This is a genomic window from Streptomyces sp. NPDC057963 (assembly GCF_042887155.1).
Taxonomy (GTDB): Bacteria; Actinomycetota; Actinomycetes; order Streptomycetales; family Streptomycetaceae; genus Streptomyces.
Window position 1 is genome coordinate 1 of the sequence record NZ_JBHVPX010000027.1, and the last position, 55,982, is coordinate 55,982.

Here is a 55,982-nt window from a genome sequence, read left to right on the forward strand (position 1 = left end):
GTCCTGCGTCCCGCCGCCCTGCGGCCGCACCCTTGGCGGCGGGATCAACGGCTTCACGATCTCCCACAGCCCGTCCGGAACAATCCAACTCCACGCATCCCGCCCCATGAACAGCCCAACGAGCGATCACCACACAGGACGCCGTCTAAATCCGACCCTTTCGTTTCATGCCTGCTCCCGGTCTGAGTCTGGAGGGCCGCAGTGATGGTGGAGTCCAGGTGGCGCTCGCCGGAGTACGCACAACCTTTAGCGCCGTCCCGAACATGGGTGTGGGCATTGCGACGCGCGGCCGCACCGCCGATGCGGTTCCGCCGAGGGCGGGGCTACCCAGCGAGAAAGCAGCGTAGCCCGGCCTCCTGGAGTCGCTTGCGCTACTCGCGGAACTCCTTCTCCTTCTGCGCCTCCGTCTTCGGCACCGGCTCCTGCCAGCAGTTCGCCGGACTACTCCGGGTGTGCCTGGACATCCCGGCCCGGCGGAATATCAGCTGACACCAGGCGCCGGGCCGGGCTCATTCTTCGGCCCGTTGGGTGATGGACGCGTCGGTACGGTCGCCCAGGAATTCGTACCACCGGCGCTCCAGGCAGACGTAACGCACATCGGCTTCGACGAGGCTGAGAAAACCGGCCACGGTTTCGGACAGACGTTGCTGCAGCCCCGGGTCGATCAGCGTTCCGTCCTCCGCGAAGGCCTGGTAGCTGTTGGCAAGGCTGAACATGTCCGGGTAGACACGGGTACCGAGGTGCTCCAGGGGAACCCTCAGCGCCCACAGTCCCCGGTTGCCGCCGACCAGGGACGGCGAGGCAGAGACAAGCATCGCGTGTTTGGTCTTGAACGGCTGCGGCCGCACACGCGAGACCCAGTCGATCGCGTTCTTCAGCAGGCCCGGCACGGAGGCGTTGTACTCGGGGGAGGAAATGACGAAGGCGTCGGCCTGCTCGATCCGGTCACGCAGCAGAAGAGCGCCGTCCGGCAGCCCTTCGGCGGCCTCCGCGTCACCGTCGTACAAAGGCATGCCGAAATCGTGCATCGAAGCGTGGTCGACGGTGGCGCCGGTGTCGCAAATCAGCCGGGCCACGAGCGACGCGAGGCGGGCGTTGGATGAATCGGCCCGCAGTGCGGCGCCGAAGACGAGCACCCGTAGCGGGCCGGGCTGGGCCTCCGTGGGCATGTGGTATGTCCTTTCGTCGTAGGGGCCCGTGCTTGGCCGGGCACTACGCGGACCATTGGTTCCATGGTGAGGCCTTCACCCTCCAGGGGGCCGGAAGAGCTCGCCCGAAAGAAGAAGGAACTTCAGCCGGTTGATCATTCGCTCGACGGTGTTGCGATCACGGTAAAGACCGGCGTCGAAAGTGACGGGACGGCCGCCCCGGCTGCCCTTCTTCTTGCGGTTGGCCACCTGGTCCTTCTTCTCCGTGATAACCGCCTTGATGCGGTGCTTACGCAGGTGGGCGCGGTTGGCGCGGGACGAGTACGCCTTGCCTGCGGCGACCGCGCCCGGTCGGGTGCGGGGCCGACCGACCGGCAGATGGCCCCGGACCGTCGCGGAGGTCCTTTCGCCCCCGGACGACCTCATCCTCTTCTGCGGCATGTCGGCCGGGTTCGAAGACGTCACAGCGAGCGACGCCCGCATAGGTCGGGCGCCGTTCGACGAAACGGTCATGTTCGTCGACGGTCTCTGGCATCGCCCCTCCTCGGTCCATCAGCGAGCCGTTTCATGCCGCACCCGCATAACGTTTCATATGCCACATTGCGCACGTAATCCTGACGAAAGGCATGTCATGAAGATCGCAGTCATCGGCGGTACCGGACTGATCGGGTCGCAGGTCGTCAAGAACCTGAACGCCGCCGGACACGAGGCGGTACCGCACTCGAAGTCCACCGGAGTCGACATCATCAGCGGCCAGGGACTGGACGAGGCGGTGGCGGGAACCGACGTCGTCGTCAACCTGACGAACTCCCCGACCTTCGACGAAGCTTCCCTTGCCTTCTTCCGGACCTCGATGGACAACCTCCTGGCCGCGGCCCACAAGGGCGGCGTCGGCCACTTCGTCATCCTCTCGATCGTCGGCGTGGATCAGGTGCCGGAGCTGGACTACTACCGCGCCAAGGCGCTCCAGGAGAAGAACCTCGCGGCCGGGCCGATCCCCTACTCGATCGTCCGAGCCACTCAGTTCATGGAGTTCATGGACGCAGTCCTGTCGTGGACCGCTGGCGCAGACACCATCCGGCTGCCCGCCACGCCCATCCAGCCCATCGCCTCCAAGGACGTGGCGGACGCGGTGGCGGAGGTTGCCGCCGGTGCCCCGCTGAACGGCATCCGCAGCATCGCCGGCCCCGAGATCTTCGGCCTGAACGAGCTGGGCCGGATCACCCTGTCCCACAGGGGCGACAACCGTACCGTCGTCATCGACCCCGCGGCCGGCATGTTCGCGGTCGTCAAGGGCGACGTTCTCACCGACAAGAACGCCCGCCTCGCCCCCACCCGCTACGCCGACTGGCTCTCCTGACATCCCCGCCTCCCGAGTGTCCTGTCCCAGCCCCCGGCAGTCTTTTCTTTGCGCGCGCCGGGTGTCACGGCTTGAGTCGGATGGGGATCCTGCTGCGGCCCCCTGATCCCAGGTCAGGCGGAGGCCCGGGGACTCGCATGCTGCCATTCGGTCCCGCTGGGATAGACGGGCCACGGCTCTCGGGGTGGGACGGGCCAGTGGATGGCTCGACGGTCTACCGCGGCATGGTGCTGGATGCGCCGGTGCCGGTGGGTGTCGGTGAGCCGGGCGAGGAACGCGTCGATGGCGGTTTGGCCCCCGCAGCTGCTCGCGTGCAGGCCGCCCGACGCCGATAGGGCGTGGCGGAGGCCGTGTGGCCAGGGCTCAGCGTCCCTGCCAGTGGGGTGGGCGCTTCTCCGCGAAGGATCGGGCGCCTTCCTTCGCGTCCTGGGAAGCGAGTACGGGCGTGACGAACCGGTCTTGTTCGCACAGGGCGTCCTGATCACGGAAGGCGGTGCGCTCGTTGACGACGCGTTTGACGGCCGTGATGGCGAGTGGGGCGTTGTGGGCGACGCGGTGGGCGAGCTCCATGGCCTGGGCGAGTGCCTGGCCCGGCTCGGCAAGGTGGTTGACGAGGCCGAGCTGCTCAGCACGCGTGGCGGGCAGGGGGTCGCCGGTGAGCAGGAGCTCCAGGGCGATGTTGCGGGGGATGCGTTCGGGCAGGCGGACCATGCCCCCTTCGGGGGGCACGATGCCGTAATGGACCTCGGTCTGGCCGAAAGTGGCGTTCCGGGCGGCGATGATCATGTCGCAGGCGAGGGCCATTTCGGTGCCGCCGCCCAGCGCATAGCCCTCGACGGCGGCGATGAGCGGGGTCTTGATGTCGGTGCGGGTGATGCCCCCGAAGCCGCGTCCTTCGATGACGGGTGTGTCGCCTCTCGCGAAGGCCTTGAGGTCCATGCCGGCGCTGAAGACGCCGTTCGCTCCGGTGAGGATGCCGACCAGGAGTTCGTCGCGTGACTCGAGTTCGTCGATGGCGGCGGCCAGCGCCCGCGCGGTGGCGCCGTCGATGGCGTTGCGGGCCTGGGGCCGGTCGATGGTGATCACGAAGACACCGTCGTGCTGCTCGGTGCGCACTGCGGGGGTGCCCGAAGCCTCGGTCATGATGCTGGTTCCCCTCTCCTTCCCTCTGGGCTGTGTCTTGGCGGACGTGCTCTCAGTCGACCACCTCCGCCTCGCGCAGGCCTGTGATCGCGGCCTCGTCGAAGCCGAGGTCGCGGAGCACTGTGTCGGTGTGTTCGCCCAGGCCGGGGGCGGGGCGCGGTGGGACCTTCCGCTCCTGGTCCAGTTGTACGGGGCTGTCGATGGTCAGGTGCGGCTCTGCGCTGCCGTCCTCGATGGGGACGAGGATGCGGTTGGCCGTCAGTTGGGGATCGCGGGCGAACTCGTCGATCGTCTGGGCGATTCCGTAGGTGAGGTCGGCTGCGTCGAGCACTTCGCGCCACTCGGCGAGGGTCCGGGTCGCGAAGGTCTTGTCGAGCAGGTCGGCGATCTCGGCCGCGTGGGCGTGTCGACTCGGTGTGTCGGCGAAGTCCGGGTTCTGCGCTGCCTCGGGGTGGCCGATGGCCCGTAGGAACAGGGGGACCTGCTTGTCCTCGTTGGCGAAGGCCAGCAGCAGCCAGCGGTCGTCCGCCGTGCGGTAGGCGCTGGTGAGTGCGTTCGGCGGGTCGGTCCGGTCCACGGGTCGCGGAATCCTGCCGCCGACAAGTGCGGCTTGCAGCCACATGCCGGCCGCCCAGGCGCCCTCGGCGATCAACGACGCCGTGACGCGGGCGCCCTCGCCGGTCTTCTCCCGCCGGTACAGCGCGGTCATGATGCCGGCGTAGAGGGAGACGGCCGTGGGGTGGTCGCCGGATCCGAACACCGACATCGCGGGTGCCCCGTCGCGCTGGCGTGTGTAGTCCATCAGGCCGCTGCGCGCCCAGTACGCGGTCACGTCGTAGCCGGGTAGGTGGGCGTCGGGGCCTTCCTCGCCGAAGCCGGTGACGTCGGCGTAGATCAGCCGGGGATTGAGTGGGGTCAGGTCGTCGTAGTCCAGGCCCAGCTTGGCCCGGGTGCGGGGAGGGAAGTTGGTCACCAGCACATCGGCCCACTTCACCAGGCGTTCCAGTACGGGTCTGGCGCCGGGCGACTTGAGGTCGAGGGCGATGCTGCGCTTGTTGCGGTTGTCCAGCTGCCAGGGGTAGTTGAATCCGTCGACGCGGGGGTTGGGAGGGATGCGGCTGAGCATACGGTATGAGTCGCCGGTGTGGGGTGGTTCCACTTTGACGACGTCGGCGCCGAAGTCGCCGAGCATTGTGGCCGCGGCGGGACCGGCGATGAAGCTGGCCAGGTCCACGACGTGGAGTCCCTTCAGCAGGGGTGTGTCCGCCATGGCAGGTCCTTTCTCGGCAGGGCCCGCGCATACCGAAGGCAGCCCTCGGCCAGGCGGGGGCGTCGGCGCGCCGGCCGGCATGTCAGTGGCTCGGTGCCACCGGGACGAAGGCGTTGTAGCCGGTGATGTCGCGGCCGACGATCAGTGCCTGCACCGAGTCGGTGCCCTCGTAGGTGTCGATGGCCTCGATGTCGCACAGGTGCCGTGCCACGTGGTAGTCGAGGATGATCCCGTTGCCGCCGAGCATGTCGCGGGCGTCGGAGAGGATGTCCCGCGCGCGTTCGGTGTAGTGCATCTTGGCCAGCGCCACCTGCGGCATCGAGTACTTGCCCTCGTCCATCAACTGGGCGAGCCGGAACTGCATGCACACCATGCTGGTGATGTCCGCCAGCATCCGCGCCAGCCGGTACTGGATGAGCTGGAAGGCGGCCAGCGGCATCCCGAACTGCCTGCGCTCCTTGGCGTAGGCCAGTGCGGTCTCGTAACCCGCGATGGCCGCGCCGATCGACTCCCACGCCACGCAGTAGCGCGAGGCCAGCAGGACCTTCTCGGTGTCGCGGAAGGTCTCGCCACCGGTGAGCTTGTTCTCAGTGGGCACACGGACGTCTTTGAGGGAGATCTGGGCGTTCTGTACGCAGCGCAGTGCCGTCTTGCCGGTGATGACGTGCGGATCGAACCCTGGAGTGCCTTTCTCGACCATGTAGCCGCCCACGTGCCCGTCGTCCCCGCGGGCCCAGATGATCACGTAGTCGGCAAAAGTGGCGTTGCCGATCCATCGCTTGTACCCGTTGAGCACATAGGAGTCGCCGTCCCTACGGGCGGTCGTCTGAAGCTTGACCACGTCCGTGCCGTGCGCGGGCTCGGTCAGGCCGAAGGCACCGATCCTCTTCATCCGCGCCATGGCGGGCAGGAACCGCTGCTTCTGTTCCTCCGAGCCCAGCAAGGCCACGGAGGTCATGGCCAGGGCCGAATGCACACCCATGAACGTGGAGATGCTCAGGTCGCCGCGAGCCAGCTCCATGATCACGACCCCGGCCATCACGTTACTCATCCCCGGGCATCCGTAACCGGGAATCTGGAAGCCCGCGATCCCCAGCTCCGCCAGCTTGGGCACCAGCGCGTGCGGAAACTCGGCGCGCTCCCAGTAGGGGTTGATGACCGGGATGACCTCCCGGTCCATGAACTCCCGGACCTTGTGCCGGAGCTGCTGCTGCTCTTCCGTGAGGAGCTCCCCCAACAGGTAGTAGTCGGTTTCCTCGGGGCCGCCCAGCACCGGTGGCTGCACCACCTGTCCGTTTCCGGCCGGACCCACGGCGCCCAGAGCGCCCTCACCCATGCCTTGTGCAGTGCCCTGCGTCGCGCTCATTTGCAGCGTCCCTTCCGTGCTGTACGGAGATCGGATTGCGTTTGATCACTTCTCTGCAAGCGAGGCAAAAAACCACTGAAGAAATAATATTTATAAATGTGAGCTATGGATTAATATTTGTGACCTATCTGTCCCTCTACGCGAGGGACGGCTCTTCCGTCGAAGCCCTCTGTCTTCTCCACCCGGGCCCGTCATGCCGGTCAGGGGGTGGGAGAGCGTGGCGACATCGCGCTGCTCCCCGCCTACCGCGGTGCTGCCGGGCAGCGGGACCGCGCGGATGTGGCCGCAGAGGTCGGAAACGTAGGCGACGCCTGCCTCACCGTCCACGGCCAGGCCGATCGCCTCCTCGAAACCGCCGGCAAGGATCTCGGGGGCGCTCCCCGACGCGTCGGCTACGGGAAGGGAGGCCCGGTTGAGCGTGTTGCCACCGGGCGGAGCGCCACGATCGGTCCAGTACAGCCAGTCGCCCTCGATGTGCAGATCGATCGGCTCGGGCAGCCCGCTCCACAGGACCTCGATGTCCGAACGGTTCCCGGCGCTCTCGCCGGGCGGGGTCTCCAGGCCGGCACGGAGGATTCGGCCCTTGTCGCCCTTGGCCGGCCCCTTCTGCGTCCAGTAGAGGTGCCCCTTGGCGGGATCCACCGCCACGCCGATGCACTCGCCCATGATGCCCTGCTCGGGTGGGTTCACGACGAGGTCGGTCAGTCCGCTGCCGTCCACGCGTACCCTGCTGATCCGGTGGCCCTCGCGGTCGCCCCAGTACAACGTTCCGGCGCCGTCGGAGGTCAGCTGCTTGCCGGTTGTGATCGCCCCGACGGGAACCACTTCACGTGGCGCGCCTCCATCGAGGTCCATCGCTTGTACGCCGCCATTGCGCCGTGCAAAGTCCTGTCCGGCTTCGCCCGGCTCGGCTGGGTCGACGACAGGTTCGCCCATAGTGGTCCAGCAGACCCCTCCGGACTCGACGACCACGCCGTCCGGAAAGGCGCCCGCATCCTCGACGAGGACCTCCACCCGGCCGTCGGGAAGGCTCACCCGCAGCACTTTTCCCGGCACGACCTGCAGCACGAGCAGTTCCTTCCACACGGCCGTCGCCTTTCTCTCGGTTACTTGGCGAGGTCCGTTCCAACGGTTCGCCGAGGAGAGGGGGAGCGGGGAAAGCAGAGGAGTACCGCCGGTCACTGCCCTTCGTCGGCCGTGGCCGGAGGCTCTGGCCAGCCCAGCAGCCTGAGGACGGCGCGCGTGCGGGTGTCGCGGAGCTCCGCCAGCCGCTCGTAGGCCGCCTCGCCGGTGCCATAGGTCTGCTCGACCTCGTCGAGCACCCTCCCCATACCGGCGGGGTCCGGCTTGCCGATCTCGAAGGTCATCTGAGAGACGACATGTGTCACGAGGTGCCGCATCCCCTCCGGGCCGCCACCGAGAATGCCGCTCTGGAACGGGCCGATCGTGGCGTACCGGAGACCGAGCGACGCCCGGACCAGGTCGTCAAGGTTCGCCACGTCGATCACGCCCTGCTGGACGAGGTAGGTGGCCTGGTCGTCGAGGACCTTCTGGAGGCGGTTGCCGACGAACCCCGGGATCTCTTTCTTGAGCCGGATCGGCACCTTGCCCAGCTCTTGGTAGACCTCCATCGCCCGGTCGACAGCCCGCACGGACGTCTCCGGACCAGGCACCACCTCCACCAAGGGCATGAGCTCCGGCGGGTTGAACGGGTGCCCGATCACCATGCGGTCGGCCGCTGGGTTGCCCTTGGCGATGAGGGACGGCAGCAGGGAGGACGAGGAGGACGCCAGCACCACGTCGTCGCGGGTGTGCGCGGCGAGGGTCGCGAACATTTCCTCCTTGACCGTGATCCGTTCCGGCCCGGATTCCTGCACGAAGTCCGCGTCTTCGGCGGCCTCCGCCAGATCGGCGGACGCGGTCACCAGCAGTCCGGCAAGATGCCGGTCCAGTACGTCCTGAAGATCGGGACGCGGGTCGCTCACTCGAACCTCCCAGCCCGCCGCGCCGAACAGCCGCGCCCACGAGATCCCGATCACTCCAGCACCGACAATCGCTGCTACGGCCACGGAGAACCACTCCAAGAAGCACGTGTAGGGAGCCTGACGCACAGGGGGCAATCTCACCTCATTATTTCATGACAAGTCGGGTCTCTCGCTTCGGAGACTCGACCGGGCCGCCAAGCCAGTCCCTCGGAGGCGCGCTCGTGTGCTCGGGATCTGGCAGGGTGCCGATGACGATCGTCTACGACTGGACCAAGACCGTCGTCCGTCGGCATGTTGTTCCGGGCGAGGCGGTTCCGCTGCATCCGGAAGCGGTCGGTTTCGCCGGCCACTACGACTTCGACATCGACGTCCTGGCCGCCTACCGCCCTACCGGCAAAGGACGTGTCGAGCGGCAGGTTCTCATTGTCCGCGACACGTCCCGGCAGGCAGGTCCTTCTCCTCGGTCGAGGAGAAGGACGCCGCCTTCACCACCTGGGTGCCGCAGTGACGGGTCCAGGCCCGCAGGACTCATCAGCCGATCATCGGAGAGCGGATCGATCGTCAACACGATGTCGAGCTCGATCTGAGTGGGCGAGCGGAAGAAAGTGGCCTATCAGGCGGCCAAGAGCGGCCTCGTGTGGCTCACGCACCACGCGGCGAGCCTCGTGGGAAGGCAGGCAGTGCGCTGCAACTTGCTCTCACCCGGCGTAACCCTCACGGCCTCGGCCCTGGCAACGACGACCGAGAAGCGGAGGCACGAAGCCCTGGCATCCGTACGCTCCCCGCGTCTCGGCAAGTCCGAGGGCATGGCAGCGATGGTGGCGTTCCTCTTCTCGGACGACGACGCCTTCATCAACGGCCGGTCGTTTCTGGTCGACGGCGGCGCGTCCCCACTGCTGACAAACATCGCCCTGCCGGCTCTCGACGAGCCGTTCTCGGTGCCACCTGCTACGGCAAGCGCCGTTACACATTCGCGGACCCTTGCCACGGCCTGGAGGCCAAAGGTGTGGGCAGGAGTTTCCAGCCGCAGCAGACCAGGGCCAGTACGTAACACGAGTCTAGGTAGCCATCGCCGATGCGAGGCCGCGCTCTGCGATGGGAGCTTCGTTTCGGCGAGGGCCGATCGGCCTCTCGGGGAACCAGCGATACCGGAGACTCATACATGGCAGCCAGCGGCGTCACCTACACCGGCCTCGACGCACTGCTCGCACCCGAAAGGTCGGTCCTCCTGCTGATCGACCACCAGGGCGCGCAGTTCGCCGGGATGCACAGCATGGACCCCAACCTCGTGGTCAACAACGTCACCGCCCTGGCGAAGGGTGCAAAGCTGTTCGACGTGCCAACGATCCTCAGCACGGTCGTCGAGGACCGCGGCGGCCGGATCATCCGACAGATCCAGGACGTGTTCCCCGACCAGAAGCCGATCGACCGCACCACAATCAACACCTGGGAGGATCAGCGGGTCGTCGACGCTGTCGCCGCCACCGGCCGCAAAGACCTCGTCATAGCTGGCCTGTGGACGGACATCTGCCTTGCCTTCCCGGCGATCCACGCCATGGCCGACGGCTACCGGGTCTACGCCGTGACGGACGCATCCGGCGCAACGACGGTCGAGGCGCATGAACGCGGAGTCCAGCGCATGATCCAGGCGGGTGTCATCCCGGTGACCGCCGGAACCGTCATCGCAGAATGGCAGCGCGACTGGGCACGCGAGGCGACCGTTCCCGGCATAAGCCAGATCATGGTTGCCCACGGCGGCAGCTTCGGCACCAGCCTGGCCTGGGAGCTTCAGCTTCTCGGCAAGGATTGACAGCTCGCATGTGGGCGGGGTGGGCGGTGCCTCGACGTCGCCCACCCCGGTCATGTGGTCAGCGGCAGGTCGCGCAGTTGGCGGCGCGAGGTGATGCCGAGCTTGCGGAAGATGTTCCGCAGATGGGCGTCGATGGTGCGCGGGCTCAGGAACAGCTGCATGCCCACCTCCTTCGATGTCGCGCCCGTGGCGACCAGCCGGGCGATCTGGAATTCCTGCGCGGTGAGGCGGGTCGGCGCGTCGCCGACCCGCCTCCGCACGCGGGCGCCGGTCGCAGCGAGTTCTCGGGCAGCCCGTCCCGCGAACGCCGCTGCCCCGAGCACGGACAACTGCTCGTACGCCGCTTGCAATTCCACCCGCGCCTCGGACCGCCGGCCCTCGCGGCGCAGCCATTCGCCATACACGAGTCGGGCGCGCGCGACGTGGGGGGCTCCGTCGCTGCGGGCAAGACGCTCGATTGCCTCCCGGTACAGCTTCTCGGCGGTCGGCCCCTCTGTGAGCAGGGCCCGCGAGCGCAGCTCGGTCCCGAGCGCCCACTCGGAGCCGCTCGCGGCAGTGCGCTCGGACAGGAGCTTCATGACGGGCTCCGCGAGATCGGGGCGTCCGGCGTGCGTTGCGGCCTCGATGAACTCCACGGGTATCCAGCAGTGGAAGCTGATCTCGTCGAGACCACCTGCCACTTGGCACGCCGAGAGGGCGGCGTCGTATCGGCCCAGGCCGTTGAGGAGTACGGTCCGGGCGTACTCGGTAGCGCTGAGGAGACGACCCTCGCCGCGTGCGTCGGCGTCGCGGGTGGCAATGTCGGCAATCCTGGTGGTGCGTTTCTCGTCGCCGCGCCACGCGGCCACGGTGACGTCGACGTGGAGCATGGCCGGGGTGCCGAGTTCCGCCGCGATCGCGTGCGCCTCGTCGACCAGCGCGGTGGCGTCGGCGAACTCGCCCGCGTGGACATGTGCGAGGGCCCGGTAGCTCAAGGCCACGGGTAGCTCGGCGAGCATTCCCGCGCCGCGCACCAGCTCGAGCTGGCGGTCGGCCAGCTCCCGCCATGCCGCGTCGTCCCACAGGTCCATCGCGGGACCGCAGGCCGCCCATAACTGGCCTACGTCGTACGCGTCGCGTCCCGCACCGCGCCGGTAGACATCCACGGCCTGGCGTAATTCTGGCACCGCCTCCGTGTATCCGTCTCTGACCTGGGTGGTCAATCCGTCGAGCAGCCGGTCGAGCGGGCGCGGTTTCGGCGGGGTTGGGCTCATGGCACGGGCGGTCCCGGCGATGTCGAGCATGCGGTCAGCGGTGGTGAACCGGCCGACGAACACCGCTGCGGCGAGGGACTCGAGGAATGCCTCGCGGGCCGAGAAAGTGTCGAGCGGTGCCATGAGCCGGGCCGCCCAAAGCAGCTTCTCGACTGCGGCGTCGTCTCGGTTCTTGTCGAACGCCATCCGTGCGCGCAGCGTGGCCACCGTGGCGCGCTGGAGGTTGTCGAGCGGTGTGGCTTCCGCCATGGACAGCAGGGACAATGCGGAGTCCGCGGCGCCGCTGTCGCGCTTGGCGCGCGCAGCGACGATGGCTCGTACGGCGCGGTGGGCGGGATCCGGCGTCAGATTCGCGGCCTTCTCCAGGAAGGCCGCTGCGGCGGCGACGCCGCCGCGGGCCCGGGCCCGATCAGCCGATCGTTCCAGCGCCGCCGCGACGTCCTCGTCCGGCTTGCGTGCGGCCTGTGCGTAATGCCACGCCTTGCGGTCGGGCTCGGTGTCCGCGGTGGCCTCGGCCAATGCGCGATGGACCGCGCGGCGCTCGTCGAGGGCAGCGGACCGGTAGACGGTTGAACGCACCAGCGGGTGACGGAACCGCACCCGGTCACCGATGGCCAGTAGGCCGGACTCCTGCGCGTGCGTCACCGCGTCGTCGGGGACGCCGAGTTGCTCCGCCGCCTCGCCCAGGAGTATCGGGCAGCCGGTCGGCTCTGCTGCTGCGATTAATAGCAGGGTCCGTGTCTCGATGGGGAGTTCGGCCAGTCTCGCCTGGTAGCTCGCCTCGACCTTCCCTGAGGTGGGCGACGCCGCGGGTAGCACGAACCCGCCCGCGAGGTCGGCGGTGTGGGGCAGTTCGAGGAGGGCGAGCGGATTACCGCGTGCCTCGGCAATGATGCGGTCGTGTACGGCGCGGTCGACAGGCACGTGGATCCGAGACGCGAGGAGGCGACGGGCATCGTCGTCGGCCAGGCCGCGAAGCATCAGTTCAGGGAGGCCCGCCAGTTCGTGGCGGTCGCTCGCATCGCGTTCGGCGAACAGCAGCGCCACGGGTTCGTCCTGAAGCCGGCGCGCGACGAAGGCCAAGGCTTGCGCGGATGCCTGGTCGAGCCAATGCGCGTCGTCGATGACGCACAGCACAGGCTGCTCGGCCGCAGCCTCCGAGAGGAGGTTGAGGACCGCCAGGCCTACGTGGAAGCGGTTCGGCGCGCCGTCCCCGGTCTGCCCGAACGCAGCATCAAGCGCCCGGCGTTGCGGCGCGGGCAACCGTTCCTGCCAGCGCAGAGTCGATTTGCAGAGCTGATGGAGTGCGGCGAACGCCAGTTCCGACTCGAACTCGGCGCCGACGGCGCGCAGCACCTTCAGGCCCGGTGCCGCCAGTGCGTGGTCGATGAGCGCGGTCTTTCCGATGCCCGGCTCTCCCCGCACCACCAAGGCGCCGCCGCGCCGGGACCGGATGCCGTCGAGCAGCTGGTCCAACACGTCTGATTCGCTCCGTCGGCCGAGAAGTCCGGGACGTTCGGTTCCCAGGCAGGGTCTCCGCATCAGCGGGCCCGTTCGGTGCACACGTCCATGTCGACCGGCGGTGCGACCGACGAGGCGTACGCCCTCTCGCCCCAAGCGCTGGCACTCGCCAGTGTGCCGCGGTGTCGGTTGTATAGGTGGGTTCTGCCGACGCGAACACGGACTCCGCCTGCGAGTTCGGTCATGGGACTCCTTCTCGTTTCCCGAATGCGACGCAAGCCGACGCGTCTTGAGAGTCCCATCAGCCTTGTTGACATGTCAACAACTAGTGGTGATCTTGCCAGCGTGTCGTCGCAGGCACACTCGCAGGCCTTCGGAGGCATCCGAGAAAGCCCTGTCTCCAGTCGTACACCCGCTTGGAGGAGGCAGCTGTCGAAGACACCCGCACCCCAAACCCGTATACGTGGCCGTCGGCGGTGGCACGGCGCGCTGCATGTGCTGCGACGCACCCGCGCCCACACGACCCGGCATCCCGTACCCCTGGGCCGGCACACCCACGCCCGGGCCACCCGGTCAGGGCCACCCAGCGCATGTACCAGAGAACCGATGACGACACTCGCACCCCGCAAACCCCAGAAGACGACCCCTGACCGGCCGCCGCCCTTCGACCCCGAACTCGCCCTGGCGCTCGCACCACTGGCGGAGTCCTGCTGTCGGCGATCCTGCCGTCCATGCTCTCCTCCATGCGTCATTACATCGCCGGCCAGCGGCCGTCGGACGAAGACCTGGCGCACGGCGGGGCGATCGAACTGCAGGAGCGTCGGATCCCGGGGCAGCCTGGCGCACCCGAGGTGGCCTACTGCCGCTGCCTTCGGGCACCACGCGAAGCCGCTTGAGGCCATCCGGCTACGATTCCCGAACCAGTGGACACACACCCAGAAGATTGGCCTCATGAACGAACCACGCTGGCTTGACTTGCGTGAGGCAGCTGTCTGGAAAAAGTACCGGGACCTGCAGCGCCAGCTGCAAAGCGCCCTGGACCGGCAGCTCGCACACGACTCCGTGTTGTCCGGAGCCGACTACGCGGTACTCGCCCCCCTGTCCGAGTCGCCGGACGACGTCCTAAGGGCCCGGGATCTCCAGGTCGAGCTGGGCTGGGAACGGAGTCGGCTGTCGCATCAGATCAGCCGCATGGAGAAGCGCGGCATGGTCGCCCGCGAGCCGTGCGAGGACGACGCACGCGGCTCGATGGTGCGCATGACCGCCCAGGGCCGGGCCGCGATCGAGGGTGCCGCGCCGCAGCACGTCGAGACCGTCCGTCGCTACTTCTTCGACCCGCTCTCCCCCGACGAAGTCGAAACGCTGGGCGTACTCTTCGACCGGCTCCTCGACTCACTCTCACGCGACACGGACTGACCGTTCCCCCATCCACCCCTTCGCATGGCTGATCACGGGGCAGTGCCCCGACGCGCCGAGCAGCGCCGCACTGGGTCGCCGTCGGCAGACCCTACGTAACCCCGCCGCATAGGCGACTGTCACCGACGCGATTCGGCCGACGCGCTGCGAGTGTCGGCTGTGGCAGACCTACGTGAGGAGTCGGGATGAAGATCACCGTTGTGGGACGAGGACGCGTCGGAGGCGGCCTGGCCGGTCTGTGGGAGAAGGCCGGCCACGAGGTGACGGGTCTTGGCCGCGACGGCGGCGACGCGGCCGGTGCCGACGTCCTGGTGATCGCGGTACCGGGCCCGGAGATCTCCGATGCGCTGGCCCGGGTGTCCGGGCTGGCCGGACAGGTGACCATCGACGCCTGCAATCTCTACGGACCGCGGGACGACTCCTACCCCTCGCTGTCCCACCAGGTGAAGTCGATCGTCGGCGGACCGACCGCGAAGTCGTTCTCGACGAACTTCGCCGCGATGTACGACCAGATCGAGGCGCAGCGCGTTCGCCCGAGCAATCTTTTCGCCGCCGAAGCGGCCGCGCGGGAGACAGCCGAACAGCTGATCCGGGACGTCGGCTACGACCCCGTCTTCGTCGGCGACCTTGATCCGGGTGCCCGCCTGCTCGAAGACAGCTCGGCACTCACCCGTGCGCTGGCCGGACAGCTGGGCCCCTTCTTCTACCGCTACGGACCTCCCGGCGAGCTGTGAACCGCCACCGACCGCCACACTCGCCCAAGGAGCAAGCCGCCCGAGATCGGTGACGCCGTGGCGTACCACCGCCAACGCGGTTCAACCGCGAGTACCGCGGCGCCTACGGCCCGCCTCCCGGACAGGACGCGGCCCGGCTTCCACAAGTCGTTGACGGGCCGAGGGCGGGCCCTGGGGAAAGCGCTGCGGTCTCGTTCAAGCCCTTGGAGCTCGCAGGTGTTGACGTCGGGCCAGCTCCTCGTCGTCGACCAGAGTGAGCATGGGCTGACCGGGTGCACACAGCATGGTGACGAGGAATCGGCTCCAGACGTCTGTCTGGTTGTTGCCGTCCTGGTAGTGGATGACATCGCCACCTGGCTCCCAGAACGTCTCCCCGGCCCTGATCACCCGCTCGGGCTCGCCTTCCAGCTCGAAGAGCATCTCCCCCTCCAGCATGTAGCCGAAGGCGGGTCCCGAGTGCCGGTGGGGAGGGGTGCCAGGATCACCGGGAGGGAATTCGACGAGAACCGTCATCGCCTCTGCCCCCTCCGGAACGAGCGACGGTTTCGCCGACTGCAGCACGGTGAGCGCCGTCTTCCACGCTTCCGAGCGTGGCCGGATCCCGGCGCTGCCCGCCGTCGGTTCATTGTTCGCCATGGGTGTGAGGCCTCCTCCGGTAGGCGGGCCGGGTCAGGAGAGCCAGTCCGTGTAGTGCGTGGGGGCGATACAGGCGTCGCCCATGGTGGTGAGAACGTCGCCGCTGACAGCGGCGAACATGCCGGCGGTGACGACGCTGTGACCGTCGGGACGGGCGTTGAGGGTGATCCGTCCGAGGTCGTCGAGGAGGAAGACGTCGGGCCCGCCGACGTTGAGAGTGCCGTTCAGGGGGTACCCGCGGCGACTTCGGCGACGGCGTCGGAGACGTCCTGGGCGGCGATCGGCTGGATCGGGGTGGCGGGCAGATGGACGACGTCACCCCCAGTGGTCCACGAACAGGACTGCGGCGACGAACTCCAGCGGCACGGCCTCGTGCCCTATCGCGTTCAGCTTCTTCACGACCTGCGATCCGATCAGGCCCGTACCGCCGACCACTGCGAACTTCATCGGTCACCTTTCGTCGCGTACTGCTGGGTCATGCCCCCAGCCTGCGACGGCTTGGCGCGCGGCGCACGCGGGCCGTGCCCGGCCAGTCGGCGCCCCCCGTGGCGTACCCGTGCTGCTGAGCTCTGAGGCGGCACACCGGGTGGTGCTCTGGTTCGGCAGCGCTCTGCCACCGTCAGGTCACCCAGGCCGCACGGGCCGTAGCAGCCGAAGCGGTCCGGCTCGATCGAACATACGATGGTCAGGAGCGTGCTCGGGCAGCTCGTCGTGCCGACCGTCGGAAGCGCGTAGGGCGGAGGAGTATGGCACAGGCCACCGACGCAACGCGGATCGTCATCCTGACAGTGGACGACGACCCGGGAGTCTCCCGCGCCATCGCCCGCGACCTGCGGCGCCACTACGGCGGCGGCTACCGGATCGTACGCGCCGAGTCCGGCGAATCCGCGCTGGAGGCGCTGCGCGAGCTGAAGCTGCGCGGCGACCTGGTGGCCGTGATCCTCGCCGACTACCGGATGCCGCAGATGAACGGCATCGAGTTCCTCGAACAGGCCCTCGGTCTGTACCCGGGGGCGCGGCGCGTGCTGCTAACCGCCTACGCCGACACCGACGCTGCCATCGACGCGATCAATGTCGTCGACCTCGACCACTATCTCCTCAAGCCTTGGGACCCGCCCGAGGAGAAGCTCTATCCAGTCCTGGACGATCTCCTCACGGCCTGGCGGTCCAGCGACTACCGGCCGGTACCCACCACCAAGGTGGTCGGGCACCGCTGGTCCGCCCCCTCCTCGCGGGCGCGCGAATTCCTCGCCCGCAACCAGGTGCCGTACCGCTGGTACTCCTCCCACGAACCGGAGGGACAGAGGCTTCTGGCGGCGGCCGGGGCCGACGGCCGACGGCTCCCTCTGGTGATCACGCCGGACGGTACCGCGCTGATCGAGCCGGAGCCGACCGAACTGGCCGCCCACGTGGGGCTCGCGACCACGCCGACCGCCGCGTTCTACGACCTCGTCATCATCGGCGGCGGCCCGGCCGGACTCGGCTCGGCGGTGTACGGGGCCTCCGAGGGGCTGCGGACCGTACTGGTCGAGCGGTCGGCGACCGGCGGACAGGCCGGCCAGAGTTCCCGCATCGAGAACTACCTCGGCTTCCCGGACGGCGTGTCCGGTGCGCAGCTGACCGATCGTGCCCGCCGCCAGGCGAGCCGCTTCGGTGCCGAGATCCTCACCGCTCGCGAGGTCACGCGGCTGGAGGTGAACGGTTCGGCGCGCGTCGTACGCTTCTCCGACGGCTCAGCAATCGCCGCGCACAGCGTCATCCTGGCGACCGGCGTGTCGTACCGGCAGCTGGGGGCGCCGGGATGCGACGAGCTGACCGGTTGCGGGGTGTACTACGGCTCGTCACTCACCGAGGCGTCGTCCTGTGAGGGCCAGGACGTGTACGTCGTCGGCGGCGCGAATTCCGCCGGGCAGGCGGCGGTGTTCCTGGCTCGGGGCGCGAAGTCGGTGACCATGCTGGTGCGCGGGGATTCCCTGACAGCGTCGATGTCGTACTACCTGATCCAGCAGGTCGACGAGGCCCCGAACATCACCGTGCGGCTCCGGACCGTCGTCGAGGAGGCGCACGGCGAGGAGCACCTGGAACGGCTGATTTTGCGGGATACCGTGACCGGCGCCACCGAAGTCGTCGATGCCCAGTGGATGTTCGTCTTCATCGGTGCCGCCCCGCTGACCGACTGGCTCGGCGGGACTGTGCTGCGCGACGAGAACGGCTTCATCCTCGCCGGACCGGATTTGACGCCGGACGGGCGCCCCCCTGCCGAATGGGCACTGGACCGGCCGCCCTACTACCTGGAGACCAGCATTCCGGGTGTGTTCGTGGCGGGCGACGCGCGCGCCCGGTCCGCGAAGCGCGTCGCGTCCGCCGTAGGAGAGGGAGCCATGGCCGTGATGCTCGTCCACCGCTTCCTGGAGCAGTCATGAGCGCACAGGTCATGGCCTGCGACCCGCACGAGATCGGCTCGCTGTTCCTCTTCGAGAAGCTCTCCCCGGAGCAGCTCGGACGGCTGTGCTCCGAGGGACGGATGGAACGGTTCGAACCCGGCCCGGTGTACACCGAGGGTGACCCGGCGACCTGCTTCTACGTGATGGTCGAGGGAACCGTCGTACTGTCTCGCCGGGTCGGCGGCGACGATGTGGAGGTCAGCCGGACCTCGCAGCGCGGCGTGTACGCGGGGGCCATGCAAGCATATCTGGGCGACCAGGTCCCGCAGACGTACATCAACTCCATGCGGGTGACCGAACCCACCCGGTTCTTCGTACTGCCCGCACAGTCGTTCGCAGACGTCATGCGGGAGTGGTTCCCGATGCCGACGCACCTGCTGGAGGGGCTCTTCTTCGGCTCCAAGAACACCCAGCGGGCCATTGGCCAGCGGGAACACCTGCTGGCGCTCGGATCGTTGTCCGCCGGACTCACCCACGAGCTCAACAATCCGGCCGCGGCCGCCGTCCGCGCCACCGCGGCGCTGCGTGAGCGGGTCGGCAGGATGCGGAACAAACTTTCGGTTATCGCCCAGGGCCGCTACTCCCGAGTTGTCCTCGCCGAGCTCATCGAGATCCAGGAACGCACCGCCGAACGCTTCGCCAAGGCACCAATGCTGACCCCCCTGGAGGCGTCCGACCGGGAGGACGAGCTCGCCGGCTGGCTGGAGGATCACGGCATCCCGGAGGGCTGGCGGCTCGCGCCGGCCTTCGTCCAAGCCGGGCTGGACACTGACTGGCTGGACCAGGTCGCGGCGACCGTGGGCGAAGGCATCCTGCCGGGGGCGATCGGCTGGCTCAACTACACGGTCGAGACCGAGCTGCTGATGGACGAGATCGACGACTCCACCACCCGCATCTCCCGCCTGGTGGACGCGGCCAAGCAGTACGCGCAGCTCGACCGCGCCCCGCACCAGGACGTCGACGTCCACGAACTCCTCGACAGCACGCTGCTGATGCTGTCTGGCAAGATCGGCCCTCGGGTGAGGGTGGTCAAGGACTACGACCGTTCCCTCCCCGAAATACCCGCCTACCCGGCGGAACTCAACCAAGTGTGGACCAACCTCATCGACAACGCGGTGGCCGCCATCGGCAGCACGGGCCACGACGGCACCCTGACGGTCCGCACGGCCAGGGAGGGCGACCGACTGCTCGTGGAGTTCCGCGACACCGGCCCCGGCGTCCCCGAGGACATCCGCAGCCGCATCTTCGACCCCTTCTTCACCACCAAGTCCGTCGGGGAGGGCACCGGCCTCGGCCTCGACATCTGCTGGCGGATCGTCGTCAACAAACACCACGGCAGCCTCCAGGTCGAGTCCGTACCGGGCGACACGCGATTCCAGGTGCTGCTGCCGCTGACCGCCCCCGAGACCGAAACCACAACCACCGAGGAGCCCGTATGACCGACATCGACGGCATCGCGGCGAACGTCCCGCCCAGCACTACCGGCTGCGCGGATTGTGATGTAGTGGGGGGCTGGTGGTTCCACCTCCGGCGCTGCGCGCAGTGCGGCCACATCGGCTGCTGCGACTCGTCACCGGCGCAGCACGCCACCGCCCACTGGAAGTCCTCTGGGCATCCCGTGGTACAGAGCTTCGAGCCGGGTGAGGAGTGGTACTGGAACTACGCCACCGACGTCCTGTACGAGTCCGGACCCGAACTGGCCCCGCCGACCAGCCACCCAGCCGCCCAGCCGACCCCGGGACCGGCCGACCGTGTCCCGCAGAACTGGCCGGACCTGCTCCATCCCTGAGAGGGTGGTTCGTGAGGTTTTGAGTGGCTCTGTCGTCGCCTGATGGTGTGGGTGCGGACGGAATCTTTCGGTCCGCAGCCGGTGGCCTGCTGATGTGGTGGGGTGAGTGAACGCAAGCCGTACACGAGCGACTGCCAGATCGAGGGCAAAGCGATGAGCAAGCTCCGGCACCCCTCACGCTCCCATGAGCTGCAGGACTACCTCAGCGACGCGTGACGCACGCCGCTTGATGTTCCAGGCCCGCTTGATCTGCGGCAACCAAGCCGCCCACCAAACCGCAGCAGGGAGCCGGTGTACCGGCTTGCCCACCTCTCGTTCAGGACTACAGTCCCGACGAGAGAGCCCTCCGGCTTGCGGTCGCTTCGGATGAGAGACCTTCGGCCTTTTGCGCGCTGGTCGGTTGCCCTTCTGCTGCTACGTCGGTGCGGTCCGACTGGGCGACGTTGATCGGCACGGCGGAGGGCGGGGACTCGTTTCGGGTGTACGCAGCGTCCGCCGCGCCTTGGCTGACCTGCTTTGCGGACCCCTCGAAGCGAATACCGATGCCGAGTTTTTCCTTGATCTTCTTCTCGATCTCGTTGGCGAGGTCGGGGTTGTCCTTGAGGAAGTTGCGGGCGTTCTCCTTGCCCTGGCCGAGCTGGTCGCCCTCGTACGTGTACCAGGCGCCCGCCTTGCGGACGAAGCCGTGCTCCACGCCCATGTCGATCAGACCGCCCTCGCGGCTGATGCCCTGGCCGTAGAGGATGTCGAACTCGGCCTGCTTGAAGGGCGGTGCGACCTTGTTCTTCACGACCTTGACGCGGGTGCGGTTTCCGACGGCGTCGGTGCCGTCCTTCAGCGTCTCGATCCGGCGGATGTCGAGGCGCACCGAGGCGTAGAACTTGAGCGCCCGGCCACCGGTCGTGGTCTCCGGGGAGCCGAACATCACTCCGATCTTCTCGCGGAGCTGGTTGATGAAGATCGCGGTGGTCTTGGACTGGTTGAGCGCGCTGGTGATCTTGCGGAGCGCCTGGCTCATCAGGCGGGCCTGCAGACCCATGTGAGAGTCGCCCATCTCCCCCTCGATCTCCGCACGCGGCACGAGCGCAGCGACGGAGTCGATGACGATCAGGTCGAGGGCGCCGGAGCGGACCAGCATGTCCACGATCTCCAGCGCCTGCTCGCCGTTGTCCGGCTGCGAGAGAATGAGGTTGTCGATGTCGACGCCGAGCTTCTTCGCGTACTCCGGGTCCAGAGCATGCTCCGCGTCGATGAACGCCACCGAGCCGCCGAGCTTCTGCGCGTTCGCCACGGCGTGCAGTGTCAGCGTCGTCTTGCCGGAGGACTCCGGTCCGTAGACCTCCACCACGCGGCCGCGCGGCAGACCACCGACGCCGAGCGCGACGTCGAGTGCGGTCGACCCGGTCGGGATGACCTCGATAGGCTCCTTCGACCGGTCACCCATGCGCATCACCGCGCCTGTGCCGAACTGCCGCTCAATCTGCGCTAGTACCAGATCCAGCATCTTGCCCTTGTCAGCCATGCGCAGCTCACCCCTCACTCTTCGCTCCGCACGACTGTCGCCCGGAGGGTACGACAGCGGGTCCCGACGTGAAAGAAGAGGGAAATCGTGAACGCGTGCGCGCGCACTGAGGCGTATCTCATCGATATGCGTGTCGCTTGCATGCTATCAGCAAAGCGTCACAGCTTGCCGGAGCGCAACGGTCGTTGAGGCATCTCGCCAGAGCAGATTGGCCCGAATCAGTTCGACTGCCGGGTAACGGAGCTTTAGGCGCCCGGCTACGCAAACTCGTTAATGCGCGGGCTGACAATTCAAGACCTTTTCCGACGGTCCTGAGGCGGCAACTCGCCGCCCATTCCTACCTCTTACCGATGTTACTTCTTCACTCTGGCGCGCCAGCCGACAATGTGGTCGAAATTGCACTGATGTTTACATGCGGTGTGGTGGGAAAATGGAAAAGCTGGTTCGCAGAGGCTTTGCGCGCTCATCCGTGTGACCGCGTCGATCTCTGCGCTCCCACTCTTGCCCACTACCGACCAAACACGGCCGGAACTGAGCGGTGGGACGGCCATACGCCCTGCATCACGCTCCAGCACGGCCGAGCGCGGCACCGCACGCACAACGAGGTTTTCAAGTGTTTCCTGGTCTGGCAGCTGAGGGGGAGCCCGAGCAATATGCTGCCTACTCCAGACATGTGAGGGGGAAGCCATGACCGCTGAGGTCGAAGTGGCGGTTCAGCCGGGGAGCGGCAGATTTGCTCCAGAGGATCAGCCATGGCTCGACCAGGTCGCGGCCCTGCACACGGCGCTACGCGAAGAGGTGGGGGCGGTCGTCCGGCGCGGTGTGCCCCAGCCGGGCGAGAAGGGCGCCTTCGACACAACGGTGCTCGCGTTGGGATCTTCCGGCGCGCTGACTGCTGCCGTGGCGTGCTTCCGGGCCTGGCTGGCCCGGGACAAGTCCAGGACATTGACCGTTACCTGGACCGATGGTGCGGGAGCCGAGCAGAGGCTGCAGGTCATCGGCGACAACATCGACCAGGCGTCCTTCCAGGCGCTCACCGAGGCACTCGGGAGCCGGTTAGGGGACAGCTGATGGCGGAGAGCCAACGCTACCGGGGGCTGCTGATCGGCAACGCCACCTTCCCCCGCGACCCGCACGCCCTGCCCGCCCTCAACGGCCCCCTGGACGACATCGCAGAGCTGAGGCAGGTGCTGACAGACCCACAGGTCGGGCTGTTCGACCCCGCCGATCTCGAAGCCCTTCCCGACCACGGCATCCAGGACCTCAGGGAAAAAGTCGACGACCTTTTCACCACTGCCACCCGCGGGGACGTGCTGCTGCTGTACTACAGCGGCCACGGCCAGCTGGACGAACGCGGCATCCTCTACCTGTGTGCCAACGACAGCCGTACCACCGGTCTGCGAGCCTCTGCACTGAGCGCCATCGAGATCAACAACATCATCGACGGTTCGCCGGCGACCAGCACGGTCGTCATCCTCGACTGCTGCTACAGCGGCGCGTTCAAGGGCACCGCCCCGTCAGCCCCGGTCGCGGGCCGTGGCCGCTACGTCCTCACCAGCAGCAGATCCACCCAGCTCGCCCAGGCGGCCGACCGCCCCGGCCAACCCAGCCCGTTCACCCGCCAGCTCGTCCGCGCCCTGCGCACCGCGCAATCCGGCAAGGCCGCCGGTCACCTGACCGTCGTCGAGGTCTACCGGCAGGTGCACCACTGGATGACCGCGGACACCGTCATCGCCCCGCAGCTGAGGTTCGCCGGGGAAGGCGACGTGGCCATCGCCCGCCGCCCGATCCCGCTCCGACCCGCGCCACTGCGGGAGACCGAGCCACCCAGCGCAACGCACCTCCGCCCATCTTCCCCCGACAAGCCGCGAGCCCCTGGCGGAACACCTGCCCGCGCGGACACCCCCGTCCCGGGCTCCCTCTCGGCCGCGCAGCGACCGGCCTCTCCGGCGCAGCTGGCCGAGTCGCAGACCACCATGGGTGGCGACCGCGGGCACACACCTGCGGACACATCCGAGCCCGCGCGGAAGCCGATTCCCCGACGGGCCGCCATCGCCTTTGGAGCCGCGATCCTGGCAGGCAGCCCGCCCCCCGGCCGTGACACCAAGCGGCGGCGGCGACTCGTCCTCTCCCTGATCGCGGTCGGTGTCGTGGCCGTCTCCCTCGCTGTCTATGTCGGCACCCAGCTGCCTGGCGACCAGAACGACCACAAGGGCACCGCAGACGGCAAGCCGGACCGGACGTCCACCCTCAAGCCTTCAACGGACGGCTCTGCCGGGCGCTCCAGCGACACTACTTCGGCCGGGACTTCCGCAACGCCCTCCGCAGCCGGGGGCGGATCCGCGCATGGCGGCAATTCGTCAAGCGGTGGAGCCGGCGGCTCATCCAGCAACGACACCACCGGCGGCTCACCCGGGAGTGCGTCCGGGGATGCGTCCGGCGGCAAGACCACCGGCGGCAAGCCCACCGGCGGGTCGGGTGACGCGGGCGGCTCCCGCGGAAGCAATGGTTCCAGTGGGGCGTCGACCCCGGCGACACCGCCCGCGTCCAACGACCGCTTCCAGCTCAGGGACGTCGGCCACGGCAAGTGCCTGGCCGTGTCCTACGGCGTCGTGTTCGCCACCTGCGCGGACAGCCCGGCGACCAACTGGACCGCAAAGGCCGGCTCGGGCGGTTCCTACACGCTGTACAACGAGTCCGCCGACCAATGCCTGAATGTCAACATCAATCAGCTGTCCATGGCCGACTGCGGCTCCAGCGGCCAGAGCTGGCGCACGGGTACCAGCAGCACCGTCGTGAACCTGGACAGCAGCCTGTGTCTCGAGGAGAGGTCCGGCTGGCCGGTCATGGGGTCCTGCGAGCCGTCGAAGTCGACTCAGCACTGGGCGAAGGAGTGATCTAGCGCCCTGAAGGTGCGAGGCAGGCTTCACCCGCCGTCTGCCCCAAGGACGCGCCTGGGGGCCGACGGGGCCGCACCCCGGTCGTGACGGCCAACGGGCGGAATTCTGTACGCCTGTCGGTGGCCGGGCTGATCGCCACGTGGCCCGGCTCCCGCACCCGGCTGTGCCACCGCCTGCGCTCCCACCCTGCGGGCAGAGGCAAACGCCGCAGCAGGGGCGAGCGCGAATTCATCACCCTGATCGGGGGCCCACCAACTGGTCAAGGCGCCGATCGTGCTGGTGCCAGAAGGGCTGAACACCCACGTCTCCCATGCCGTGCGTGAGCTGATCAACCAGCGTGAGTAGCTGACGGTGTTCCTACTGCCCGCCTACTCGCCCGACCTCAACGCCGTGGAATGGGTCTGGGTGCACGTCGAGCTCAGCCTGGCCAACCTCGCCATGGTCGCCCTCGACGGACTCGAAGCTCCCGTACGCAACCGACTCAAACGCCTCCAGTACCGGCCCGAGACCCTCGACGGCTTCATAGTCGACACCGGCCTGACCCTCGACACCCCAACGTCACCCTGACACGCCGCGTGAGGGACCGTGCTCGTCACGCCACCGCTTGGTGGCGCTGCCCGCCATGACCACCGATACGACGTCTTCGGCAAGTTCTGGCGTGATGGGCAGGTGCCCGAAGAGCACACGGTAGTACGTGGTCGACGCCAGCATGTCCAGCAGAAGATCGATGTCCGCATCGGGCCGGATGTCACCCCGGTCGATGCCGCGACGCAGCGCTTCGGCAGTGGTGGCGCGGCGCGGATGGAAGAAGGTGTCCTTGAACTCCTTTTCCAGTCGGGGGTCGTCGGCGAGGTCCGCAACGAGCCCCGGCAGCGCTCTTCGGCCCACGGTGCTGGTGAACGCCTCGCTGAGGGTGCCGATTCCGGCAATGAGGTCGCAGTGCGTGCAGCCGGTGTCGGGGGTCGGCGTAGTGCCGATGGTCCGGGCCAGAGCCGACACGACCAGGTGCTGGCGGGAGCGCCAGCGGCGACGTAGCGCGGGTGTGCTCGTACCGGCGCGGGCGGCCACCGCCTCCAGCGTGAGGCTGCCGTAACCGACCTCGTTGAGGATCTCCATCACCGCTTCGGGCACGGCCTCGTCGATTCGGGTATCCCGCGGCCTGCCGGAGGCTTTGCGGGCCCCGGCTCTTCCTCCGTCGCTCTTGGTGTTGACCATGCGGCAAGTATAGGTAGCATTCAATTACGTTCCGATGTAGAACGGAATGAAATCTCTCGAGGAGTCCACTCCATGTCCCACACCTCCGCCGACGCGAAGGACAGCGACCCCGCGCACGCCCCTGAAGAAGCCCCACCCTCTCCCCCCGCAGAGAACGGAACCGGTAAGGAGGGCGTCTTCTCGGGCACGTACCGCGCGCTCACCCTCGGCGTCCTGCTGTCGGTCGGCATGGTCGCGTTCGAGTCCCTCGGGGTGGCCACCGTGCTGCCCGGCATCGCGGAGGACCTCGACGGCCTGGGCGCTTATGGGTGGGGCCTGTCGGCACTGATGCTCGCCAACATCATCGGCACCGTGCTCGCCGGGCGCGCCGCCGACCGCCAGGGCCCCTGGCGCCCGATGGCCCTGGGCATGCTCGTTTTCGCGGCGGGCTGCGCGGTGGCCGGGGCCGCACCCTCCTGGCCACTGTTCCTGGTCGGCCGCTTCGGACAGGGTCTGGGCGTAGGTGCCGTCATGTCCATGGCCTACACCATGATCGGACTTGCCTACCCCGAGCGCCTGCGGGCCCGGATGTACGCCCTGGTGTCCTCGGCCTGGACGCTACCTTCCCTCGTCGGCCCCGCTGTCACAGGCATCCTCGCCGACCTCATCACGTGGCGCTCGGTCTTCCTGCTCATGCTGCCGATTGCCGCCGTGGCCGCGCTGCTCACCCTGCCCGGCCTGCGCCGCCTGCACCGCGCAGAAGCAGCCGCCACCGCCCCGGCCCCGGCCGCTCCGTGGTGGAAGCGTCCGCTGCCCAGCGCGATCCTGCTCACCGTGGGCACCGGCGTACTGCTCCAGGCGCTGCTGCTGAAGAACCTCGTCCTGCTGATCGTGCTGGCCGTGGCCGGTGTCGCCATTGCTGTGCCCGCGCTGCGCTGGGTGACCCCGGAAGGCACCCTCAGCGCCCGGGCCGGCCTCGGTGCGGGTGTCGTCGTCCGTGGCCTGCTGTGCGGTGTCTATTTCGGCAGCGAAGCCTTCCTGCCCCTCGGGCTGCAGCAGCTGCGGGGCATGGGCACCACACTGGCCGGTCTGGGCCTGTCCGCCGGAGCCCTCACCTGGGTTGTCGGCTCAGGTCTGCAGGCCAAGCGGGACAACGGGAAGCATGGCACGCGCACGGCTTCCACCGTGCTGGGCTTCGCCATCCTGCTGGCGGGCGTCGCGCTGATCGCGCTGACGATCCTGACCAGCGCAATCCCCTCCTGGACCGCCCTGGTCGGATGGGCCATCGGAGGCCTCGGCATGGGTATCGGCTTCAACGCCTCCACCACCGACACCCTGGAGCAGGCCCCGCCGGAGCAGCAGGGTGAAGCCAGCGGCGCGCTGCAGCTCGCCCAGACCCTGGCGACCGGCGTGATCGCCGGGCTCGGCGGCGCGGCCATCGCATTCGCCCAGAACCACGGCGGCTCCACCCGCACCGCACTGCTGGGCGTCTTCGTCCTCACCGGCCTGCTCTCCATCGCGGGCATGCTGATCGCCCACCGGCTGCGCCCCAAGGCAGCACGGCAGGGCTGACCCCCGCAGCGCCGCGTCGGACCGCGTCACCACGCGCCTGACGGGGCGCTGCCGTACAAGCGCCAGAGCCCTGGGCCCTGTCGTCGAACTCCCGCTGAAAAAGAGACGACCGTGGACGAAGTACGTATGCTCGGCCTGTTCGCCGGCGCAACCACCGACCCCTTCGGGGAGCTTCTGCTGCGCGCACTCGCCGGGCCAGGGCCCAGCGGTGTACGCATTGACCTGTGCCAGGTGCCCGAGGATCTTCCCGCGCACGCCGACCCCAGCACCTCTTCCCTCCCGCCGCAGGTGCAGAAGCTGCGGGCGCTGGTGACGGACACGCACGCGCTGCTGATCGTTCTGCCCGAAGCTGACGGGCCACTGCCATGGCCTTGGTCCACAGCCCTGAATTGGCTCGGCTGGCCGTCCACGGGCTCTCCGCTGCCGGCCCTGCCGACCGCCGTACTGACCACGGAGGCCGCCGACACGCCCCTGCCTTCTTCGTTCACCTCCGCCGAGGAACTGCTCACCAGCGCGCGCTGCAACCTCATCGGCCCGCGGACCGTCGTTCCCTGCGCAGCCAGGACACTGCGCCCGCAGCCCGACGGGCGCGTACTGGTCACCGACCCCGGAGTCATGCTGCGACTGCTGATGCACATCCACCGAACCGCAGCGGCAGCCCGCTCCGCCGCCAGGGACTCCGGGCCACAGCAGTGAACACAATGAACACAACTGTGTCCCGCAACTGCACCGCTCCGGTTTCCTTCACGTACCGCACGCATGCCTGGATACCGCGCTGCCAGAACGTGTTCTCCGGCTCGATGACCCGCAGCTTCACGAACCGCGCAAGCAACGCCGGATCCCTGGGCGACGGAGGATTCTTCTTGTCGGTCGGCAGGGGTGTCGGTCGAGCAGGGCCAGCAGATCGTCCAGGTCGGAGGTGGTGAACCTCCACCGGAACAGCTGTGCGGTCGTGTTGTAACGGTCTTCGAATGCTCGGAGCCGGTCCTGGTCTGTTGGGCCGGTGCCTGCGGCAGCTAGGGTGCCGCCATGGCCACCACCCGCGCCCCTCGACCCTTCCTGGTGCAGCCCAGGGGGGCGTGCTCCACGGTGTTCGTCTCCCTCTTCGCTGCGGTCCTGGCGCTGGGCTCGGGGGGCGCGGCGGTGTTCTGCGTGGTGTCGGTGGCCACAGTCGACGGTGCGACCCCCGCAGTGGCGATTCCGGTGGTTGAGGCGCTGGTTGCTGCGGCCTTCGCGCTGGCCATGGTCAAGATAGTTCTCTTTCTCTGGGACAACCGGCGCGCGACTGTGGAACTGGCCGCCGTCGGCGTCGACGCGAAGGCCCTGGTCCTCTCGGCGGTCTTTTCGCCGCTGGGGGGCGAAGAGCGCCCCGACGTCCGGCTCCATGTGCGGATCAGCGGACCCGGGTTCGAGCCGTTCGAGACCGACAACACGGTGGAGGTCCATCTATATCCCGGTGTTGCCGAGGGCGCGGTACTGCGGGCCCGGGTCAACCCGGCCAACCTCAACTTCTCGATGTAGTCGGCGCTGCCCTGGCCGGTACGGATTCGTTCGGGCCGACGGTGCCGATGGCGGTCAGCTCCGGCGGTCAGCGCAAGGCGGTGAAGTCCAGCCGGATCGTCCGCGTCTGCTTCCGGATGCGTATGGGGGCGGGCCCGATGACCGCTTTCACCGGTTCGACAAGGTGGGGCTCGGAGCGCGGCGGCCGGGGTGGACGGGTGAGACGGCGGGCCATGAGGGTGATGAAGGTCCAGGTGATGTGGGCCTCGCTGTGGGAGATGAGCCGCTCGTAGTCGCGTACGTTTCTCCTGGCCCTTGCGGCGGGGCACCGTCTTGAGGGTGATGCCGAGGAAGTTGTGGGACCAGTCGACGAGGGTTCCGCCGTAGGCGGAGTCTGCCCAGGCGACGGCGACTTCGGGATGGGTCAGACGCAGACGGAACAGCTGGTCACGGGCGGGGATACTGTCCTGCGGCGAGGCCTTGGTGAGGCACTGTCACGTTGGCTGACAGGATGGGATGATCTTCAGGTTGGTCATTCTGGGAGGGGTTGTCCGTGGGCTGTACTCCGCCGTCGTACAAGGGGCACCGGTACCCGGTTGAGGTGATCTCCCGCTGCGTGCGGCTGTACTTCTGCTTCCCGCTGTCATTCCGTGAGGTGGAGGAGCTGATGCTCGAGCGCGGTGTGATCGTCTCGTACGAGACGATCCGGCGTTGGTGCGCAAAGTTCGGCCAGATCTATGCGAATGAACTGCGCCGACGCCAGCCACGGCCGGGTGACAAGTGGCACCTGGACGAGGTCTTCGTGAAGATCAACGGCGAGCGGAAATATCTGTGGCGGGCCGTCGACGCCGACGGTAACGTGCTCGACATCCTTCTCCAGGGCCGCCGGGACAAGGCCGCGGCCCGGCGCTTCTTTCGCACACTGCTCAAGAAGATCTGCTCGGTGCCGCGGGTGGTGGTCACCGACAAGCTCCGTTCCCACGGCGCGGCCCACCGCGAGGTGATGCCCTCCGTCGAACACCGTTCCCACAAGGGTCTGAACAATCGGGCGGAGAACTCGCACCAGCCCACCCGGCAGCGCGAACGGGCGATGAAGGGCTTCCGCTCCGCCGGCGCCGTACAAAGGTTCCTGTCCGCCTTCAGCGGCATCTCACCCCACTTCAGGCCCCGCCGCCACCTGATGACCGCCGCCCACTACCGCGCCGAGATGACCATCCGCTTCGCGATCTGGGACCAGATCACCGGCGCGACCGCCTTGCCCGCCGCGGCCTGAGCCCGGAGCCGGAACCCGGCCCCACCACCCCCGACACGCCGTCAGGCACTCACACCTGCACAATGTGACAGCGCCTTCCGTAGGCCTCCGAAGTCAGCATTCCGTCCGGTGTTTCACCCGGATCGAGGAATACGGGAACGGTCAGGGAAGCGATCTTCCCTTGACCGGGTTTGATTCGCAGGGCGAGTCCGGCCGTTTGCACGATATCGATCATCGATCCCCGTGCATCGCAGAATGCAACGGAGTCACAATTCGCTGTATCGACACCCTCGCCCAGTACCTTCACCGAGCTTGGTAGGCGAGACGTTCCTCGTCGCTGCGCGCCGGGTCCGGGCCGGGGGTACCGGGGAAGGCGTGGTGGCGAAATGCTGCCTGCCCTGGCAGGTTGTCGCCGGCCATGCTCCGCGGGCAAGGTCCTGGCCGGCCAGAGGTGTGCACTACGGCGGCGTCGCCGCTGGGGCGGCCGCAGCCGGGCCGGGCTGACACGGCGGCAGCCGAGGCCCAGGCCGTACCGGCATCCGGGGGCGGGACGCCCATACAGCCGCGCGGTTGCGCCTGGAGCCTCGGGCGCTTGCCGCGCGGGCCTGGTCCCCGACCTCGCCCGGCGCGTCCCGGAGGCAGGTGTGGGTCAGGTGCCGGACGGGGTGTCAGGTCTGGTTCCGGACAGCGCGTCGGTGTAGATGCCCGTCATCGCGGTCACAGCCCGTCGGCGGTCCAGGGCCGGGTCCAGGCGGTGCTGGACGTTGATGCCCAGGGTGCCGCCGAGCAGCGCCGCCGCGACGGCCTCCGGGTCGGTGACGTGCGCACCAGTCGCGCGCAGGTGGTCGGCGTACAGGCCGCGGATCTTGGCGTACTCCTCGGCGTACGTCGTGCGCAGGGCCGACTCGCGGCTCACCGCCTCGATCAGGAGTGTCGAGAAGATGTGCGCCTCGGGCCGGGACATCAGGGCGAAGTTCGCCTCGATCAGGGCCTCGATTCCGGTGTCCGGCCCGGCGACGGCCAGGCGTTCGCGCATGAAGTCCGTGCCCCATCGGAACGCTTCCTCGATCACCGCCTTCAGCAGCCCGTCCTTCGAGCCGAAGTGCCAGGCCACGGAGCCCCGGCTGATGCCGGAGCGCTCCGCCACAGCCTGGACGGATGCCGCGGCGGACCCGCCCTCGGCGGCGAGTTCCCACGCGGCGGCCACCAGCCGGCGCTGGGTCTCGGCGGAGATCTCCTGCTTGCGGGTCGCACCCACGGGTGTCCTTCCCAACGTTGCGGCGGCCTGACACGGCCGATTCTGTCACGCCGGCCGGGCGGCGCCGGGGCCGGCAGGCTCTTGCCTATGCTATCGGTCCAATTCTATGCTGAGTGTCCAATAACTAAGAAAGGTTTCGTCATGGAACTGATCGACCTCACCAGGACGCTGGACCCCGCCGACCGCGAGCGGCTCCCCGAGCAGCTGCGCCCGCTCGCCCCGGTGATCGCGCCGGCCGTGGCCTACGCGCACCCGACCGGCGAGGGCCGAGACCAGTTGGCCGCCGCCATGCACTGCAGCGTCGAGGACCTGCCCGACGGCGAGGGCTGGGGCGCGGAACTGCTCACCGACTTCAACTCCCACCTCGGCACCCACGTCGACGCCCCGCTGCACTACGGCTCGACCTGCGAGGGCAGGCCCGCCCGCACCATCACCGACATCGCCCTGGACGAGCTGTGGTGCGAGGCGCTCGTGCTGGACCTGCGCGACCGGTGCGAACCGGACGCCCCGATCACAGTCGAGGCTCTGGAGTCCGCCCTCGCCGACAACGGCGCCCCGGTCCCGGCCGGCGGAGCGGTCCTGCTGCGCACCGGCCAGGAGCGCTACGGGCTGTCCGACCCCGAGTTCTTCCGCTACCCGGGCATGAGCCGCGAGTCGACTCTGCTCCTGGCCGACCTCGGGGCCAAGGTCCTGGGCACCGACGCCGCGGGCTGGGACCTGAGCTTCCCCGTGATGGCGCGCAAGTTCCGCGACAGCGGCGACAACTCCGTGCTGTGGGACGGCCACCGGGCCGGCCGCGAGCGGGAGGTCTTCATCGTCCAGCAGCTGGCGAACCTCGCCGCACTGCCTCCGTCGGGGTTCCGGGTGGCGTTCTTCCCGATCAAGATCGCCCGCGCGAGCGCCGCCCCCGCCCGCGTCGTGGCCTTCGTCTGACCCCCGATCCCCGCAGACCGACCCCCGCACCCTGCCGAGGAGAGGAACCGACCATGAAACTCGCAACCGTGGAGCACGACCGCATCGAGCGGACCGCGCTCGTACTCGATCAGGGCGAGCGCCTGCTGCTGCTCGACCGCGCCCATCGCCTGGTGACCGGCGAGCACGCCCCAGCGCTGACCACCATGCAGACGATCATCGACGGCGGCGAACCCGCGCGGCAGACCCTGGAGCGGCTCGCCGCACAGGCCCCGCCCGAAGCGGTCGTCGCCGCATCCGAGGTGCGCTGGCTCTCCCCGCTGCCCAGGCCCGTACAGATCCGGGACTTCGGCAGTTTCATGGATCACTTCCGCAACGCCCGCTCCCGGATCCAGGGCATCCCGGCCGATCAAGTCGAACTGCCCGTCATCATGCTCGAACGCCCGCTGTACTACGTGACCAACCGGCTCTCCGTTACCGGCCACGACAGCGACATCCACTGGCCCGCGTACTCCTCCGTGCGGGACTACGAGCTGGAATTCGCCTGCGTGCTGGGCCGCGACGGCACGGACATCCCTGCAGCGGACGCTCCGTCGTACATCTTCGGCTACACGATCTTCAACGACTTCAGCGCCCGCGACACCCAGCTGGAGGAGATCGCCACCGGGCTGGGCCTGAGCAAGAGCAAGGACTTCACCGACTCGAACGTCCTGGGCCCGTGGATCGTCACTGCCGATGAGCTCGGCGACCCGTACCGGCTCACGATGACCGCCCGCATCAACGGCGAGGAGGTCAGCCGGGGCACGTCCTCCGACATGCACCACACTTTCGCCGACATGATCGCCTTCGCCTCCCAGTCGACCCGGCTGCACGCCGGAGAGGTCCTGTGCTCGGGCACCGTGCCCACCGGCTGCGGACTGGAGCACGGCCGCTACCTGGAACCCGACGACACCGTGGAACTCGAAGTCTCCGGCCTGGGCGTGCTGCGCAACCGAGTGGTGTCATGAACCGCGAAGCACTCATCCTCGGCGTCGGCGCCACCCCCTTCGGCCACCACCTCGACCGCAGTGCCGGCGACCTCGCCGGCCAGGCCGCACACGAGGCACTGCGCGACGCCGGACTCACCCCGGCCGACGCCGGCGCAGTTTTCCACGCCACGGTCAGCCAGAAGGCGATCGACGGCCAGCACATGATCCCTGGCCAGGTCGCCCTGCGCCCGCACGGGTTCGCCGGGGCACCCGTAGTGAATGTGGAGAACGCCTGCGCGGGCGGCGCCACGGCCCTGTGGCTGGCGATCGCCCACGTACGGGCGGGCCTGTCGGACGTAGCCCTGGCCGTCGGCGCGGACAAATTCGTCTGCGCTGATCCCGCCCAGGGGCTGGCTGTGTTCGACGGGGCCATGGACATCGCCCACCGCGAGGAGACCCTGGCCGCGCTCACCGCCCTGACCGACCCCCTGCCGCCCGAATTGACCGTGGACGGCGACCGGTCGGTGTTCATGGAGATCTACGCCTCCCTGGCCCGCGCCCACATGCAGCGCTTCGGAACCACCGAAGCCCACCTGGCCGCGATCTCGTCGAAGAACCACGCCCACTCCGTCCACAACCCCCGGGCCCACTTCCGCCGGGCGTTCACCGCGCAGGAGATCCTGACGGCGCGGCGGGTTGCGTGGCCACTGACGGTGCCGATGTGCTCACCGGTCAGCGACGGGGCCGCCGCCGTCGTCGTGACGCGCGCCGACTTCACCCGCGACGAGTCGGCCGTGGCGGTACTGAGCAGTGTCCTGTTGTCGGGCACCGACCGGGCGCCGGACGACGCCGGGCGGCACATCGGCCGCCGGGCCGCGCTCGCCGCCTACGAGAAGGCCGGCATCGGCCCGCAGGACGTCGACGTGGCGGAGGTCCATGACGCCACAGCCTTCGGCGAGATCCAGCAGGTGGAGAACCTGGGCTTCTGCCCGATCGGCGACGGCGGCCCATGGTCGGCCTCGGGCGCCGGCGCGCTCGGTGGCACCGTTCCGGTGAACCCGTCCGGAGGACTCGAATCGCGCGGCCACCCGGTTTCCGCCACCGGACTGGCGCAGGTCTTCGAACTGGTCACGCAGCTGCGCGGCCGGGCGGGCGAGCGCCAGGTCCCCGACGCGCGCATCGCCATCGCCGAGAACGGCGGCGGCCTCTACGGAATCGAAGAGGCGGTGGCCGCCGTGACCATCCTGGGGAGGACCCGATGACACCCGGCTACGCCGACCTGATCCTGTCGGCGCTGCGCAGGCGGCCCGAGCGCACCGCCTTCCGCTTCACCGGCGACGACGGGACAAAGCACACCTGGACCTACGGTGAGACCGCGGAACGGATCGAACGCACCGCGGCCGCGTTCGGACGACTGGGCCTCATGCCCGGCAACGGGCTCGCCCTGCTGTGCGGCCCGAACCCGCAGGCGTTCACCGTCATGGCCGCCGCCTGCCTGGCCGGACTGCGCTACACCGCCCTGCACCCGCTGGCCACCGCAGACACCGACCGGACCGTCCTGCGCGACAGCGCGTCCGACTACCTGGTCGTGGACGACACCCGCTTCGCCGCCCGCGCCCGCCCCGACGGCACCAAGGCGATCACCCTCGCCGAACTCAACCGCATCGCCGCCGACATACCCCCCGGCCCGAACGACCCGCGCGGCCCCGCGCTCTACCTCTTCTACACCGGCGGCACGACCGGCGAACCCAAGGGCGTGATGCTGCGCGACCGCTCACTGCTCGCCAACGCCTGGGCCTGCTCCACCTGGGCCTGGCCACCAGACACCCACTTCCTGATCACCACCCCCATGTCGCACGCCGCCGGGCTCCTCGTCGCCCCCGGCCTGCTCCACGGCGCCAGCTTCGAACTCCACCCCTCCTTCGACCCGGACCGCGTCATCGACGCGATCGAACGCGACGGAGTGAGCGCCACGTTCGTCGTCCCCACGATGCTGTACACCCTGCTCGACCACCCCCGCCTCCCCGCAGCCGACCTGTCGGGGCTGAACTGGGTCCTCTACGGTGCCGCCCCCGCCGCCCCCGCCCGGCTCGCCCAGGCACACCGGCTCCTCGGCCCCGTACTCAGCCAGCACTACGGCCAGGCCGAGGCCCCCAACGCGCTGACCGTCCTGGACCCAGCCCAGCACCGCGACGACCCGCACGTCCTGGGCAGCTGCGGTCGGCCGATGCCCGGCGTGGAGATCGCCCTGCTTGATCCGTATGGCCGGCACGTACCGGCAGGCGAGCCCGGCGAACTGTGCGCCCGAGGACCGCTCGTGATGGACGGCTACTGGAACAAGCCCGAACAGACCGCAACCGCGCTCGACGGAGGCTGGCTGCACACCGGCGATGTCGCCCGCCAGAACGACACCGGCCTGATCACAATCATCGACCGGATCAAGGACACCATCATCACCGGCGGATTCAACGTCTACCCGCGCGAGGTCGAGGACGCCCTCGCCACGCACCCGGCCGTCGCCGCCAGCGCCGTCTACGGCACCCCCGACCCGCACTGGGGCGAAGCTGTCACCGCCACCGTGGTCCTGCGCCCAGGACAGCAGGCCACCCCAGCCGATCTGACGAACCACGTCCGCGCCCGCAAGGGCGCACTCTGGGCCCCGAAACTGCTCCATCTCGCCGCTTCGCTGCCCCTCACCGCCCTTGGCAAGATCGACAAGAAGAAACTCCGCAACCAGCCCTGAACGGGGCTCGGGCGCGCAAACCGCCCCACTTCCTCAGATGACACACGGTCGGCGCCGAGCGCACCCTGGCGCGTGCTCCCGCGCCGGCCTCACGCTCGGTTTCTCCCATGGCCTTCGGAGATCGGCTGCCAACGGGCGGGCGAGACGGAGTTTGGTGTAGGCGGCGAGGATGAGCCAGGTCCACCGGTCGGCCGCTTCCGGGGCGCGGATCTTTGGGCAGGCCCAGCCGAGAGTCTGTTTGAACAGCTCATCCAGCTGCGGCTGTACTTCGTTCACAGCGCAGCACTGTCGATCACACCGCCTTCCGGCCGGGCGATTTTCGGGCGACCTCAACCGCTATCACACGAAGATCGGCACTCACGCTGCGTACGCGACCAGAAGAAGCGGACCAGAGCCGACAGTGAGCAGCGCTTGGCAGCAGTTCGGGAGGCGCTGCGGTGGCTGGCTCGTGTCAAATATTCACGGCTTTGGGCAGCAGCTCAGGGGCAGTAGGCGAGATCGGTCGTCTCCGCTTCCGAAGGGGCAGGGCAAAAGCGTTGGCTACGGGGGCAGGTGGTCTGTAGCGGCGGCACCGTTGCCGGGTGTCAGGCGCGTGGTCCATGTTGCTGCTCAAAGCCGTGAACATCGGCATCACTGCCGTGCGGGAGCCTCCCGCAGCGGTGAGCAACTGCTGACGCGAACCGTGAACAATGCCACAGACTCTCAGCGCGGGTCCTTGCGCATGCACCAGGTGCGAGGGCCGTTGTCAGGGAGCTGGACGTCGGCTGTGACCTTGAATCCGAGTCGCTCGTAGAAAGCCACGTTCCGTTCGCTGGAGGTTTCAAGGAACGCCGGGCATCCGGCGTGTTCGGCCTCTTCGAGGCCGGGAAGCAGCACTGCGCTGCCAAGGCCCTGCCCCTGGGCCTCGGGGGCGGTTCCTACCGTCTCCAGGAACCATCCCGGCTCCTGCGGCCGGTAGGGCGCGACGGCCTGCTCAGCAGAGGCAGAGGCAGCCACCCGATCACCGCTGAGTTCGCCGAGTATCGGGCCGAGCTCGGCGAATGCGGGCGAGGGGTTCTGGCCGGGTACGGCCCAGACAGCCACAGCGCGGCCCCCGTCGGCTACCCACACCCGGCCGTACACCATTCCGATGCGGGTCAGGCACAGCTCCTGGTAACGCCGGATCCGGTCCTCGTGACCGTCGGCGGCGATCACGTGCCGGGTGAAGGGATAGTCGGCGAAGGCCCGGGCAAGAGTGTCGACCGCGGTGGGGACATCGGCGTCGGTGATGGAACGTACGGAAGGGGCGTTCTGGTGCTGCTGCATGTTCACCAAGCGACCTTGACAGCAGATTTGTTCCCTCGGCAACGCATTTTGGGCCGGGCACTCATGCCCTGCACAGTCCGGAGTCAGCCGACACTCAGCACCCCCTTCACGGAAAATGAGCTCGTACGTTCACTGCCGCACTCGATCTGGGTGTGCAGGTTGGTTGCGTGGAGTGCAGTTTCGCTGGGCCGCTACTTGGTGTGGTCGTCGGGCGATGCTTCGGTGTGGTTTCCGAAGGGGCTTGGTGCTGGTGGGCGGGTTGGGCTGGTTGAGGCTGAGTAACAAACATTGACGCTTGCTGGGGGTGGTGTGGTCTGGCTGGTTGGCAGGGGGCGGGAGCCGGTTGGGGGCATGCGGGTCCCAGGGCATGAGACGGGGTTGCGTGGCTGGGGTGGACGCGTCCGGGGCGGCCAGGCCGGGGTCTTTGTCCGGGGGAGGGGCTCATGCGGCCGCAGGTTGGCGAAGTGCAGGTCACGCTGTTGTTGGCTGGGCCATCATTTACCGACGTCTCATGCGGATGAAGGGCTGAACGTTGTGCTGATCTACGCTTTCCGTGATTCCCGCGGCACCTGGTACGGCGATCCTGACGCCGCCATCCACGACAGCCAGCCGGGTCGCGGGGTTTTGACCCTCCCGCCTACCGCGCCAGGCGAAGACCCTGGCCTGTTCGATGGCCAGCGGGTCGAGGTTCTCTACGCGGCATGTGATCTGGAAGCGAGCCAGACGAGCTACCGGCTCGAGGACGGTGACTCTTTGGTGGCCACCTGGCATGTCCACGAATTACTGTCTCCGGCCCACCAGTGTGTGCTCACGACCCCTGCTATCGCGCGGGATGCGTCGGCAGTGAGACTTGAGATCAGCAGTTCGCACCGCCGCTACAGCCTGCATGCCGACCTCCTGGCAGAGGGCCGCGCCGAGATCACTGTCGTCGTGTGCACCCCTGACGGCGTCATCCACGGTGAATTGACCGGAGAGGTGGACGCGTGTGACCTCAACGAGGTCGGCCGTCTTATCGCTTCCGTTCCCATCGCCTCCGCTGTGGAGACCCCTCCAACTGCCACTTCTCCGGCCCCCATCAAAGCCACCCGCCACGGCCAGGCTTGGACCCCCGAAGCCATCGCCTACCTTGAAGAGCATTACCGGGCGGGCAAGGGCCCAGAGCAACTGGCTGAGGAACTCGGGCGTAGCGAGAAATCCATCCGCTGGAAGCTGCACGGTCTCAAACTCGCGCCCTACCCCAGCGACCTCGTGCCCGATCCACGCCCTGCGGCTGAGCCGGAAGTACCCAGGGTGTACACCGTGGAGGCGAAGCGGCGACTGCACCCCCACGCATACAAACCCTGGGAGCCCGAAGACGAACAGCGGCTTGCCGAGCGCTGCGCCCAAGGCACCTCTCTGTCCGAGTTGTCGCAGGAATTCGGCCGCAACGAAGGTGCCATCGCCTCTCGGCTACTGAAGATCCAAGCGGAAGGGCCGGCCGCCGATGCCGCCTGGGAGTACGGCGGATAGGGCGACATCAAGCTGACGTGGATCGCTGTCTATGGCTGGCCGAGTTGTGCGTTGCCGAGCTTCGCCTGCGGGGCGCGCACAGCCGCCCCTGTTCTGTGGCGTACAGCGTCGGTCTACGCGGGGTGGATGCCGATGTTGGTGAGGAGGTGTTGCTGCTGGGGGTGGAGGGTGGTCCAGCGGGTGCGTTGCGTGTTGGCCCAGCGTTGGAGGGCGGGGGAGTGGGGCTGGCCGGTGTCTGGATCCAGCCACTCGCACCAGCATGGCCAGCGGGACCTGTCCGGGTGAGAAGCAGCGGTAGTACGCCAGTTCGCCGGTGCTGCGGTTGCGGCGGATCAGCAGTTGATGAGTATCGGGTTGGGGGTCGGTGAGGTCGATGACGGCCCAGTCGTAGGAGCGGTGGCCCTTTGCTCCGGCCCCGGCGGAGAGCTTCTGCCATGCCCGCCTGGGCAGCTTCTTGACGAGCGTGTCCCCGCGGAACTTCCCCGCGCTGGTGGTGACTTCGTGAGAGCGGGCCACCGCCAGGACATAGCCGGTGCCTCGCACCTCCAGGGCGCTTCGTAGCGTCGGGTTGCCGCCGTAGACCTCGTCGCCCGCGACCCAGGCAGCGCGGTGGCCGGCGTCCAGGAACCGGGTCACCATGCGGGCGGCCAGTTCCGGCTTGGTGGCGAAGGCGTTCTCCTGGTCGAGACCAGCGGCGCGGCAGCGGTTGGGGTCGGCGGTCCAGGAGCGCGGGACGTACAGTTCCCGGTCCACGGCGGCGTGCCCGCGCTGACCGGCGTAGACCAGGTAGACGGCGACTTGGGCGTTCTCGATCCGGCCCGCAGTTCCGGTGTATTGGCGCTGGACGCCGACCGTGGCGGTGCCCTTCTTCACGTCGCCGGTCTCGTCGACCACCAGTACCGCCTGGGCGTCGTGCAGGTGCTCGACGACGTAGTCGCGCACGTCGTCGCGGACCTGGTCCGCATCCCACTTCGCCCGCCCCAGCAGCTGCTGCGTGCCGACCGGTGTCTTCTCGTCAGCCCATTCGGCGATGGTCCAGCAGTTCTTGCGCGGCAGGTCCGACAGCAGCCCGAGTATCAGACTCCGGACCCGGCGCCGGGGTTCGACGCGGGCGAACCGGCCCGTGATGCGACCCATCAGGCCCTCGAACGTCTCCTGCCAGCGGGCAGGGTCTACGCTGTGACCTGCGGCCACCGCGTGATCGTTTGTCTTCACACGCCGATGATCAACGTTGGCCGTATTCATGTGCCGACCGGTCCTGGCCAACAAGACCGTCAGGTGTGCGGCCGACTGGAAACAGCCGAACGCCGCCGGTCATACCGGCTTGAGCACACCCCGCGCGATAACCGCCTCATGCAGACGCGCGGCCATCGAGGCCGCCTGCTCCGGCGACAGCGTCAGGACCCCGTGCTCTGTCATCAAGGCGTGGAACTGCTGCTCACGATAGGGAACGCCGGGCGGCAGGGCGGCGATGTGCCAGTGGAGATGCGCATTGCCGTGCTGGCTGCCGAGTGAGTACAGGTACGTGCGCTCCGGCTCGCAGACCGCCTCGACGGCGAGGGCGATCTCTCGGACGAACAGCATGAGCCGGCTGTAGGCCGCCTCATCCAGGTCGCGCACGACGTGCTCGACGTGCGCCCTTGGCGCGACCAGGACCTTGCCCGGCACCGTGGGCCACCTGTCCAGGAACGCCACGTGATCGGCATCCTCAAAGACCGTCGCATGCAGGTAGTCCGGGTTCCCAGCCAGGAACGCACAGACGAAGCAGAGGCCGGTTTGGCTCCGCTCCACGTACTTCTCAAGATCCATCGGCTGTCGATCCGTTGACACCTGCGCACCTCTCTGTAGGGGGTGCACCAGTCTGCCGCAGACCTACTACCTGCACCGGCGCAAAGAGGGCCATCGATTCAAGATCGGGATCTACAACTGGAGTATTAGTTGCTCCCTTCGGGGTTCTGGTAGATGCTGGCGGCCATTGATCCCAATTGCTTGTTGGCCTTTAGTGCCAGGTCGATCGCGTCGCTGACGCTGTTACTGGGGACGGGGATGTTGTTCACGTAGATCGCGAAGACGAGACGGTGACCATTCTTCGCGTCAACGTATCCTGCAAGCGCCTTGGTGGTGAGAGCCAGCTTGCCCTTGAAAGCGCCGACCAGGGTGCCGGTCTTCGCGCGAATGTGTCCTGCGGCAGGGTCGGTGTGCGCGATGACATCCGCGAGTGATCCATCGACGCCCAGGCTCGGCATAGAGTCGTAGAAGGTGCTGAAGTCGCGACTGCGGGAAAGATGCCGCAGCAACTCCGTCTGTGCGGCTGGTGTGGCCTTGTCCCCGGTCAAGCCTTGGGCATCGACGAGAGTGAACGAATTCGGGTCAATACCTGTGTCGGCGAGAAAGTTCCGCTCGATCTGCATTCCGTCGGCATAGGTGTGCTTGCCGTGATGGACTGCCATCAGCGGTGGCAAGAGGTTGGCGCCGAGATTGTGGCTGACCTTATTGATCAACTTGACGTATTCCCTGAAGGGCGGTGACGTGTACGTCGCCGAGACAGTCAAGGCCTTCACCTCCTCCGATGACGGAAGGTCGGAGCCGGGGTTGGATCCGAGCGTCGGGGCGCTGACGGTGACACCATTCCGCTCAAGAGCCTCGATGAGCACGGTGCGGGCAAATGCTGCGGGGTCGGGTACTTGGAATGTCGCCACGAATGGTGCGGTGGCGTCAGCGGGCACCGAGCCTCGAACCCGGATGTGCCCGGGGGCGTTGCTTTCGGTCTTCACCGTCGGCTTCGTGCCGGCGGGCGTGGTTGTGACGTTCGCATCGACGGTGAAGGCTGCCGTCTTGGGCCGCCAGTCGACCTTCGCCGGGTTGCCTGGCGTGCCGGGCGTGATGAGCAGGTCAATGAGGTTGTCGTTGACCACCGTTGGCATGACAGGCGTCCCACCGATCGACACCGGGTCCCAGAGCCGATTGTCGATGATCACGTTGCCGTCCACTTGACGGATGCCGCTTGCCGCGACCTGACGAGCCAGGTCATTGATGCCTGCCAGCGGGTCTTCCCGGGTGATGGTTGCCATTCCCGGCACGGCGTTTGCGTCGTAGTGGTCGAAGTCGGGGACGTCCAGTTGTCCTGCTGCAGTCGTCCGTCCGCCGAGAGCCAGATCGCCGCTTCCCACCATGATCAGGTTGCCCGTGAGTCGTCCGGCCTCCGATATCGCACCGCTGTGCACGATTGGCGTACGGAAACGGTGGTCGCTGCCGAGGTCGTCGAGGGCTGCGCCTACCGCGAAGGTCTTGGCTGTCGATCCAGTCATGAACTTGGATTCGGCGTTCTTCGACTGGAGGACTTTTCCTGTTTTCAGGTCGGCGACCTGCACGCCCCAGTCGCCTGTTGCCCACGGTGAGGCGTCCATGAGCTTTTGCAGCTCGGTGCTCACGCCTGGAGCGTTCGGAGACGCGGAATTCGAGTGATCCTTTGAGTCATTGGAGCACGCCGACATCGTGACGGCCGCAAGGGCCGATGCCACAGCTGCTGCGGCTGCGCGGGTACGCAGGCGGCGTGAATCGTATCCAGTAGCCTCCCGCCGTATGGTTCCCGCCCTCCGATGGACTGCGGCCCTGGGCTCCCTTCGGATGCGATTCCTCATGAGATCAGGGACTTTTGTAAACATTGCGAGGATACCTTTCAATTTCTAACGTTAAACGAGGGGAGTGTCATGAATTCCCGGCGGTCGTGCTTTAGGTGATCGAGATACGCCGGCGCCACCGCATGGAGCACGATTTCAAGAACGTAATGCCAATCCGCGCCACCGATAAATTCCTTTTCTGTCTTGGTGGGATAGCCAAGGAATGTTCGGGAACCAGCGGAAACCACGGGTGCGCGACTCACTGCACTGCCAGTGGCGGTGCTCGCCCAGCTGAACCGGGCAACCCACCGGACTCTTCCAGTCTGGCCTAAGGGAATCGCCCGAACAATGCGGGCAGCGGGAGAGAGTATGGTAGGGAAAACCCCCGTTCCTCATATCCAACTAGGGGTGTGCAGATCTCTAGCTCGTGGCTTTCCCCTCGCTGATTCGTTGGTCTGGCATGAGCAGGTTGGAAGGGAAACGAGTCGTGCTGGCAGTCAAGTTCAGGGCGATTCTGCCGCACCTAAGAGTTGTCCCTCAGCGACCAGGCTCGCGGGGCCCTGCCACCGGACCAGCTTGTCCAGTTCTGATCCGGCCTGCGGCATCAGCAGAAACCTGTCAAACCAAGCCGAACTGGACGCCGTCGAGCAGTCCCAGGAGTTACGGGACAGCCTTTAGGCGAGCGACAACGTCGCTTTTTTTGAAAGGAGCGGAAGTCTGGTCCCTCGGTCACGGCGGGACCAGAGTGGCCGCCGGTGTCCGTGAAGCCGCTGTGGCTCTCGGAATGAGGGAGCTCGACTCTGGAGAAGCCCCGCTGGGATGCATCCGCTGGCCCGGAGGTGGCCGCAAAATCGTGGTCGACCTGAACCCAGCCGTTTGAGAGGCGTTCCTCACGCTGGTCGAGCCACCAGTTCGACCCGGCCCGCCATGTTCCAGCCGCGCTCCGTCCAGTACGGGGGCGAGCTAGATGCGGATCTGTCGGCGCCTGAGACCGATCAGGCCGTCGGGGGAGCGGAAGAATGCCATCCACTTATTCAATCAGGTGCTCGAATCTCGGCGCAGTCCCGCACGGCGACCGTACTTCTGTAGGTGGCCCGGCTGCGGTGGGCGGCAGGGCACCCAGCGAGGCGATCATGTCCTGGAACGGCGCACGCCCCACTGGCACCGGCCCAGGGATCATTTACGGTACAGCCATCAAGGCGCCTCCCTCTTGCCGATGACGATGTCTCCGTTACGGGTGTGAATCCTCACGGCATGGTCACTTGTGTCGTCTTTCATGACATCCACTGTGATGTCGCCCTTCTTGGCGGCCGTGTCGACTGCGTACGTCGCCTCCGGCAGGCCGAGCCGAACGTCGCCGTCCTGGCTTCGCACATCGACGAGGTCAGGTGCGGAGACGAAGTTCAGCTCGTTGTCGCCGTTCCGTGAGGCGACAGTGACCGACCTTGCGGAGATCCTGTCGCCCTCGATGGTTCCGTCGCGGCCTTCCAGATCCAGATGGGGCCCGCTGAGGTCCGACAACCGCATGTCGCCGGCTTTGGCCGAGAAATCTGCGGTGAAGCCCGTGGCTTCAACGAGACCCTTGTCGTTCTCGGCAGTGATCGCGACGTCGCGCGGTACCTTCACGGTGTACTTCGCACCGCAGTTGACGGAGAGACCCGTGCAGTCCAGCGAGAGCGTGAGAACGCCCCCTTCGAGCTTCCATCCGGATTCTATTTCGCCGCCTACTTTCGTACCGCTGACCTGCCGCGTCACCCGAACGCCCTTGACATCGGCGGCTACGAGTTCCAGGTCGGCGGAGTCGGACTTCACGGTCAGGCTGTCCCCACTGAAATCAAACATTTTCGATTCCACGACTGTGTTCGCCGGGTTACCGTCCGGGCCGCATCCCGTTGCTGCGACAGCGAGGATCGCGACGCCCCCGAGGGCGAGCAGAGTGTGAGGCCTCATTCCCATTGATTCATTCCTTCATAATTCTGGACATGCAGGTGACGCATGCCGTTCATGGTGGTGGTGGTTGGTTCGAAGGACGCGATCGCGTCGGTGGCGAGTTCGTTCCGTGGAGTCAGCAGGCAACCTGAATACCGGCCGGGGGATTCTGCTGTCGCGGCGGTACGGACGTCGCCCTGCTTCACGAGCGCGGAGCCCGGGCTGCGACCGTGCGCGACACGCGGGCGGCTTGGAGGGCCAGAGCGAGGCAGGTGGTCAGGAGCGTCACGCCGGCGAGCACGCCGAGAGTCGCCCAGGGGAGGCCGTCCAGAACCCGGACGACGCTGATCTCGGCGCCCACGGCGACAGTGGCACTCGTCACCGCGATGGCGATCGCGCCGAAGACGATCGCCGTCCCCGCGTAGATCACTCCCTCATAGATCGTTGACCGGGTGACCACGCCTGGTCGCGCACCGGCGACCGTCACGATGGCGGAATCACGTGTGCGTTCCCGCCCGACCAGAGCGATCACAGCAAGGCCGCCGACCCAGGACACGACGAAGACCCAGCCCAGCACGACCAGGACATCGCCCAGCCCGGCGGTGCTTCCGGGCATGACGTTCCCCATGACCATGAAGAGTCCGACGAACGACAGGGAGAGGGCGAAGGGCAGCACCATGGCGACGCTTCTCGCCGCGCGGGTGCGGCACGATTGCACGGCAAGGTGCCAGGCGACACCGCGCGAGGGCACGAGTGCGGTCCAGAACCTCATCAGAGGTGTGAGCACCCACGGCCCCATCAGCAGCAACAGGCAGATGAGAAAGAGGTCGCCGGCGAAAGCGAAGGCCGTCCGCTGTTCGATCCCGCCCTCGAGTTCGAGTCCCAGCCCGGGAATCCACATCCCGACCACACCGGCGAGGAGGCAGAGGGCGAGAACGCTGCGCGTGACGCCGGGCCGCGCCGGTGGATCGGAGAGGTCTCGGAACGCGCGCATCTCCGGTGTCTTGGCGGCACGGTGGGTGACTCCCCAGCCGCCGAGCAGACACGGAACCACCCCGGACAGCACACTCGCCCCGACGTGCCAGAGGTGGAATCCGGCCGTGGCTCCGTGCAGGTCGAGTCCCGTGGTCGTCCACTGTGCGAGGGCGGTGCTCGCGACGAGAGGGGCCAGCGGTACTGCCAGCGCGCCGGCTGCAGCGCCGAGCACGACCAGTTCCGTGCGCAGAATGAATCTGATGCGATTGCGAGGGATCCCGAGGATCGCCCACAGGGCATGATCGCGTCGCTGGGTCGTCAAGGTCAGACCGACGGTGGATGCGACGATGCCCACGGCGGCAAGCACGGTGAAGAAGACGATGTTGCCGCCGAGCGCGATCGACGCGGAGACCATCCGCGCATCACCCGCCGCCCGCGCTGTCGAGACAGCGGTGAACATGGCGATGACCGAGCCCGCTGCGCATGCCGCACCGACCACTGCGCACAGGAACGTCCACAACCACATGGACGCCTGCATCCGAATGTCCGACAGGACAAGTCGCATCACGACGCCTGCTCACCCGCTTCGTCCTCCGCCTGCGCCGCGAGGACGGCATCGCTCACCGCGTGGGAGTCGCCACCAGGAATGACGGCGTGCACTTGCCCGGACCCCAGCACCACGACCTGGTCAGCACGTGCGGCCGCATGAGGGTCGTGTGTGACCATGAGGACCGTGGTTCCCTGCGCGGGAAGTGCCTGCAGCCAATCGAGCACGACGTGACCCGACTTGAGGTCGAGCGCGCCCGTCGGCTCGTCGGCGAAGACGATCCGCGGCTGATTCGCGACGACCCGGGCCACCGCGACGCGCTGGCGTTCACCTCCGGAGAGCCGGTCGGGGCGCCGCCGCGCGTGCTGGGCGATACCGAGCCTCGACATGGCGTCGCCGACCCTCGACCTGGGCACCCGATGGCCGGCGAGTCGCGCCGGCAGGGCGATGTTGTCCTCGACCGTCAGCGAGCTGACGAGGTTGTACTCCTGGAAGATGAATCCGACGTTCTCACTGCGGAATGCGGCCTGCTTGCGAGGGGGGAGCGACAGGACATCCGTTCCCAGGACCTCGATGGAACCCGCGGTCGCTTGCTCCAGACCAGCAATGCAGAGCAGAAGCGTCGACTTGCCCGACCCGGAGGGGCCGACGATGGCGGTCAGCCGGCCTTCGGGAATGTCCAGGTCGATATCGTGCAGGACGCGCGCCGTCTCGCGTCGACGGCCCGGAACGGGGAAGTCCATATGAAGGCCGCGCAAACGGATGCACGGCACGGAAGCAGCAGCTGAGATAGGCATGCATCGAGCTAAGCAGGGCACGGCGGGAGCCACACGGGTGCCTGCACTGCTTAAAGGTAGACCTAGGTCTACCTTTTGCGCGATCCACAGTATGTGACAATGGCGGGCATGGCGCAGATTCGTATTGCCCGGAGGGTGCTGACGGAATGCATCGCGGCAATGGCTTTTCCGATTCTGCTGCTTTCCATTCTCGTTGCGCCGGTCTCGGCCCCGGTGGTGGCGGAGACGGACCGTTCGAGAGCCCGGTGGTGCGGCGTCGAGACGATGCCCCTGAAACCCTCTGACCACAGCTGGGCCCAGTGGGTGGCACCCCGGCTGCGTTCACGGTCGATGTGGCGCACCGACCTCCCGGTTTTCGTGACCGCCGTGCTCCTGTCCGCACTGTCACTGCTGGTGGCCTTCTTCGGATTCATCGGCGCTGCCGCGTTGGTGTTCTCCCCCGTCTTCTGGCTCTTCGGCACCGCCGCGCAGGTCGGTCCATTCACCCCTGAATCCGTTGGGGAAACCCTCCTGGCGATGCCCGCAGGCATCGTTCTCGGCGCGGTCACCACTACCGTACTGACCGGCACATCATTTCTTCGCGACCTTCTCCTGCGCGCCTTCTCCAGAAGCCGGGACCCGGATCTGCTCGCGAAACTGGAGGAGCTCCGGACCAGTCGGGCTTCGCTGACAGCGGCCTTCGAATTCGAGCGACAGCGCATCGAACGCGATCTGCACGACGGCGCCCAACAGGAACTCGTCGCCGTCGTCATGCGTCTCGGGATGCTGGAAGCCACGGCCACGGCCACGGCCGCAGCCGCCGACCAGGAACGAATCGTGCGGCTGGCACGGCAGGCCCAGGCTCACGCGGAGCGCGCACTCGAACGGCTGAGGGACACGGTGCGCGACATCCATCCCCGTGAACTGAGCGACCTCGGTCTCATCGCCGCCGTCCGAGAGCTGGCCGCGCGATCACCTTTGCGGGTCGAATTGACCAGCACCGGCGATGACGCCCAGCTTTCGTCACCGACTGCGACCGCCGTATACTTCACGGTGTCCGAAGCCCTGACGAACATCTCGAAACACGCAGGTGTGGGAAACGCTCGGATCGACCTACGATGCGTCACGACAGACGTACACGTGCGTGTGCACGACGATGGTGTCGGCGGTGCGAGAATCGACACGGGCTCCGGGCTCGCCGGACTGCGCGAGCGAATGCGAAGTGTCGGCGGGAATCTCGAAATTCTCAGCCCACCGGGTGGCGGGACGCTGGTTGTGGCGTCCGCTCCAAGTCAACCCCCATGGTGATAAATTGAAGCAGGACGTTCCCCGGGGAGGGGGGTCATGAGAATTGTTCTGGCAGATGACAGCGTGCTGATAAGGGCCGGAATCCGGGAAATCTTGACCTCCCACGCTCATGATGTCATCCGCGAATGCGAGGACGCCGACGAACTGGTTGCCGCAGTCGACGAGCTGGTGCATGCCGGAGCCGCCCCGAACATGGTGATCACGGATGTCCGCATGCCCCCCAAAAACACCGACGACGGGCTGCGTGCCGCGATCGATCTGCGCTCCCGGAACCGGGACCTGCCGGTGTTGGTTCTCTCCGCCTACGTTACGGGCCCCTATGTGAGGGAGCTTCTGAACGGCCCGGGTGCCGACGGAGCCGTCGGGTACCTGCTCAAGGAGAAAGTGGGCAGAGTCGCCGACTTCCTGCGAGCTGTCGAGACGGTCTCCGCAGGTGGCGTCGTGATCGACCCCGAGGTTGTTCGCCACGTCACCCGCGCGGACTCGCCACAGGGGCCGCTTGCCCGGCTCACCGCTCGTGAAAGGGAAGTGCTCGCCCACATGGCCGAAGGGCGCTCCAACCCAGAAATCGCGACGGAGCTGTTTCTTTCCGGCGCTGCCGTGAGTAAGCATGTGGCGAACGTTTTCGTGAAGCTCGGCATGCCACCCGACGAGGACAACCGACGCGTCAAGGCCATTCTGACCTGGTTCGAATACAACTGAGGACTGGCCCCCGGGCACCGTCCAGCAGCTCCCACAGCTCCGTGAGCCCCGCGCTGGTGCCGCAGGTCCTAGGAGCGCTCTCAACACGTGTCGGCCCCCGAATCCTGGTCCCGTCGGGGCCCCCTCGGACACTCCCAGCGACGCTTCCCTCAGCGCCCGCCGAAAGGTGTCCAGGTGGATCGCCGGCGCCACCGGCACATCGACAAGTGCCGTCGCCAACCGCTCGGACGGGAACAGCGGCGCGTGCGGGTCGGACGGGGTGCTCGGTGGACGCCACCATGCCCGCCTCGACAAGGAGTCTTTCGTCGCTAAGGGCTGTCCCGTAATCCCTGGCGGGCGTGCGACGACAGCTACGGCACCTCGCCGCGTTGTCGGAACGCCCGAATACATCCAGTATGAGGGCGTCCCTCCGCCTTGCGATGCACCGCATCTGACGCCGCACGCTGATCCACCAGGGATTACGGGACAGCCCTTAGCTCCTGAGTATCAGCCGAATGTGTTTGGAGCTCGACGAATCGGTCTTGTCGCTTGATGTTCAGGATGAGACCGCAAAGACGGCGCAGCGATACGGAGGTACCCATGGCGGAGACAACCGCGTCGTCGGTGGTCACGGAAGAGGAGACCTGGACACCGAGCCGGATCAGAAGGACAGCCTGGGCCTCCCGCTACGGGTCCTGCCCACCACGACGACCGGACTCGGCACCGGAATCATGAACTTCGGCGGCCAAGTAGCTGGCGTAGTCGCCCCAGTCACCCCCGCCCCCGCCGACGGCGCCGGCAGGATGCGGACCTGGACCCCTCAGCCAACTCGATGGACAACGAGGCCGTCTATGGGCGGAAGTTCTTCGACTATCGGCTGGCGACGGCGGTCGCCGACGGCCGGGCTGCGGAGCGACAGCGTCAAGCCAGGCCGCGTTCCCACGCTGGGCACGGCCTCCCGGTCGGAGGGCTACTTCTCCCGCAGAGTTCGACTTCGGCGGCCAGTACAGCCATGTCGCGGACGTGCGTGTAGTACCTGGTCGCGTACTCGTCCTTGATCGCCGGGAGAACCTTCTCGAACACCGCCGTCAGCCGGATCAAGCCTTCACCGCGCTGTTCGTCGAGCGGGTCTTTGAGAACGCCCAGGGCGTAGCCGTAGGCGTCCGCATCAAGCGTCACCATGTCCTGGTCCTCGATGTCCAGGCCACGGAAGCTTGGCGGGAACGGCATGACCGTGTGCTCGGCCATCGTCTGCGAGAGCGTTTCGAGCTTCTCTTCGAGCATGCACAAGATCCTGCCGGATCTCACCCGGCGAACCAGTGCGGTCACGGCACCAGATGGATGGCCGTCGCCCTGGGCTCCGCGGGGCACCCGGGGAACAGAACCCCGCGTACAGCCCGACTCGTCCGCCGCTCACCTCGCCCCGGGGCGTGCCGCCCTTCCGCTGACCGGGGTTCACCTCAGCCGCCTCCGCCCTCGTCGGGTGCCCCAACAGCCCTGGAACTTGGGTGGGTTCGGTTTCGGCGTGCGTGTGGTTGGCTGGAAAGTAGCTGTTGGTGTACGGAGTTGACGTGTGGACGGCGTTTACTTTTACAATTTGGACACTTCGTCAACGCATTTGCAGCCTGTTCCTGTGCGTCAGCCTGGCTGAGGGGAAGCCATCTCCCTTATCACGGCCGGGCGTTCAAGAGGCTGGTTCACGACGAACTCGGGTCACCGGCAGACTATGCAGATAGTAAGATCTTCTCGCGCGACACTGTGGCTAGCATGAGCGAGTACCCGGTTGGAAGATCGTCGTCCTCTTGGCGACCCCCTTTCCGACCTGCGGCCGCCATGAGTCGGCTGCCCCTTTTCTTCTGATCTCATGGACCGAGGGACCGCGGAATGTCAGTGCCTGCACCGCTCAGTCAGCACCGGTCGGCGAAGGCGCCGCGCACCTCGCCGACCACGCCTCTGGTCGTGCTGGTGGTGAGTGCCGCAGCCGGCGGCGTGGCCGTCGCCCTGGCGCCGTCCGGCGCCCGCACCTGGGCGCTGACCGTGGCGGCGGTCGCCTGGGTGTGCGTGGCCGCGACCGCCATGGTCAGCCACCGGCTCGTCCAGCGGGCCCGGCGCACTGCCGCCGCGCAGACCTCCGAGACCGGCCGTCTCAAGGCGCAGTCGGCGCAGCTGTCGGCGCAGACCGCGCACCTGGTCAACGTGACGCTGCCCGCCGTGACCAATCGGCTGCGGGACGGCACGAGCGCGGCCGACGCGCTGGGCAGCGTGCCCCCGCCGTCCGACCCGCAGCTGGGCCGGATCGTGCACACCTTCGCCACCGCCGTCGAGGAAGGCGTGCAGCACGCGGCCGCCCTGGACGGCGCGTGCCGGCAGGCCCAGTACGAACTGAACGAGGCGACCACCGCGCTGGGGCGGCTGGAGCAGGAGACCCTGCCCGCCGCGGTCGCCCGGCTGCGCGAGGGCCAGTCCGCCGACACGGTGCTCGCTGAACTCGACCTGCCACGGCTGCCCATGGTCCGCATCCCGACCGAGTCGTTCGTCCGCGAACTCGCCCACAGCGAGCGGCGCGCCGCCGCGGCACAGGCCGCCTCGGCCAGGGCGCTCAGCCGCGTCCAGGCCAAGTCCGTCAGCATGCTCGCCGACCTGCGGGACATGCAGGAACGACACGGCGAGGAGGTCTTCGGCGACCTGCTGAAGCTGGACCACAGCACCTCCCAGCTCGGCCTGATGACCGACCGGCTCGCGCTGCTCATGGGCGGCCGGTCCAGCCGCGCCTGGAACAAGCCGATCGTGATGGAGAGCATCCTGCGCGGCGCCGTCGGCCGAATCGCCGCCTACCAGCGGGTGCGCCTGCACTGCTCCACCACCGCCGCGATCTCCGGCTTCGCCGCCGAGGGCGTCATGCATCTGCTCGCCGAACTGATGGACAACGCTGCGAACTTCTCCCCGCCCATCGACGAGGTGCACGTCTACGTCGAGGACCGCAGCGCCGGCATGGTCGTCACCATCGAGGACAGCGGTCTGAAGATGGCCGAGGCGGCCATGCGCCGCGCCGAGGAGGCGGTGTCCGGTCACCTGACCGACCTCGCCTCGCTCCAGGGCACCCGGCTCGGCCTCGCCGTGGTCGGACGGCTCGCGGTGAAGTACGGCATCAGCGTCAACTACCGTCCCTCGTCGCACGGCGGCACCGGCGTCGTCGTCCTGCTGCCCCAGCAACTGCTCGCTCAGCAGAGCGAGTCGGTGTCGCGCGGGGCGGCCGGCCGGCCCGCCGCGGGGACCGCGCCCACGCGGGGCCCCGCCACGTCGTCCGCCCCGGCGCCGGCACCCGCGCCCACCTCGCTCCCGGAGCGGCCCGCCGCCAGGCCGGAGCTGCCCGAACAGGGACAGCCCGGGCTCACCACCGGCTCCACGCTGAACGGCCTGCCCGTCCGCGCCCCCGGCCGCACCATGGCCGAGGCGGACCGGGAGCGCAAGGAGCGCCGGTCGGCGTCCGAGGCGGCATCCGGGGCCGCGTCCGAGACGGCGGACGGAGACCGCCCGGAGCAGCGTCCGGCACGCGACGCCGGCGCACGGTTCGGCGCCTTCCACCGCGGGCGCCAGGCCACGGGCGGCACCGCCGGGCCGGATGCCCGGCCCGGGTCCGAGCCGCCGGCCGCCCCGTAGCCGCCGACCCCTTTCCCGTACGGCGCCCGGGGCGTCGGCGCCCACTTCCCGCTCGTTCGAGTTCCTGAGATTGGAGGAACGGGCCGGTGACCGGTCAACCGGCACCACCGTCCCATCACCCATCATGCAGACCACCGACAACAGCCTCACCTGGCTCCTTCAGAGCCTCCTTGAGCGCACCCCCGGCACCCGGCACGCTCTGGCCCTGTCCCGGGACGGCCTGAAGCTCTGCTGGACCGAACATCTGACGCTCGACCAGGGAGACCAGCTGGCGGCGATCTGCTCCGGCATGCAGGCCTTGGCCCAAGGCGCGTCAATGGAGTTCGGCGACGGCACCGGCGGCGTCCGGCAGTCCATGACCGAGTTCCACGGCGGCCTGCTGTTCATCGTGGAGGCCGGCGAGGGAGCGCATCTGGCCGTCCTCGCCGAGGAGGACGCAGACCCCGGAGTGGTGGGCCATCAGATGACGGACTTGGTGGAGCAGATCGGCGAGCACCTGCGCGCCGAGCCCCGAGAGCCCGTTCCGGGGAGTACCGCGTCGTGATGCGCAAGCCCGTGGACACCGGTGCCCCCGACCGGCTCTACACGGTCACGGCCGGCCGGAGCCGCGCAGACGACTCCTTCGACCTGGTCACCCTGATCGTCAGTGAGTGCCGGCCCACGGCGGGAATGCAGTCGGAGCACGCCCGGATCCTGGAGCTGTGCCAACACCCCACGGCCGTCGTCGAGATCGCCGCGGAGCTGAAACTGCCCATCACGGTGGTGCGGATCCTGCTCGGCGACCTACTCGACATGGGCCGCATCACCGCCCGCCACCCGCGCGCGGCGCAGTCCGTCGCCTCGCTCCCCGATTCCGCCCTTCTCAAGGAGGTGCTCCATGGGCTCCGCAACCTCTGAGCTGCCTCCCCACCGCACGCCACTGGCCGACGCGGCGGAAACCGGCCTGAAGATCGTCATCGTGGGCGGTTTCGGTGTCGGCAAGACGACCCTGGTCCGCTCGGTGAGCGAGATCCGACCGCTGAACACCGAGGAGGTGATGACGCAGGCCGGCGTCGGCGTCGACGAGACAAGTGCGGTCGCGACGAAGACGACCACGACGGTGGCGTTCGACTTCGGGCGGATCAGCCTCAACGAACGCATGGTGCTGTACCTCTTCGGCGCGCCGGGCCAGGAACGCTTCTGGTTCCTGTGGGACAGGCTGTTCTCCGGAACGCTGGGTGCCGTGGTGCTCGTGGACACGCGCCGGATGAACGACTCCTGGTACGCGATAGACCGGCTGGAGCACCACAGGACGCCATTTGTGGTGGCCGTCAACCGGTTCGACGACGACACCCACCGGTACTCCCTGGAGGAGATCCGCCAGGCGCTCGCGCTGCCCGAGCACGTGCCGATGCTCGACTGCGACGCGCGGGTCCGGCAGTCCGGCAAGGACGTGCTGGTCACCCTCGTGGACCACCTGTACGAACTGGCGATGGCCCAGGAGGCGACCCCATGACCGACCTCTCTTCCGCGCAACCGGCTCCGCCGGGCTGCCCCGCCCACACCGACGCGGTGCGCCTGGCGGGGCTCGAGTACCAGCAGACGCCGTCGCAGCTGTACCGCGCGATGCGCCGCGAGCACGGCGCGGTCGCGCCGGTGCTGCTCGACGGGGACATCCCGGCCTGGCTGGTACTCGGCTATTCCGAGGTTTCGTACGTGACCAGCCACGACGAGCTGTTCGCGCGGGACTCCCGGCGCTGGAACCAGTGGGAGAACATCCCGGCGGACTGGCCGCTGCTGCCGTACGTCGGCTACCAGCCGTCGGTGCTGTTCACCGAGGGCGACGAGCACCGGCGGCGGGCCGGAGTGATCACTCAGGCGCTGGAGGGCGTCGACCAGTTCGAGCTGGCGCGCAACTGCCAGCTGATCGCCGACCGGCTCATCGCCGAATTCGCGGGCAGCGGGCAGGCGGAGCTGATGACCGGCTACGCGCACGCCCTGCCGATGCGGGCCGTGGTGCAGATATGCGGGATGCCGACCTCGGGTGAGGACACCCAGCAGCTCGTCGAGGACCTGCGGGTCTCGCTGGACGCGGCGGAGGGCGACGACCCGGTGGCGGCGTACGGGCGCGTGGGCGAGCGGCTGCGGCAGCTGGTGAAGGACAAGCGGGAAAGCCCCGGTCCGGACGTCACCTCGCGCATGCTGCTGGATCCGGCGGGACTGACGGACGAGGAGATCGTCCAGGACCTGATCTCTGTGATCGCCGCGGCGCAGCAGCCGACCGCGAATTGGATCTGCAACACGCTGCGGCTGCTGCTGACGGACGAACGGTTCGCGGTGAACGTGTCGGGCGGCCGGCTCAGTGTGGGCGAGGCGCTCAACGAGGCGCTGTGGCTGGACACGCCGACGCAGAACTTCATCGGGCGCTGGGCCGTTCGGGACACCCAGCTGGGCGGGCGGCAGATCCGGGCGGGCGACTGCCTGGTGCTGGGGCTGGCCGCGGCCAACACCGATCCGCAGATCTGGCCCGATTCGCATGTGGGCGCGGAGAACGCCGCGCACCTGTCGTTCAGCAACGGCGAGCACCGCTGCCCCTATCCGGCACCGCTGCTGGCGGACGTGATGGCGCGGACGGCGGTCGAGACGCTGCTGGAGCGGCTGCCCGACCTGGTGCTTTCGGTGGAGCCGGAGACGCTGACCTGGCGTCCGTCGATCTGGATGCGGGGGCTGACGGCGCTGCCGGTGCAGTTCACACCGGTGGTGCAGTAGGGCGGGCGACCGGTCGTGCGGCTGCCCGGCCCACCCGGTGGTGCGGCAGCGGGGGCACATGAGTCCCTGGGCGGGGCCCATCACCTCGGCGGTGGTGCCGGCGAGGCGGTCAGGCGGCTGTCACGGGCGTGAACCGCACCGGCAGGCGCTGCGGTCCGCGGGTGAAGACGCCTTCCTCAACCGGGTCGAAGCCGTCTGCGAGGCGTATGTCGGGCATGGCGTCCAGCAGCTGGCTGACGCCGGTCTCGACCTCCGCCTTCGCGAGCAGCGCGCCGACGCAGAAGTGCCGGCCGAGCGCGAAGGCGAGGTGGTCGGCGGCGGCGGAGAAGGCGGTCGTGGTCGTCAGGTCGTCGCGGAAGATATCGAAGCGGTCGGGGTCGCGGTAGCGGCTCTCGTCGCGGTTGGCGGCGCCTATCAGGCAGGTGACGGTGACGCCGGCGGGTATGGTGCCGCCGCTGAGCTTCACCTCGGTCGCGGACTGCCGCATGATCATGTGGACGGGCGGGGTGTATCGCAGGGTCTCGGCGAAGGCCCGCGGGATCAGGTCGCGGTTCGCGCGGACGGCGGCGAGCTGGTCGGGGTGGAGCAGCAGGTTCGCGAAGATGCTGGCGATCGCCTTGTCGGTGGTATCGCCGCCGGCGGCGAGCAGCAGGCTGCAGAACGCCTTGATGTCCTCGTCGCTCATCCGCACACCGTCGACCTCGGCGGCGCACAGTGTGGACAGCAGGTCGTCGCCCAGGTTCTCGCGGCGTTCCCGGATGATCGGCAGCATGTACTCGGCGAACTCGACACGGGTCCGCTCGCCCGCCGCGGCCACCTCGGGGTCACCCGAGAGGTTGCCGAGAAAGGCGATGACGGACGTGTACCAATGGTGGAAGCGCGCGTGGTCCGCCTTGTCGAGGCCCAGCATGTCGGCGATCACGTTGACGGGGAAGCGGGTGGCGTAGTCGTTGACCAGGTCGGCGGAGCCGGAGTTCCGGAAGGTGTCGATCAGTTCGCGCGAGTTGCGCTCGATGACGGGGAGGAACTTCTCCTGGAGGTCAGCGCCGCGGAAGGCGGGGGCGACGAGGGCGCGGCGCACGGCGTGCTCACGGCCGCTGAGCTGGAGGATCGTCTTGCCGTGCACGGGCTCGATCTGCCAGTCGTAGTTGTCGGTGGTGAACTCGCCGTTCTTGTCCTTGAAGACGCGCTCGACGTCCTCGTAGCGCGAGATGATGTAACTCTGCGTGGCCTCGTGCCAGATGAGGGGCGCGGCGTCGCGCATCAGACGGTACGCCGGGTAGGGGTC

Annotated in this window: 49 protein-coding genes and 9 pseudogenes (1 of these 58 running past the window's edge); 31 read left to right on the forward strand and 27 right to left on the reverse strand. The window is 68.0% G+C overall.

Annotated features, from left to right (window positions below; all coding sequences use genetic code 11):
- Positions 1-108 (reverse strand): annotated as a pseudogene (locus tag ACFVT1_RS35395) (IS5/IS1182 family transposase); the annotation flags it as partial.
- A gap of 258 nt (positions 109-366) precedes the next feature.
- Here ACFVT1_RS35395 and ACFVT1_RS35400 point away from each other — a divergent pair.
- The gene (locus ACFVT1_RS35400; protein WP_389803340.1) at positions 367-489 is read left to right on the forward strand and encodes a hypothetical protein; all 123 of its coding nucleotides are present in this window, start codon (positions 367-369) and stop codon (positions 487-489) included.
- A gap of 20 nt (positions 490-509) precedes the next feature.
- On the opposite strand, the gene ACFVT1_RS35405 is transcribed toward ACFVT1_RS35400, so the two are convergent.
- Entirely contained in the window at positions 510-1,169 is a 660-nt protein-coding gene (locus ACFVT1_RS35405) for an NADPH-dependent FMN reductase (protein WP_389803343.1), read from the reverse strand.
- A gap of 120 nt (positions 1,170-1,289) precedes the next feature.
- A pseudogene (locus tag ACFVT1_RS35410) lies at positions 1,290-1,637 on the reverse strand (IS5/IS1182 family transposase); the annotation flags it as partial.
- 142 nt (positions 1,638-1,779) lie between these two features.
- Between ACFVT1_RS35410 and ACFVT1_RS35415 the strand changes: the two are divergent.
- Positions 1,780-2,508, forward strand: coding sequence for an SDR family oxidoreductase (locus ACFVT1_RS35415; RefSeq protein ID WP_389803345.1), 729 nt, complete (start codon positions 1,780-1,782; stop codon positions 2,506-2,508).
- A gap of 363 nt (positions 2,509-2,871) precedes the next feature.
- Here ACFVT1_RS35415 and ACFVT1_RS35420 read toward each other — a convergent pair whose 3' ends face one another.
- From ACFVT1_RS35420 to ACFVT1_RS35440, 5 genes are all read right to left on the reverse strand, one after another.
- Positions 2,872-3,651: a crotonase/enoyl-CoA hydratase family protein gene (locus ACFVT1_RS35420; protein WP_389803348.1), complete on the reverse strand. Its 780-nt coding sequence runs from the start codon at positions 3,649-3,651 to the stop codon at positions 2,872-2,874.
- Positions 3,652-3,703: 52 nt separating this feature from the next.
- Positions 3,704-4,921 (reverse strand): CaiB/BaiF CoA transferase family protein, encoded by a 1,218-nt coding sequence (locus ACFVT1_RS35425; protein ID WP_389803351.1) that lies wholly within the window; start codon positions 4,919-4,921, stop codon positions 3,704-3,706.
- Positions 4,922-5,003: 82 nt separating this feature from the next.
- Positions 5,004-6,287, reverse strand: coding sequence for an acyl-CoA dehydrogenase family protein (locus ACFVT1_RS35430; RefSeq protein WP_389803353.1), 1,284 nt, complete (start codon positions 6,285-6,287; stop codon positions 5,004-5,006).
- Positions 6,288-6,377: 90 nt separating this feature from the next.
- Positions 6,378-7,373 (reverse strand): hypothetical protein, encoded by a 996-nt coding sequence (locus ACFVT1_RS35435; protein WP_389803354.1) that lies wholly within the window; start codon positions 7,371-7,373, stop codon positions 6,378-6,380.
- A 92-nt stretch (positions 7,374-7,465) separates the two neighbouring features.
- Positions 7,466-8,272 carry a 3-hydroxyacyl-CoA dehydrogenase NAD-binding domain-containing protein gene (locus tag ACFVT1_RS35440; protein ID WP_389803356.1) on the reverse strand — a complete coding sequence of 269 codons (807 nt, stop codon included), beginning with the start codon at positions 8,270-8,272 and terminating at the stop codon, positions 7,466-7,468.
- 236 nt (positions 8,273-8,508) lie between these two features.
- Between ACFVT1_RS35440 and ACFVT1_RS35445 the strand changes: the two are divergent.
- From ACFVT1_RS35445 to ACFVT1_RS35455, 3 genes and pseudogenes are all read left to right on the forward strand, one after another.
- Positions 8,509-8,840, forward strand: a pseudogene (locus tag ACFVT1_RS35445) (IS21 family transposase); the annotation flags it as partial.
- A 37-nt stretch (positions 8,841-8,877) separates the two neighbouring features.
- Positions 8,878-9,507, forward strand: a complete 630-nt coding sequence (locus ACFVT1_RS35450; protein WP_389803510.1) for an SDR family oxidoreductase — start codon at positions 8,878-8,880, stop codon at positions 9,505-9,507.
- Positions 9,435-10,082: a hydrolase gene (locus ACFVT1_RS35455; protein ID WP_389803358.1), complete on the forward strand. Its 648-nt coding sequence runs from the start codon at positions 9,435-9,437 to the stop codon at positions 10,080-10,082. The genes ACFVT1_RS35450 and ACFVT1_RS35455 overlap by 73 nt, the downstream gene beginning before the upstream one ends.
- A 50-nt stretch (positions 10,083-10,132) precedes the next feature.
- Here ACFVT1_RS35455 and ACFVT1_RS35460 read toward each other — a convergent pair whose 3' ends face one another.
- The gene (locus ACFVT1_RS35460; RefSeq protein ID WP_389803360.1) at positions 10,133-12,877 is read right to left on the reverse strand and encodes an AAA family ATPase; all 2,745 of its coding nucleotides are present in this window, start codon (positions 12,875-12,877) and stop codon (positions 10,133-10,135) included.
- Positions 12,878-13,771: 894 nt separating this feature from the next.
- Between ACFVT1_RS35460 and ACFVT1_RS35465 the strand changes: the two genes are divergently transcribed.
- Together ACFVT1_RS35465 and ACFVT1_RS35470 are read left to right on the forward strand one after the other, a co-directional pair.
- Positions 13,772-14,212, forward strand: coding sequence for a MarR family winged helix-turn-helix transcriptional regulator (locus ACFVT1_RS35465; RefSeq protein ID WP_389803362.1), 441 nt, complete (start codon positions 13,772-13,774; stop codon positions 14,210-14,212).
- A gap of 185 nt (positions 14,213-14,397) precedes the next feature.
- Positions 14,398-14,946: a dinucleotide-binding protein gene (locus ACFVT1_RS35470; RefSeq protein ID WP_389803364.1), complete on the forward strand. Its 549-nt coding sequence runs from the start codon at positions 14,398-14,400 to the stop codon at positions 14,944-14,946.
- A 195-nt stretch (positions 14,947-15,141) separates the two neighbouring features.
- Here the strand turns inward: ACFVT1_RS35470 and ACFVT1_RS35475 are convergent, their stop codons facing one another.
- The gene (locus ACFVT1_RS35475; RefSeq protein WP_389803366.1) at positions 15,142-15,582 is read right to left on the reverse strand and encodes a cupin domain-containing protein; all 441 of its coding nucleotides are present in this window, start codon (positions 15,580-15,582) and stop codon (positions 15,142-15,144) included.
- 33 nt (positions 15,583-15,615) lie between these two features.
- Positions 15,616-16,029: pseudogene (locus ACFVT1_RS35480) on the reverse strand (hypothetical protein).
- A gap of 299 nt (positions 16,030-16,328) precedes the next feature.
- Here ACFVT1_RS35480 and ACFVT1_RS35485 point away from each other — a divergent pair.
- The 3 genes from ACFVT1_RS35485 to ACFVT1_RS35495 are packed head-to-tail and all read left to right on the forward strand — an operon-like array spanning position 16,329 to position 19,815.
- On the forward strand, positions 16,329-18,005 hold the full coding sequence (locus ACFVT1_RS35485) for an FAD-dependent oxidoreductase (RefSeq protein ID WP_389803368.1): 1,677 nt from the start codon (positions 16,329-16,331) through the stop codon (positions 18,003-18,005).
- The gene (locus ACFVT1_RS35490; RefSeq protein ID WP_389803370.1) at positions 18,002-19,465 is read left to right on the forward strand and encodes an ATP-binding protein; all 1,464 of its coding nucleotides are present in this window, start codon (positions 18,002-18,004) and stop codon (positions 19,463-19,465) included. Before ACFVT1_RS35485 ends, ACFVT1_RS35490 begins: the two co-directional genes overlap by 4 nt.
- Entirely contained in the window at positions 19,462-19,815 is a 354-nt protein-coding gene (locus ACFVT1_RS35495; protein ID WP_389803373.1) for a UBP-type zinc finger domain-containing protein, read from the forward strand. The genes ACFVT1_RS35490 and ACFVT1_RS35495 overlap by 4 nt, the downstream gene beginning before the upstream one ends.
- Before the next feature lie 322 nt (positions 19,816-20,137).
- On the opposite strand, the gene recA is transcribed toward ACFVT1_RS35495, so the two are convergent.
- Positions 20,138-21,337, reverse strand: a complete 1,200-nt coding sequence (gene recA / locus ACFVT1_RS35500; protein ID WP_389803376.1) for a recombinase RecA — start codon at positions 21,335-21,337, stop codon at positions 20,138-20,140.
- Between the two features lie 687 nt (positions 21,338-22,024).
- On the opposite strand from recA, the gene ACFVT1_RS35505 reads away from it, so the two are divergent.
- The 3 genes from ACFVT1_RS35505 to ACFVT1_RS35515 all read left to right on the forward strand — a co-directional run bounded on the left by ACFVT1_RS35505 (position 22,025) and on the right by ACFVT1_RS35515 (position 24,804).
- On the forward strand, positions 22,025-22,408 hold the full coding sequence (locus ACFVT1_RS35505) for a hypothetical protein (protein WP_389803379.1): 384 nt from the start codon (positions 22,025-22,027) through the stop codon (positions 22,406-22,408).
- Positions 22,408-24,234, forward strand: coding sequence for a caspase family protein (locus ACFVT1_RS35510; RefSeq protein ID WP_389803382.1), 1,827 nt, complete (start codon positions 22,408-22,410; stop codon positions 24,232-24,234). The genes ACFVT1_RS35505 and ACFVT1_RS35510 overlap by 1 nt, the downstream gene beginning before the upstream one ends.
- Before the next feature lie 354 nt (positions 24,235-24,588).
- Positions 24,589-24,804, forward strand: coding sequence for a transposase (locus ACFVT1_RS35515; RefSeq protein WP_389803384.1), 216 nt, complete (start codon positions 24,589-24,591; stop codon positions 24,802-24,804).
- On the opposite strand, the gene ACFVT1_RS35520 is transcribed toward ACFVT1_RS35515, so the two are convergent.
- Positions 24,796-25,452, reverse strand: coding sequence for a TetR/AcrR family transcriptional regulator (locus ACFVT1_RS35520; RefSeq protein WP_389803386.1), 657 nt, complete (start codon positions 25,450-25,452; stop codon positions 24,796-24,798). The genes ACFVT1_RS35515 and ACFVT1_RS35520 overlap by 9 nt on opposite strands.
- Positions 25,453-25,524: 72 nt before the next feature.
- Between ACFVT1_RS35520 and ACFVT1_RS35525 the strand changes: the two genes are divergently transcribed.
- The 4 genes from ACFVT1_RS35525 to ACFVT1_RS35540 all read left to right on the forward strand — a co-directional run bounded on the left by ACFVT1_RS35525 (position 25,525) and on the right by ACFVT1_RS35540 (position 28,796).
- Positions 25,525-27,003, forward strand: a complete 1,479-nt coding sequence (locus ACFVT1_RS35525; RefSeq protein WP_389803389.1) for an MFS transporter — start codon at positions 25,525-25,527, stop codon at positions 27,001-27,003.
- A 111-nt stretch (positions 27,004-27,114) separates the two neighbouring features.
- Positions 27,115-27,699 (forward strand): hypothetical protein, encoded by a 585-nt coding sequence (locus ACFVT1_RS35530; RefSeq protein WP_389803392.1) that lies wholly within the window; start codon positions 27,115-27,117, stop codon positions 27,697-27,699.
- 333 nt (positions 27,700-28,032) lie between these two features.
- Positions 28,033-28,524, forward strand: a complete 492-nt coding sequence (locus ACFVT1_RS35535; RefSeq protein ID WP_389803394.1) for a hypothetical protein — start codon at positions 28,033-28,035, stop codon at positions 28,522-28,524.
- Between the two features lie 47 nt (positions 28,525-28,571).
- Positions 28,572-28,796, forward strand: coding sequence for a hypothetical protein (locus ACFVT1_RS35540; protein WP_389803528.1), 225 nt, complete (start codon positions 28,572-28,574; stop codon positions 28,794-28,796).
- Here ACFVT1_RS35540 and ACFVT1_RS35545 read toward each other — a convergent pair.
- Positions 28,718-28,991: pseudogene (locus ACFVT1_RS35545) on the reverse strand (IS5/IS1182 family transposase); the annotation flags it as partial. The gene ACFVT1_RS35540 and the pseudogene ACFVT1_RS35545 sit on opposite strands and share 79 nt — an antisense overlap.
- A 65-nt stretch (positions 28,992-29,056) precedes the next feature.
- On the opposite strand from ACFVT1_RS35545, the gene ACFVT1_RS35550 reads away from it, so the two are divergent.
- The gene (locus ACFVT1_RS35550; RefSeq protein ID WP_389803397.1) at positions 29,057-29,776 is read left to right on the forward strand and encodes an IS6 family transposase; all 720 of its coding nucleotides are present in this window, start codon (positions 29,057-29,059) and stop codon (positions 29,774-29,776) included.
- Positions 29,777-29,852: 76 nt separating this feature from the next.
- Here the strand turns inward: ACFVT1_RS35550 and ACFVT1_RS35555 are convergent.
- Both ACFVT1_RS35555 and ACFVT1_RS35560 read right to left on the reverse strand, forming a co-directional pair.
- Positions 29,853-30,068, reverse strand: a pseudogene (locus ACFVT1_RS35555) (hypothetical protein); the annotation flags it as partial.
- Positions 30,069-30,404: 336 nt separating this feature from the next.
- Positions 30,405-31,013, reverse strand: coding sequence for a TetR/AcrR family transcriptional regulator (locus ACFVT1_RS35560; RefSeq protein WP_389803399.1), 609 nt, complete (start codon positions 31,011-31,013; stop codon positions 30,405-30,407).
- Positions 31,014-31,154: 141 nt separating this feature from the next.
- Between ACFVT1_RS35560 and ACFVT1_RS35565 the strand changes: the two genes are divergently transcribed.
- Genes ACFVT1_RS35565 through ACFVT1_RS35580 form a run of 4 tightly spaced genes read left to right on the forward strand, consistent with a single transcriptional unit; the run spans position 31,155 to position 35,636 of the window.
- Positions 31,155-31,946: a cyclase family protein gene (locus ACFVT1_RS35565; protein ID WP_389803401.1), complete on the forward strand. Its 792-nt coding sequence runs from the start codon at positions 31,155-31,157 to the stop codon at positions 31,944-31,946.
- A 53-nt stretch (positions 31,947-31,999) separates the two neighbouring features.
- Positions 32,000-32,932 carry a fumarylacetoacetate hydrolase family protein gene (locus ACFVT1_RS35570; RefSeq protein WP_389803404.1) on the forward strand — a complete coding sequence of 311 codons (933 nt, stop codon included), beginning with the start codon at positions 32,000-32,002 and terminating at the stop codon, positions 32,930-32,932.
- Positions 32,929-34,155, forward strand: coding sequence for a thiolase family protein (locus ACFVT1_RS35575; protein WP_389803407.1), 1,227 nt, complete (start codon positions 32,929-32,931; stop codon positions 34,153-34,155). The genes ACFVT1_RS35570 and ACFVT1_RS35575 overlap by 4 nt, the downstream gene beginning before the upstream one ends.
- Positions 34,152-35,636 (forward strand): AMP-binding protein, encoded by a 1,485-nt coding sequence (locus ACFVT1_RS35580; protein ID WP_389803409.1) that lies wholly within the window; start codon positions 34,152-34,154, stop codon positions 35,634-35,636. The genes ACFVT1_RS35575 and ACFVT1_RS35580 overlap by 4 nt, the downstream gene beginning before the upstream one ends.
- A 51-nt stretch (positions 35,637-35,687) precedes the next feature.
- Here the strand turns inward: ACFVT1_RS35580 and ACFVT1_RS35585 are convergent.
- Positions 35,688-35,882, reverse strand: a pseudogene (locus ACFVT1_RS35585) (transposase); the annotation flags it as partial.
- 456 nt (positions 35,883-36,338) lie between these two features.
- A complete protein-coding gene (locus ACFVT1_RS35590; protein ID WP_389803513.1) occupies positions 36,339-36,941 on the reverse strand; it encodes a GNAT family N-acetyltransferase in 603 nt (200 codons plus the stop codon).
- Between the two features lie 534 nt (positions 36,942-37,475).
- On the opposite strand from ACFVT1_RS35590, the gene ACFVT1_RS35595 reads away from it, so the two are divergent.
- The gene (locus ACFVT1_RS35595) at positions 37,476-38,450 is read left to right on the forward strand and encodes a hypothetical protein (protein ID WP_389803412.1); all 975 of its coding nucleotides are present in this window, start codon (positions 37,476-37,478) and stop codon (positions 38,448-38,450) included.
- Positions 38,451-38,678: 228 nt separating this feature from the next.
- On the opposite strand, the pseudogene ACFVT1_RS35600 reads toward ACFVT1_RS35595, so the two are convergent.
- From ACFVT1_RS35600 to dacB, 3 genes and pseudogenes are all read right to left on the reverse strand, one after another.
- A pseudogene (locus ACFVT1_RS35600) lies at positions 38,679-39,587 on the reverse strand (IS701 family transposase); the annotation flags it as partial.
- A 177-nt stretch (positions 39,588-39,764) separates the two neighbouring features.
- Positions 39,765-40,259, reverse strand: a complete 495-nt coding sequence (locus tag ACFVT1_RS35605; protein ID WP_389803414.1) for an HIT family protein — start codon at positions 40,257-40,259, stop codon at positions 39,765-39,767.
- A 125-nt stretch (positions 40,260-40,384) separates the two neighbouring features.
- Positions 40,385-41,881 (reverse strand): D-alanyl-D-alanine carboxypeptidase/D-alanyl-D-alanine-endopeptidase, encoded by a 1,497-nt coding sequence (dacB, locus tag ACFVT1_RS35610; RefSeq protein WP_389803417.1) that lies wholly within the window; start codon positions 41,879-41,881, stop codon positions 40,385-40,387.
- An 863-nt stretch (positions 41,882-42,744) separates the two neighbouring features.
- Between dacB and ACFVT1_RS35615 the strand changes: the two are divergent.
- Positions 42,745-42,947: pseudogene (locus ACFVT1_RS35615) on the forward strand (ISAzo13 family transposase); the annotation flags it as partial.
- 317 nt (positions 42,948-43,264) lie between these two features.
- Here the strand turns inward: ACFVT1_RS35615 and ACFVT1_RS35620 are convergent.
- The 4 genes from ACFVT1_RS35620 to ACFVT1_RS35635 are packed head-to-tail and all read right to left on the reverse strand — an operon-like array spanning position 43,265 to position 46,279.
- Complete coding sequence (locus ACFVT1_RS35620) at positions 43,265-44,026, reverse strand: DUF4097 family beta strand repeat-containing protein (RefSeq protein WP_389803419.1); 762 nt, start codon at positions 44,024-44,026, stop codon at positions 43,265-43,267.
- Positions 44,017-44,205 (reverse strand): hypothetical protein, encoded by a 189-nt coding sequence (locus tag ACFVT1_RS35625; protein WP_327277420.1) that lies wholly within the window; start codon positions 44,203-44,205, stop codon positions 44,017-44,019. Before ACFVT1_RS35625 ends, ACFVT1_RS35620 begins: the two co-directional genes overlap by 10 nt.
- Complete coding sequence (locus ACFVT1_RS35630; RefSeq protein WP_389803516.1) at positions 44,202-45,539, reverse strand: FtsX-like permease family protein; 1,338 nt, start codon at positions 45,537-45,539, stop codon at positions 44,202-44,204. Before ACFVT1_RS35630 ends, ACFVT1_RS35625 begins: the two co-directional genes overlap by 4 nt.
- Positions 45,539-46,279, reverse strand: a complete 741-nt coding sequence (locus tag ACFVT1_RS35635; RefSeq protein ID WP_389803423.1) for an ABC transporter ATP-binding protein — start codon at positions 46,277-46,279, stop codon at positions 45,539-45,541. The genes ACFVT1_RS35630 and ACFVT1_RS35635 overlap by 1 nt, the downstream gene beginning before the upstream one ends.
- A 147-nt stretch (positions 46,280-46,426) precedes the next feature.
- Between ACFVT1_RS35635 and ACFVT1_RS35640 the strand changes: the two genes are divergently transcribed.
- Positions 46,427-47,605, forward strand: a complete 1,179-nt coding sequence (locus ACFVT1_RS35640; protein ID WP_389803426.1) for a sensor histidine kinase — start codon at positions 46,427-46,429, stop codon at positions 47,603-47,605.
- A gap of 36 nt (positions 47,606-47,641) precedes the next feature.
- Positions 47,642-48,307 carry a response regulator gene (locus tag ACFVT1_RS35645; RefSeq protein WP_389803428.1) on the forward strand — a complete coding sequence of 222 codons (666 nt, stop codon included), beginning with the start codon at positions 47,642-47,644 and terminating at the stop codon, positions 48,305-48,307.
- Positions 48,308-49,207: 900 nt separating this feature from the next.
- Here ACFVT1_RS35645 and ACFVT1_RS35650 read toward each other — a convergent pair.
- The gene (locus ACFVT1_RS35650; RefSeq protein WP_389803431.1) at positions 49,208-49,570 is read right to left on the reverse strand and encodes a hypothetical protein; all 363 of its coding nucleotides are present in this window, start codon (positions 49,568-49,570) and stop codon (positions 49,208-49,210) included.
- Positions 49,571-50,170: 600 nt separating this feature from the next.
- Between ACFVT1_RS35650 and ACFVT1_RS35655 the strand changes: the two genes are divergently transcribed.
- From ACFVT1_RS35655 to ACFVT1_RS35675, 5 genes are all read left to right on the forward strand, one after another.
- Positions 50,171-51,946: an ATP-binding protein gene (locus ACFVT1_RS35655; protein WP_389803433.1), complete on the forward strand. Its 1,776-nt coding sequence runs from the start codon at positions 50,171-50,173 to the stop codon at positions 51,944-51,946.
- Positions 51,947-52,070: 124 nt separating this feature from the next.
- Positions 52,071-52,490 (forward strand): roadblock/LC7 domain-containing protein, encoded by a 420-nt coding sequence (locus tag ACFVT1_RS35660; RefSeq protein ID WP_389803436.1) that lies wholly within the window; start codon positions 52,071-52,073, stop codon positions 52,488-52,490.
- Entirely contained in the window at positions 52,487-52,843 is a 357-nt protein-coding gene (locus ACFVT1_RS35665; protein ID WP_389803439.1) for a DUF742 domain-containing protein, read from the forward strand. Before ACFVT1_RS35660 ends, ACFVT1_RS35665 begins: the two co-directional genes overlap by 4 nt.
- A complete protein-coding gene (locus ACFVT1_RS35670) occupies positions 52,824-53,441 on the forward strand; it encodes an ATP/GTP-binding protein (RefSeq protein ID WP_389803442.1) in 618 nt (205 codons plus the stop codon). The genes ACFVT1_RS35665 and ACFVT1_RS35670 overlap by 20 nt, the downstream gene beginning before the upstream one ends.
- Entirely contained in the window at positions 53,438-54,694 is a 1,257-nt protein-coding gene (locus ACFVT1_RS35675) for a cytochrome P450 (RefSeq protein WP_389803445.1), read from the forward strand. The genes ACFVT1_RS35670 and ACFVT1_RS35675 overlap by 4 nt, the downstream gene beginning before the upstream one ends.
- Positions 54,695-54,803: 109 nt before the next feature.
- Here ACFVT1_RS35675 and ACFVT1_RS35680 read toward each other — a convergent pair whose 3' ends face one another.
- Positions 54,804-55,982: the 3' portion of a cytochrome P450 gene (locus ACFVT1_RS35680; RefSeq protein ID WP_389803448.1), read on the reverse strand. The gene runs 51 nt beyond the window's last position; 1,179 of the gene's 1,230 nt are visible here — the last part of the coding sequence; its start codon lies beyond the right edge, outside the window — the gene reads right to left on this strand; its stop codon occupies positions 54,804-54,806.

Excerpts from the sequence above, each read along its gene's own strand:
- recA (WP_389803376.1), bottom strand. The coding sequence starts at position 21,337 with ATGGCTGACAAGGGCAAGATGCTGGATCTGGTACTAGCGCAGATTGAG.
- ACFVT1_RS35405 (WP_389803343.1), bottom strand. The coding sequence starts at position 1,169 with ATGCCCACGGAGGCCCAGCCCGGCCCGCTACGGGTGCTCGTCTTCGGC.
- ACFVT1_RS35420 (WP_389803348.1), bottom strand. The coding sequence starts at position 3,651 with ATGACCGAGGCTTCGGGCACCCCCGCAGTGCGCACCGAGCAGCACGAC.
- ACFVT1_RS35655 (WP_389803433.1), top strand. The coding sequence starts at position 50,171 with ATGTCAGTGCCTGCACCGCTCAGTCAGCACCGGTCGGCGAAGGCGCCG.
- ACFVT1_RS35525 (WP_389803389.1), top strand. The coding sequence starts at position 25,525 with ATGTCCCACACCTCCGCCGACGCGAAGGACAGCGACCCCGCGCACGCC.
- ACFVT1_RS35505 (WP_389803379.1), top strand. The coding sequence starts at position 22,025 with ATGACCGCTGAGGTCGAAGTGGCGGTTCAGCCGGGGAGCGGCAGATTT.
- ACFVT1_RS35490 (WP_389803370.1), top strand. The coding sequence starts at position 18,002 with ATGAGCGCACAGGTCATGGCCTGCGACCCGCACGAGATCGGCTCGCTG.
- ACFVT1_RS35415 (WP_389803345.1), top strand. The coding sequence starts at position 1,780 with ATGAAGATCGCAGTCATCGGCGGTACCGGACTGATCGGGTCGCAGGTC.
- ACFVT1_RS35630 (WP_389803516.1), bottom strand. The coding sequence starts at position 45,539 with ATGCGACTTGTCCTGTCGGACATTCGGATGCAGGCGTCCATGTGGTTG.
- ACFVT1_RS35670 (WP_389803442.1), top strand. The coding sequence starts at position 52,824 with ATGGGCTCCGCAACCTCTGAGCTGCCTCCCCACCGCACGCCACTGGCC.
- ACFVT1_RS35535 (WP_389803394.1), top strand. The coding sequence starts at position 28,033 with ATGGCCACCACCCGCGCCCCTCGACCCTTCCTGGTGCAGCCCAGGGGG.
- ACFVT1_RS35580 (WP_389803409.1), top strand. The coding sequence starts at position 34,152 with ATGACACCCGGCTACGCCGACCTGATCCTGTCGGCGCTGCGCAGGCGG.
- ACFVT1_RS35475 (WP_389803366.1), bottom strand. The coding sequence starts at position 15,582 with ATGGCGAACAATGAACCGACGGCGGGCAGCGCCGGGATCCGGCCACGC.
- ACFVT1_RS35605 (WP_389803414.1), bottom strand. The coding sequence starts at position 40,259 with ATGGATCTTGAGAAGTACGTGGAGCGGAGCCAAACCGGCCTCTGCTTC.
- ACFVT1_RS35660 (WP_389803436.1), top strand. The coding sequence starts at position 52,071 with ATGCAGACCACCGACAACAGCCTCACCTGGCTCCTTCAGAGCCTCCTT.
- ACFVT1_RS35485 (WP_389803368.1), top strand. The coding sequence starts at position 16,329 with ATGGCACAGGCCACCGACGCAACGCGGATCGTCATCCTGACAGTGGAC.
- ACFVT1_RS35645 (WP_389803428.1), top strand. The coding sequence starts at position 47,642 with ATGAGAATTGTTCTGGCAGATGACAGCGTGCTGATAAGGGCCGGAATC.
- ACFVT1_RS35565 (WP_389803401.1), top strand. The coding sequence starts at position 31,155 with ATGGAACTGATCGACCTCACCAGGACGCTGGACCCCGCCGACCGCGAG.
- ACFVT1_RS35520 (WP_389803386.1), bottom strand. The coding sequence starts at position 25,452 with ATGGTCAACACCAAGAGCGACGGAGGAAGAGCCGGGGCCCGCAAAGCC.
- ACFVT1_RS35510 (WP_389803382.1), top strand. The coding sequence starts at position 22,408 with ATGGCGGAGAGCCAACGCTACCGGGGGCTGCTGATCGGCAACGCCACC.
- ACFVT1_RS35570 (WP_389803404.1), top strand. The coding sequence starts at position 32,000 with ATGAAACTCGCAACCGTGGAGCACGACCGCATCGAGCGGACCGCGCTC.
- ACFVT1_RS35470 (WP_389803364.1), top strand. The coding sequence starts at position 14,398 with ATGAAGATCACCGTTGTGGGACGAGGACGCGTCGGAGGCGGCCTGGCC.
- ACFVT1_RS35590 (WP_389803513.1), bottom strand. The coding sequence starts at position 36,941 with ATGCAGCAGCACCAGAACGCCCCTTCCGTACGTTCCATCACCGACGCC.
- ACFVT1_RS35460 (WP_389803360.1), bottom strand. The coding sequence starts at position 12,877 with ATGCGGAGACCCTGCCTGGGAACCGAACGTCCCGGACTTCTCGGCCGA.
- ACFVT1_RS35425 (WP_389803351.1), bottom strand. The coding sequence starts at position 4,921 with ATGGCGGACACACCCCTGCTGAAGGGACTCCACGTCGTGGACCTGGCC.
- ACFVT1_RS35650 (WP_389803431.1), bottom strand. The coding sequence starts at position 49,570 with ATGCTCGAAGAGAAGCTCGAAACGCTCTCGCAGACGATGGCCGAGCAC.
- ACFVT1_RS35575 (WP_389803407.1), top strand. The coding sequence starts at position 32,929 with ATGAACCGCGAAGCACTCATCCTCGGCGTCGGCGCCACCCCCTTCGGC.
- ACFVT1_RS35640 (WP_389803426.1), top strand. The coding sequence starts at position 46,427 with ATGGCGCAGATTCGTATTGCCCGGAGGGTGCTGACGGAATGCATCGCG.
- ACFVT1_RS35540 (WP_389803528.1), top strand. The coding sequence starts at position 28,572 with ATGGCGGTCAGCTCCGGCGGTCAGCGCAAGGCGGTGAAGTCCAGCCGG.
- ACFVT1_RS35495 (WP_389803373.1), top strand. The coding sequence starts at position 19,462 with ATGACCGACATCGACGGCATCGCGGCGAACGTCCCGCCCAGCACTACC.
- ACFVT1_RS35620 (WP_389803419.1), bottom strand. The coding sequence starts at position 44,026 with ATGGGAATGAGGCCTCACACTCTGCTCGCCCTCGGGGGCGTCGCGATC.
- ACFVT1_RS35675 (WP_389803445.1), top strand. The coding sequence starts at position 53,438 with ATGACCGACCTCTCTTCCGCGCAACCGGCTCCGCCGGGCTGCCCCGCC.
- ACFVT1_RS35455 (WP_389803358.1), top strand. The coding sequence starts at position 9,435 with ATGGCAGCCAGCGGCGTCACCTACACCGGCCTCGACGCACTGCTCGCA.
- ACFVT1_RS35430 (WP_389803353.1), bottom strand. The coding sequence starts at position 6,287 with ATGAGCGCGACGCAGGGCACTGCACAAGGCATGGGTGAGGGCGCTCTG.